At 40.0% G+C, this 57,671-nt stretch carries 56 protein-coding genes, 2 pseudogenes and 1 riboswitch (1 of these 59 running past the window's edge); of the genes and pseudogenes, 39 read left to right on the top strand and 19 right to left on the bottom strand.

Annotation, left to right across the window (positions count from 1 at the left end):
- The 9 genes from KMHG_RS15535 to gatB form a co-directional block, all read left to right on the top strand.
- A protein-coding gene (locus KMHG_RS15535; RefSeq protein ID WP_010290918.1) for an adenine deaminase C-terminal domain-containing protein crosses the window boundary here: on the top strand, positions 1-1,364 show its 3' portion. Its footprint begins 367 nt before the window's first position; the window shows 1,364 of its 1,731 coding nt (coding positions 368-1,731); the start codon falls outside the window, past its left edge; the stop codon is at positions 1,362-1,364.
- A 133-nt stretch (positions 1,365-1,497) separates the two neighbouring features.
- Positions 1,498-1,821: a YerC/YecD family TrpR-related protein gene (locus tag KMHG_RS15530; protein ID WP_010290917.1), complete on the top strand. Its 324-nt coding sequence runs from the start codon at positions 1,498-1,500 to the stop codon at positions 1,819-1,821.
- Between the two features lie 119 nt (positions 1,822-1,940).
- Complete coding sequence (pcrB, locus tag KMHG_RS15525; protein WP_010290916.1) at positions 1,941-2,627, top strand: heptaprenylglyceryl phosphate synthase; 687 nt, start codon at positions 1,941-1,943, stop codon at positions 2,625-2,627.
- A gap of 39 nt (positions 2,628-2,666) precedes the next feature.
- Positions 2,667-4,916 carry a DNA helicase PcrA gene (gene pcrA, locus KMHG_RS15520; protein WP_010290915.1) on the top strand — a complete coding sequence of 750 codons (2,250 nt, stop codon included), beginning with the start codon at positions 2,667-2,669 and terminating at the stop codon, positions 4,914-4,916.
- An 11-nt stretch (positions 4,917-4,927) separates the two neighbouring features.
- Complete coding sequence (ligA, locus tag KMHG_RS15515; RefSeq protein WP_010290914.1) at positions 4,928-6,931, top strand: NAD-dependent DNA ligase LigA; 2,004 nt, start codon at positions 4,928-4,930, stop codon at positions 6,929-6,931.
- A 16-nt stretch (positions 6,932-6,947) separates the two neighbouring features.
- Complete coding sequence (locus KMHG_RS15510; protein WP_010290913.1) at positions 6,948-8,096, top strand: CamS family sex pheromone protein; 1,149 nt, start codon at positions 6,948-6,950, stop codon at positions 8,094-8,096.
- A gap of 284 nt (positions 8,097-8,380) precedes the next feature.
- Positions 8,381-8,674 (top strand): Asp-tRNA(Asn)/Glu-tRNA(Gln) amidotransferase subunit GatC, encoded by a 294-nt coding sequence (gene gatC / locus KMHG_RS15505; RefSeq protein ID WP_010290912.1) that lies wholly within the window; start codon positions 8,381-8,383, stop codon positions 8,672-8,674.
- A 20-nt stretch (positions 8,675-8,694) separates the two neighbouring features.
- On the top strand, positions 8,695-10,155 hold the full coding sequence (gatA, locus tag KMHG_RS15500) for an Asp-tRNA(Asn)/Glu-tRNA(Gln) amidotransferase subunit GatA (protein WP_010290911.1): 1,461 nt from the start codon (positions 8,695-8,697) through the stop codon (positions 10,153-10,155).
- A 1-nt stretch (position 10,156) separates the two neighbouring features.
- Positions 10,157-11,593, top strand: coding sequence for an Asp-tRNA(Asn)/Glu-tRNA(Gln) amidotransferase subunit GatB (gene gatB / locus KMHG_RS15495; RefSeq protein WP_010290908.1), 1,437 nt, complete (start codon positions 10,157-10,159; stop codon positions 11,591-11,593).
- 205 nt (positions 11,594-11,798) lie between these two features.
- On the opposite strand, the gene KMHG_RS15490 is transcribed toward gatB, so the two are convergent.
- A complete protein-coding gene (locus KMHG_RS15490) occupies positions 11,799-12,944 on the bottom strand; it encodes an MFS transporter (RefSeq protein WP_010290907.1) in 1,146 nt (381 codons plus the stop codon).
- Between the two features lie 238 nt (positions 12,945-13,182).
- Here KMHG_RS15490 and KMHG_RS15485 point away from each other — a divergent pair, with 238 nt between their 5' ends.
- The 7 genes and pseudogenes from KMHG_RS15485 (at position 13,183) to KMHG_RS15455 (ending at position 19,213) form a co-directional block, all read left to right on the top strand.
- Entirely contained in the window at positions 13,183-14,109 is a 927-nt protein-coding gene (locus tag KMHG_RS15485) for a diacylglycerol kinase (protein ID WP_010290905.1), read from the top strand.
- An 88-nt stretch (positions 14,110-14,197) separates the two neighbouring features.
- Positions 14,198-15,559, top strand: coding sequence for a 23S rRNA (uracil(1939)-C(5))-methyltransferase RlmD (gene rlmD / locus KMHG_RS15480; protein ID WP_010290904.1), 1,362 nt, complete (start codon positions 14,198-14,200; stop codon positions 15,557-15,559).
- Positions 15,560-15,873: 314 nt separating this feature from the next.
- Positions 15,874-15,978 (top strand): annotated as a pseudogene (locus KMHG_RS18900) (zinc ribbon domain-containing protein); the annotation flags it as partial.
- A gap of 341 nt (positions 15,979-16,319) precedes the next feature.
- Complete coding sequence (locus KMHG_RS15470) at positions 16,320-16,676, top strand: hypothetical protein (protein ID WP_010290903.1); 357 nt, start codon at positions 16,320-16,322, stop codon at positions 16,674-16,676.
- A gap of 23 nt (positions 16,677-16,699) precedes the next feature.
- Entirely contained in the window at positions 16,700-17,416 is a 717-nt protein-coding gene (locus tag KMHG_RS15465; RefSeq protein WP_010290902.1) for a hypothetical protein, read from the top strand.
- Between the two features lie 26 nt (positions 17,417-17,442).
- Positions 17,443-18,597, top strand: coding sequence for a methyl-accepting chemotaxis protein (locus KMHG_RS15460; RefSeq protein WP_010290901.1), 1,155 nt, complete (start codon positions 17,443-17,445; stop codon positions 18,595-18,597).
- 130 nt (positions 18,598-18,727) lie between these two features.
- The gene (locus KMHG_RS15455) at positions 18,728-19,213 is read left to right on the top strand and encodes a YehS family protein (protein WP_010290899.1); all 486 of its coding nucleotides are present in this window, start codon (positions 18,728-18,730) and stop codon (positions 19,211-19,213) included.
- Between the two features lie 41 nt (positions 19,214-19,254).
- Here the strand turns inward: KMHG_RS15455 and KMHG_RS15450 are convergent, their stop codons facing one another.
- Positions 19,255-20,103, bottom strand: coding sequence for a glycoside hydrolase family protein (locus KMHG_RS15450; RefSeq protein WP_010290896.1), 849 nt, complete (start codon positions 20,101-20,103; stop codon positions 19,255-19,257).
- Positions 20,104-20,574: 471 nt separating this feature from the next.
- Between KMHG_RS15450 and KMHG_RS18895 the strand changes: the two genes are divergently transcribed.
- From KMHG_RS18895 to KMHG_RS15435, 3 genes and pseudogenes are all read left to right on the top strand, one after another.
- Positions 20,575-20,736 carry a Fur-regulated basic protein FbpA gene (locus KMHG_RS18895; RefSeq protein WP_010290895.1) on the top strand — a complete coding sequence of 54 codons (162 nt, stop codon included), beginning with the start codon at positions 20,575-20,577 and terminating at the stop codon, positions 20,734-20,736.
- A 102-nt stretch (positions 20,737-20,838) separates the two neighbouring features.
- Positions 20,839-21,951: pseudogene (locus KMHG_RS15440) on the top strand (DEAD/DEAH box helicase); the annotation flags it as partial.
- Between the two features lie 351 nt (positions 21,952-22,302).
- A complete protein-coding gene (locus tag KMHG_RS15435; RefSeq protein ID WP_010290892.1) occupies positions 22,303-23,532 on the top strand; it encodes an aminopeptidase in 1,230 nt (409 codons plus the stop codon).
- 45 nt (positions 23,533-23,577) lie between these two features.
- Here the strand turns inward: KMHG_RS15435 and yxzF are convergent, their stop codons facing one another.
- Positions 23,578-23,682 (bottom strand): small protein YxzF, encoded by a 105-nt coding sequence (gene yxzF, locus KMHG_RS19980; RefSeq protein WP_500683861.1) that lies wholly within the window; start codon positions 23,680-23,682, stop codon positions 23,578-23,580.
- 57 nt (positions 23,683-23,739) lie between these two features.
- Positions 23,740-24,105 carry a magnetosome magnetite crystal formation protein family gene (locus KMHG_RS15425; protein WP_010290890.1) on the bottom strand — a complete coding sequence of 122 codons (366 nt, stop codon included), beginning with the start codon at positions 24,103-24,105 and terminating at the stop codon, positions 23,740-23,742.
- 106 nt (positions 24,106-24,211) lie between these two features.
- Positions 24,212-24,316: riboswitch (TPP riboswitch) on the top strand.
- 103 nt (positions 24,317-24,419) lie between these two features.
- Between KMHG_RS15425 and thiT the strand changes: the two genes are divergently transcribed.
- Positions 24,420-24,971, top strand: a complete 552-nt coding sequence (gene thiT, locus KMHG_RS15420) for an energy-coupled thiamine transporter ThiT (RefSeq protein ID WP_010290889.1) — start codon at positions 24,420-24,422, stop codon at positions 24,969-24,971.
- Positions 24,972-25,070: 99 nt separating this feature from the next.
- Positions 25,071-25,823 (top strand): type I methionyl aminopeptidase, encoded by a 753-nt coding sequence (map, locus tag KMHG_RS15415; protein ID WP_010290887.1) that lies wholly within the window; start codon positions 25,071-25,073, stop codon positions 25,821-25,823.
- 89 nt (positions 25,824-25,912) lie between these two features.
- Here map and KMHG_RS15410 read toward each other — a convergent pair whose 3' ends face one another.
- Positions 25,913-26,659 (bottom strand): TspO-related membrane protein, encoded by a 747-nt coding sequence (locus tag KMHG_RS15410; protein ID WP_010290885.1) that lies wholly within the window; start codon positions 26,657-26,659, stop codon positions 25,913-25,915.
- A gap of 195 nt (positions 26,660-26,854) precedes the next feature.
- Here KMHG_RS15410 and KMHG_RS15405 point away from each other — a divergent pair, with 195 nt between their 5' ends.
- Both KMHG_RS15405 and KMHG_RS15400 read left to right on the top strand, forming a co-directional pair.
- Positions 26,855-27,625, top strand: a complete 771-nt coding sequence (locus KMHG_RS15405) for a polyphosphate kinase 2 family protein (RefSeq protein WP_010290884.1) — start codon at positions 26,855-26,857, stop codon at positions 27,623-27,625.
- Positions 27,626-27,654: 29 nt separating this feature from the next.
- Positions 27,655-28,200 carry a GNAT family N-acetyltransferase gene (locus KMHG_RS15400; protein WP_010290882.1) on the top strand — a complete coding sequence of 182 codons (546 nt, stop codon included), beginning with the start codon at positions 27,655-27,657 and terminating at the stop codon, positions 28,198-28,200.
- 117 nt (positions 28,201-28,317) lie between these two features.
- Here the strand turns inward: KMHG_RS15400 and KMHG_RS15395 are convergent, their stop codons facing one another.
- The 3 genes from KMHG_RS15395 to KMHG_RS15385 form a co-directional block, all read right to left on the bottom strand.
- Positions 28,318-28,881, bottom strand: a complete 564-nt coding sequence (locus tag KMHG_RS15395; RefSeq protein WP_010290881.1) for a beta-class carbonic anhydrase — start codon at positions 28,879-28,881, stop codon at positions 28,318-28,320.
- 201 nt (positions 28,882-29,082) lie between these two features.
- Positions 29,083-30,090 carry a rod-share determining protein MreBH gene (gene mreBH / locus KMHG_RS15390; protein WP_010290879.1) on the bottom strand — a complete coding sequence of 336 codons (1,008 nt, stop codon included), beginning with the start codon at positions 30,088-30,090 and terminating at the stop codon, positions 29,083-29,085.
- A 262-nt stretch (positions 30,091-30,352) separates the two neighbouring features.
- Positions 30,353-31,588 (bottom strand): aminopeptidase, encoded by a 1,236-nt coding sequence (locus KMHG_RS15385; RefSeq protein ID WP_010290878.1) that lies wholly within the window; start codon positions 31,586-31,588, stop codon positions 30,353-30,355.
- Between the two features lie 218 nt (positions 31,589-31,806).
- Here KMHG_RS15385 and motA point away from each other — a divergent pair, with 218 nt between their 5' ends.
- Positions 31,807-32,610 carry a flagellar motor stator protein MotA gene (motA, locus tag KMHG_RS15380; RefSeq protein WP_010290877.1) on the top strand — a complete coding sequence of 268 codons (804 nt, stop codon included), beginning with the start codon at positions 31,807-31,809 and terminating at the stop codon, positions 32,608-32,610.
- Positions 32,594-33,439, top strand: coding sequence for a flagellar motor protein MotB (gene motB, locus KMHG_RS15375; RefSeq protein WP_010290876.1), 846 nt, complete (start codon positions 32,594-32,596; stop codon positions 33,437-33,439). Before motA ends, motB begins: the two co-directional genes overlap by 17 nt.
- A gap of 31 nt (positions 33,440-33,470) precedes the next feature.
- Here the strand turns inward: motB and dhaM are convergent, their stop codons facing one another.
- From dhaM to KMHG_RS15355, 4 genes are all read right to left on the bottom strand, one after another.
- On the bottom strand, positions 33,471-33,833 hold the full coding sequence (gene dhaM, locus KMHG_RS15370) for a dihydroxyacetone kinase phosphoryl donor subunit DhaM (RefSeq protein WP_010290874.1): 363 nt from the start codon (positions 33,831-33,833) through the stop codon (positions 33,471-33,473).
- Positions 33,830-34,405 (bottom strand): dihydroxyacetone kinase subunit DhaL, encoded by a 576-nt coding sequence (dhaL, locus tag KMHG_RS15365; protein WP_010290872.1) that lies wholly within the window; start codon positions 34,403-34,405, stop codon positions 33,830-33,832. Before dhaL ends, dhaM begins: the two co-directional genes overlap by 4 nt.
- Before the next feature lie 11 nt (positions 34,406-34,416).
- The gene (dhaK, locus tag KMHG_RS15360) at positions 34,417-35,400 is read right to left on the bottom strand and encodes a dihydroxyacetone kinase subunit DhaK (RefSeq protein ID WP_010290869.1); all 984 of its coding nucleotides are present in this window, start codon (positions 35,398-35,400) and stop codon (positions 34,417-34,419) included.
- Positions 35,401-35,522: 122 nt separating this feature from the next.
- Complete coding sequence (locus KMHG_RS15355) at positions 35,523-35,744, bottom strand: DUF1128 domain-containing protein (RefSeq protein WP_010290868.1); 222 nt, start codon at positions 35,742-35,744, stop codon at positions 35,523-35,525.
- 189 nt (positions 35,745-35,933) lie between these two features.
- Between KMHG_RS15355 and KMHG_RS15350 the strand changes: the two genes are divergently transcribed.
- Together KMHG_RS15350 and KMHG_RS15345 are read left to right on the top strand one after the other, a co-directional pair.
- Positions 35,934-36,272: a YtxH domain-containing protein gene (locus KMHG_RS15350; RefSeq protein ID WP_010290866.1), complete on the top strand. Its 339-nt coding sequence runs from the start codon at positions 35,934-35,936 to the stop codon at positions 36,270-36,272.
- A gap of 52 nt (positions 36,273-36,324) precedes the next feature.
- Entirely contained in the window at positions 36,325-37,299 is a 975-nt protein-coding gene (locus KMHG_RS15345) for a YihY/virulence factor BrkB family protein (RefSeq protein WP_010290863.1), read from the top strand.
- 39 nt (positions 37,300-37,338) lie between these two features.
- On the opposite strand, the gene KMHG_RS15340 is transcribed toward KMHG_RS15345, so the two are convergent.
- From KMHG_RS15340 to KMHG_RS19470, 3 genes are all read right to left on the bottom strand, one after another.
- Positions 37,339-39,234 carry a heavy metal translocating P-type ATPase gene (locus KMHG_RS15340; protein WP_010290861.1) on the bottom strand — a complete coding sequence of 632 codons (1,896 nt, stop codon included), beginning with the start codon at positions 39,232-39,234 and terminating at the stop codon, positions 37,339-37,341.
- Positions 39,235-39,500: 266 nt separating this feature from the next.
- Positions 39,501-41,033, bottom strand: coding sequence for a fumarate hydratase (locus KMHG_RS15335; RefSeq protein ID WP_010290860.1), 1,533 nt, complete (start codon positions 41,031-41,033; stop codon positions 39,501-39,503).
- A gap of 184 nt (positions 41,034-41,217) precedes the next feature.
- Positions 41,218-41,394: an SE1561 family protein gene (locus KMHG_RS19470; RefSeq protein WP_010290859.1), complete on the bottom strand. Its 177-nt coding sequence runs from the start codon at positions 41,392-41,394 to the stop codon at positions 41,218-41,220.
- A gap of 549 nt (positions 41,395-41,943) precedes the next feature.
- Here KMHG_RS19470 and KMHG_RS15325 point away from each other — a divergent pair.
- Positions 41,944-43,107 carry an MFS transporter gene (locus tag KMHG_RS15325; protein WP_010290858.1) on the top strand — a complete coding sequence of 388 codons (1,164 nt, stop codon included), beginning with the start codon at positions 41,944-41,946 and terminating at the stop codon, positions 43,105-43,107.
- Between the two features lie 50 nt (positions 43,108-43,157).
- Here the strand turns inward: KMHG_RS15325 and rlmD (KMHG_RS15320) are convergent, their stop codons facing one another.
- Both rlmD (KMHG_RS15320) and KMHG_RS15315 read right to left on the bottom strand, forming a co-directional pair.
- Positions 43,158-44,534: a 23S rRNA (uracil(1939)-C(5))-methyltransferase RlmD gene (gene rlmD, locus KMHG_RS15320; protein WP_010290857.1), complete on the bottom strand. Its 1,377-nt coding sequence runs from the start codon at positions 44,532-44,534 to the stop codon at positions 43,158-43,160.
- A gap of 143 nt (positions 44,535-44,677) precedes the next feature.
- The gene (locus KMHG_RS15315) at positions 44,678-45,577 is read right to left on the bottom strand and encodes a TIGR01777 family oxidoreductase (RefSeq protein WP_010290855.1); all 900 of its coding nucleotides are present in this window, start codon (positions 45,575-45,577) and stop codon (positions 44,678-44,680) included.
- Positions 45,578-45,684: 107 nt separating this feature from the next.
- Between KMHG_RS15315 and recX the strand changes: the two genes are divergently transcribed.
- From recX to KMHG_RS15295, 4 genes are all read left to right on the top strand, one after another.
- Positions 45,685-46,482: a recombination regulator RecX gene (gene recX / locus KMHG_RS15310; RefSeq protein ID WP_010290853.1), complete on the top strand. Its 798-nt coding sequence runs from the start codon at positions 45,685-45,687 to the stop codon at positions 46,480-46,482.
- Between the two features lie 85 nt (positions 46,483-46,567).
- Positions 46,568-47,737, top strand: coding sequence for an RNA-guided endonuclease InsQ/TnpB family protein (locus KMHG_RS15305; RefSeq protein ID WP_010290852.1), 1,170 nt, complete (start codon positions 46,568-46,570; stop codon positions 47,735-47,737).
- A 148-nt stretch (positions 47,738-47,885) separates the two neighbouring features.
- Complete coding sequence (locus KMHG_RS15300; RefSeq protein WP_026022140.1) at positions 47,886-48,206, top strand: YfhH family protein; 321 nt, start codon at positions 47,886-47,888, stop codon at positions 48,204-48,206.
- A 3-nt stretch (positions 48,207-48,209) separates the two neighbouring features.
- Entirely contained in the window at positions 48,210-48,476 is a 267-nt protein-coding gene (locus KMHG_RS15295; protein WP_010290849.1) for a YfhJ family protein, read from the top strand.
- 72 nt (positions 48,477-48,548) lie between these two features.
- Here the strand turns inward: KMHG_RS15295 and KMHG_RS15290 are convergent, their stop codons facing one another.
- Positions 48,549-49,520: a metal-dependent hydrolase gene (locus KMHG_RS15290; protein WP_010290848.1), complete on the bottom strand. Its 972-nt coding sequence runs from the start codon at positions 49,518-49,520 to the stop codon at positions 48,549-48,551.
- 97 nt (positions 49,521-49,617) lie between these two features.
- On the opposite strand from KMHG_RS15290, the gene mutY reads away from it, so the two are divergent.
- The 3 genes from mutY to KMHG_RS15275 all read left to right on the top strand — a co-directional run bounded on the left by mutY (position 49,618) and on the right by KMHG_RS15275 (position 53,251).
- Positions 49,618-50,682: an A/G-specific adenine glycosylase gene (gene mutY, locus KMHG_RS15285; protein WP_010290847.1), complete on the top strand. Its 1,065-nt coding sequence runs from the start codon at positions 49,618-49,620 to the stop codon at positions 50,680-50,682.
- Positions 50,683-50,799: 117 nt separating this feature from the next.
- On the top strand, positions 50,800-51,363 hold the full coding sequence (gene ntdP, locus KMHG_RS15280) for a nucleoside tri-diphosphate phosphatase (RefSeq protein ID WP_010290845.1): 564 nt from the start codon (positions 50,800-50,802) through the stop codon (positions 51,361-51,363).
- Between the two features lie 139 nt (positions 51,364-51,502).
- Entirely contained in the window at positions 51,503-53,251 is a 1,749-nt protein-coding gene (locus KMHG_RS15275; protein ID WP_010290844.1) for an ABC transporter ATP-binding protein, read from the top strand.
- A 37-nt stretch (positions 53,252-53,288) separates the two neighbouring features.
- Here KMHG_RS15275 and KMHG_RS15270 read toward each other — a convergent pair whose 3' ends face one another.
- Positions 53,289-54,398: an FUSC family protein gene (locus KMHG_RS15270; RefSeq protein ID WP_010290840.1), complete on the bottom strand. Its 1,110-nt coding sequence runs from the start codon at positions 54,396-54,398 to the stop codon at positions 53,289-53,291.
- Positions 54,399-54,514: 116 nt separating this feature from the next.
- On the opposite strand from KMHG_RS15270, the gene bcp reads away from it, so the two are divergent.
- The 4 genes from bcp (at position 54,515) to KMHG_RS15250 (ending at position 57,518) form a co-directional block, all read left to right on the top strand.
- Positions 54,515-54,985 carry a thioredoxin-dependent thiol peroxidase gene (bcp, locus tag KMHG_RS15265; RefSeq protein ID WP_010290838.1) on the top strand — a complete coding sequence of 157 codons (471 nt, stop codon included), beginning with the start codon at positions 54,515-54,517 and terminating at the stop codon, positions 54,983-54,985.
- Complete coding sequence (locus KMHG_RS15260; protein ID WP_010290836.1) at positions 54,982-55,926, top strand: D-2-hydroxyacid dehydrogenase; 945 nt, start codon at positions 54,982-54,984, stop codon at positions 55,924-55,926. Before bcp ends, KMHG_RS15260 begins: the two co-directional genes overlap by 4 nt.
- A gap of 154 nt (positions 55,927-56,080) precedes the next feature.
- Positions 56,081-56,530: a peroxide-responsive transcriptional repressor PerR gene (perR, locus tag KMHG_RS15255; protein ID WP_010290834.1), complete on the top strand. Its 450-nt coding sequence runs from the start codon at positions 56,081-56,083 to the stop codon at positions 56,528-56,530.
- A 118-nt stretch (positions 56,531-56,648) separates the two neighbouring features.
- On the top strand, positions 56,649-57,518 hold the full coding sequence (locus KMHG_RS15250; RefSeq protein ID WP_010290832.1) for a nucleotidyltransferase-like protein: 870 nt from the start codon (positions 56,649-56,651) through the stop codon (positions 57,516-57,518).
- The last annotated feature ends 153 nt before the right edge of the window (positions 57,519-57,671 follow it).

The following is a 57,671-nucleotide window of genomic DNA, read 5'->3' as shown; positions in this document are numbered from 1 at the left end:
ATAACGCATTTCAACTACTCGATGATTTAAAACAGCTACCATTTACGTTTTATTGGTGGTTACGTCTCGATTCTCAAACGCAACTCATTCGTGAACATAACGTCTTTTCAGGTCATACGTTAAAAGATTGGGCGCAACGTCCAGACGTATTAATGGTCGGTGAATTAACAGCTTGGCCACGTTTGTTAGACGGCGATGACCAATTAATGTATTGGCTACAACTTGCGGGCGTTGCTGGAAAACGTGTCGAAGGACATTTACCTGGCGCATCGTCAAAAACGCTTGCAAAGATGAAATTATTCGGCGTAGATGGTGATCACGAGGCGATGAACTATGAAGAAGTGAAGCGTCGTTTGTTACATGGTTACGACGTGACGTTACGCTATTCCTCTATTCGACCAGACTTACCGGCCATCTTAAAAGATATGGTGGACGATCAATTTACGGCATTTGATCATTTAATGATGACGACAGATGGCTCGATGCCACACTTCCATGTAGATGGCTTAATGGATAAATGTATCCGTGCAGCCATTGATGCAGGCGTGCCGACGATTGATGCGTATCAAATGGCGTCTTACAATATTGCACGGTATTACAATTTAGATAAACATCAAGGCTTCATTGCGACCGGGAGACTTGCGAATATTAACGTCCTAACAGACGAAACAAATCCGACCCCTGAGAGCGTCTTATCGAAAGGGCAATGGTTAAAACGCGATGGCAAAAAAGTACAAAAGATTGAATTTCCATTAAACGATTACGGCACTCCGTTTGCGCTCGACTTTGAGCTATCAGAAACGGATTTTCAGTTTTCAATGCCATTCGGTTTAGAAATGGTCAACGATGTCATTACGAAACCGTACAGCATTAATATTCATGTGAATGACGGTGATTTATCAACTGAACATGACGAATGTTTCTTAGTACTCATTGATCGTGAAGGTAAATGGCGCGTCAATACGCTATTAAAAGGTTTTGCGACGCACGTCGAAGGGTTTGCATCGAGCTATTCAAGTACGGGCGACATTATTTTAATCGGGAAAAGTGCGCAAGCGATGTTGCAAGCGTTTAACGAGATGAAAGCGATGAATGGTGGCGTTGTGCTCGTTGAAAATGGGGCAGTCGTTGAAAAAATCGCACTCGACATTAGCGGTTTAATGTCAGATCATTCCGTTGAACAATTGATCGATGAAGAGACGCGCTTAGTCGACGCTGTAAAAGCACGTGGGTATTGCCACGGAGACTTAATGTATACGTTGTTATTTTTACAAGCGACACATTTACCGTACATTCGCGTGACGCAACGCGGTATTTTTGATGTGAAGAAAAAAGATGTGTTATTCCCATCGGTTATGCGCTAAAATTCCCTTTCACACGTTGAAGTGCGACACTTTCACTCGCGAAAGTATTAATGCTTTTCCGACGCGCTTCAACGTGCTAAAATGGAAGAGAATTATAGTAAAAATCTAACCTATTCTATAGGAGGAGAACACAATGCAAATCGAAAAAATTCGCGGTCATCAAACGGAGCAACTGTTTAAAGCGGTACTAGAATTAAAGGATATCGAGGAGTGCTACAGGTTCTTTGATGACTTATGTACGATTAGTGAAATTCAATCACTAGCGCAACGTTTTGAAGTTGCACACTTACTACGTTTGAAAAAAACATATGAATCAATTAAAAACGAAACAGGTGCATCTACCGCGACGATTTCGCGTGTACGTCGCTGCTTCGACTATGGTAACGACACTTATGACGAAATGCTTGGCCGTCTTTATCCAGACGAAAAAAGCTACGCTGAAGCGACACGTAAATAATCAAAAACGAGGGCCTGTCCTACACACATCTTGACGTAGGAACAGGCCTTTTCGTATTCGCAGGAAATGTACAGACAGGTTATACTTATTAAATAGAAAATTGATAAAGGTGGAGAACGATGGAATTTCAAAATTGGCAGCACGTCTTCAAATTAGATCCGGCAAAGGACATTGATGACGAGGCATTAGAAAAATTATGTGAATCAGGCACCGATGCCATTTTAGTCGGCGGCACTGATGATGTAACAATTGATGGTGTGCTCGATTTGCTGGCACGTGTGCGTCGTTTTTCAGTGCCAATCGTACTTGAAGTATCAAATTTAGCATCGATTACGCCGGGATATGATTTTTACTTTATCCCGACCGTTTTAAATAGTCAAAATACGAATTTCGTAAAAGATTTACATCAAGTAGCAATTAAAGAATATGGCATGATCATGAATTGGGACGAAATTATCGCAGAAGGTTATTGCGTCTTAAATCCAGATTGTAAAGTCGCTGAATTAACAGAAGCGAATACAAATTTAGACGATGATGATGTTATCGCTTATGCACAAATGGCAGAGAAAATGTTCCATTTACCAATCTTTTATATGGAATATAGCGGGAAGTTCGGCGACCCAGACCTTGTGTATGAAGTGAGCCGCGTCTTAAACGACACGAAATTAATTTACGGTGGCGGCATTACGTCTGTAGACGAGGCGAAAGCGATGGCTGCGTATGCGGATATTGTCGTTGTCGGTAACGTTATTTATGATGATTTAAAAACAGCATTGAAAACAGTCAAAGCTGTAAAGGAACTATGATAGAATAAGAACAAATGTTTGTATAAAGGAAGGTGCACAATGGACCAACTTACGAGAAATTTATTAAACGGTATGAACCCTGAACAAGCGAAAGCGGTTCAAGCAACGGACGGCCCACTACTAATTATGGCGGGTGCCGGTTCAGGTAAAACGCGTGTGTTAACACATCGCATCGCGTATTTAGTCATTGAAAAAGCAGTCAACCCATGGAATATTTTAGCGATTACATTTACGAATAAAGCGGCGCGCGAAATGCGTGACCGTATCGACGGTTTACTCGGTAACGGTAGCGGTCAACAAATGTGGGTATCGACATTCCACTCGATGTGTGTCCGTATTTTACGCCGAGACATCGACCGTATTGGCTTCAGCAAAAACTTTACGATTTTAGATTCAACAGACCAATTAACAGTCGTGAAAAACGTCTTAAAAGAACTGAATATCGATCCGAAACAATATGACCCACGTGCGCTTTTAAACGCCATCAGTTCAGCGAAAAATGAATGTATTACGTATCGAGAATTCCAAGCGAATGCCAATCAAAACAATCCGTACGAAAAAACGGTATCGCAAGTATATGAAGCGTATCAACGTCGTTTAGAGAAAAACCAAAGCTTAGACTTTGACGATCTGATTATGATGACGATTCATTTATTCGAAGAAGTCCCAGAAGTACTCGACTTCTATCAAAACAAATTCCACTACATTCACGTCGATGAGTATCAAGATACGAACAAATCACAATATTTACTCGTAAAATTACTAGCATCGAAGTTTAAAAATTTATGTGTTGTCGGCGACTCAGACCAATCGATTTATCGCTGGCGTGGTGCGGATATTACGAACATTTTATCGTTCGAAAAAGATTATCCGAACGCTCAAACGATCATGTTAGAACAAAACTATCGTTCAACGAAAACGATTTTAGCAGCCGCTAATAGTGTCATTAAAAATAACGCGAGCCGCTTCCCGAAAGAGCTACGTACTGACAACGATATAGGTGCGAAAATCAGTTTAAATCGTGCGTACGATGAAAAGGCAGAAGCGCAATTTATCGTCAAAACGATTCAAGAAAAAATGCGTGAAGGATATGCGGAAGATGACTTTGCGATTCTTTACCGTACGAATGCGCAATCACGTGTCATGGAAGAAATGCTCGTGAAATCGAACATGAACTATACGATCGTCGGCGGTACGAAATTCTACGACCGTAAAGAAATTAAAGATTTACTCGCATACTTACGTTTAATTGCGAACAACGATGACGACTTAGCGTTAGCACGTATTATTAATGAACCGAAACGTAGCATCGGCGCGACATCTTTTGAACGTATGATGCAATTTGCGTTTGAACAAGACCGTTCTGTATTCGATGCGTTAAAAGAAGTCGACTTTATGGGCTTATCAGGTCGTGCGACGAATTCAGCAATTTATTTCCGTTCGATGATTGAGCGTTTTACGCAACAACAAGACTATATGTCTGTAACAGAACTTGTCGAAGAAGTGCTTGAAAAATCAGGCTACCGCGAGATGTTAAAAGCAGAAAAAACAATTGAAGCGGAAAGCCGTCTTGAAAACATTAACGAGTTTTTATCAGTGACGAAAACGTTTGAAGAAAACAGTGACGATAAAACGTTAATCGCCTTTTTAACGGACTTAGCGCTCGTTGCGGATATCGACCAACTCGGTAAAGAGGAAGAAGAAAAGCAAACAGGTGGCGTCGTATTAATGACGATGCACTCTGCGAAAGGGCTAGAATTCCCAATCGTCTTCATTATCGGTATGGAAGAAAATATTTTCCCACATGCACGTTCATTAATGGATAACGATGAGATGGAAGAAGAGCGTCGTCTTGCGTACGTCGGCATTACACGTGCTGAAAAAGAGTTGTACTTAAGCTGTGCGCAAATGCGTACATTATACGGTCGCTCTAGCTTTAACACACCATCTCGTTTCTTAAACGAAATCGACTCAGATTTAATAGAAGAAACAATCGTTAAACGTTCTGCGCAAAGTGGTGCATACAGTTCACCACGTCGCAGCGGTTATCGCCAAGCGACAGGCCAAACGAAAGGTCGTGCGCTTGCGCAAAAATCAGCGCTTAAAGCGTCTGGTGGCGACAAATTATCATGGCAAGTTGGCGACAAAGCGGCACACGGTAAATGGGGTGTCGGTACGGTCGTTTCTGTTCGCGGTGAAGGTGATGGTACAGAATTAGACATCGCATTCCCAGCACCGACAGGTATTAAACGATTAATGGCGAAATTTGCGCCAATTACGAAACAATAGGGGGCAAGCACATGGATACGAAATTAGAACAACGTGTAGCAGAGCTCAATAAAGTATTAAAGCAATATGGACACGAATATTATGATTTAGATACACCGAGCGTACCCGATAGTGTGTACGATCAATTAATGCATGAACTCATTCAAATTGAAGAGGAACACCCAGACTTACGTTTCCCAGATTCACCGACACAACGCGTTGGTGGTGCTGTACTGACAAACTTTGAAAAAGTAGCACACGACCACCCGATGTTAAGTCTTGGCGATACGTTTAGCGAAGACGATGTCCGTTCATTTGATGAGCGTGTACGTCAAGCAATCGGTGAGAAATTCCGTTACGTTTGCGAATTAAAAATTGACGGCTTAGCGATTTCATTAAAATATGAAAATGGTGTCTTCGTACAAGGGGCGACACGTGGGAACGGTACAATTGGTGAAAACATTACCGAAAACTTAAAAACGGTTCGTTCTGTGCCACTTCGTTTAGCAAAACCGGTGACGCTTGAAGCGCGCGGGGAATGTTATATGCCGAAACGTTCATTTAACGATTTAAATAAAGCACGTGCAGAACGCGAAGAAAATTTATTCGCGAATCCACGTAACGCAGCTGCAGGGTCATTACGTCAGCTAGACCCGAAAATTGCGGCGAGCCGAAACCTTTCAACATTTATGTATGCGCTCGGCACGAACGGTGAAGAATTTGGCTTAACGTGTCATAGCGATGCGTTAGACTTTTTAGCAGAGCTTGGTTTCCGTACGAACGATGAACGTCGCATTTGCAACAACTTAGAAGAAGTGTTTGCTTATATCGACGAATGGACAGAAAAGCGTCCGACATTGCCGTATGAAATTGATGGCATCGTAATTAAAGTTGATGATTACGACCAACAAGCAGAATTAGGCAATACCGTTAAAGTACCACGTTGGTCAATTGCATATAAATTCCCAGCAGAAGAAGTCGTAACGAAAGTGTTAGACATTGACTTAACGGTCGGTCGTACAGGTGTTGTCACACCGACAGCCGTACTTGAACCGGTACTCGTAGCGGGTACGACGGTGCAACGTGCATCATTGCACAATGAAGATATTATTCGCGAAAAAGATATTCGCATCGGGGACCACGTTATTATTCGCAAAGCAGGCGATATTATTCCAGAGGTTAAACAAGTGTTGTTCGACCAACGTCAAGAAGATAGTGAACCTTATGCGATGCCGACACATTGTCCAGCATGTGATAGTGAACTCGTTCGTCTTGAAGAAGAAGTCGCACTACGCTGTGTCAATCCACAATGCTTCGCGCAGATTGCCGAAGGGTTAGCGCATTTCGTTTCACGTAATGCGATGAATATCGACGGCTGCGGGGAGAAAGTCGTCGCGCAATTGTTACGCGAAGGCTTAGTAAAAGACGTTTCTGATTTGTATTGCTTAAACTTTGAAGAACTCATTCAACTAGAACGTATGGGTGAGAAGTCTGCGCAAAAATTACTCGATGCGGTTGAAGCGTCAAAAGCTAATTCATTAGAGCGCTTACTATTCGGATTAGGTATTCGTCACGTCGGTTCAAAAGCTGGAAAAATTTTAGCGGAACATTTTGAAACGATGGACGCATTAATGGCTGCAACGGAAGAGGAATTAACAGCGATTTTTGAAATCGGTGAAAAGATGGCCGATTCGCTCGTGACGTATTTTGCGAACGAAGATGTGCAAGCACTTATTACACGATTACGTGAAGCGGGTGTCAATATGACATACACTGGTAAGAAAGTAGACACATCTAACATCGATAGCAACTTTAACGGTAAAACAATCGTCCTAACAGGGAAACTTGAACGATTGACACGTAATGATGCAAAGGCGAAAATAGAAGCATTGGGCGGAAACGTAACCGGCAGTGTCAGTAAGAAAACAGACCTTGTCATTGCGGGTGCCGAAGCAGGTTCTAAACTGGCGAAAGCTGAACAACTCGGCATTGAAGTTTGGGACGAAGAACGTCTAATCGAAGAATTATCAGAGTAAAGGAGCTCGCACAAGTATGAAAAAACATATTCGCTGGATTCCGGCGGTGGTTGCGACGGCCTTATTAGCAGGTTGTAGTCTGCCTTCGTTCAACAGCAATTCCGAAGTGGCGACGACAGACTCATCTACTAAAAGTTCAGGATCTACAATCATTCCGAGCATGCAAATTGATGACCAATATTACCGCACATTACTTCCTTACAAAGAAAGTGTGACACGCGGTTTAATCGTATCGAATATTTATTCTCGTTACGATATTCAAGAAGCAGAAACAGGGTTAATGCGTTTGTCATTAAACCAATTCGATTCAGAAAAATATTACTTCCAAGAAGGTCAATATTTAGATAAAGATACGGTAAGATCATGGCTTGCGCGTAGCAATGATGATAAAGCTGGGTTAAACCCAAGTAACAAAGGGATGAAACCGGCAGAAGCAGCAACGAAAGCGCCGATTTATTTAGCACACATTATCGAACAAAATTACTTAACAAAATCAGACGACAAAAAAGTGAAACTTGGTGGCGTTTCAATCGGTTTAGCATTAAATTCTGTGTACTACTACCAAAAAGAACAATACGGTGCGACATTTGAGCAAGCAATTGACGACAAAGTGTTAGAGGAACAAGGGAAAAAAATAGCGGCACAAATCGTTAAACGTATGCGTAAGATGGACGGCTTAGGCAACGTACCAATTACAGTCGGTTTATACAAACAATTAAGCCATAAAGATATCGTGCCAGGTACATACTTCGCAAGTGCCACAGCGAAGTCAGGTTCAGCGTCATTAAGCGATTGGGAAGATATTAATGAACAATACGTTCGCTTCCCAACAGAAAGTACAGATGCGATGTACAGCGAAACGAATGATAACTTTAAAACGTTTAAAGATGATATCGACGAATACTTCGCAAACGGCACGAACGTTATCGGACGTGGTTACTATAAAGACGGCAAAATCCAACGTTTAACAGTCGAAATTCCGATTAAGTTTAACGGTACAGGTGAAATGATCGGCTTTACACAATACGTAGCGAGCGCAGTGACATCACAATTCAAAAAAGATTTACAAGTTGAAGTTAACATTACGTCATCTCATGGCGCAGAAGCATTAGTCGTGAAAGAGGCAGGCACTTCAGAACCTTACGTTCACATTTACAACGATTAACCGAAAACGAGGAGCGATTTATGTCGCCCTCGTTTTTTTAAGCGGGCGGGAAATTTTTGAGAAAATGACAACAATCGAGCTTGTAGAGCATACTTTTTTCAGATAATTCATTGTATAATTTGAGAGGATTCTTTTTTAGTGTAGTGAATAATTGTCATAATGATGCTTAAAACCCTTTATTTACAAGGGTTTCGTGCGATTTGGCGCAATGAAGCTACCTTGATTAAACGATCATAGAAATGATATTATTATCGGTATGGTTATCGAATATGGAGGTGTACAACATGGCAAAACTTTCAGTAGAAGAAGTAAAACACGTAGCAAAATTAGCACGTCTTGCAATCACAGATGAAGAAGCAGAAAAATTCGCATCACAATTAGCGGCAATCACTGACTTCGCAAACGAATTACAAGAATTAGATACAACGGATGTAGCTCCAACTACACACGTTCTACCAGTTCACAACGTATTCCGTGAAGACGTACCTGCTAAAGGTCTTGATCGCGATTTAATGATGAAAAACGTTAAAGAACAACAAGATGGTTTAGTAAAAGTACCACCAATCATCGCTCAATAATTTTAAGAGGAGGGACAATGATGTCATTGTTTGATAAAACATCAGCTGAATTACAACAAGCTCTAGAAAACAAAGAGATTACAATCGCTGATTTAACAAATGAAGCTTACGCACGCATCGACGCATTAGACGGCGAAGTAGGCGCATTTTTAGCTTTAAATAAAGAAGCAGCATTAGCTGAAGCTGCACAAAAAGACGAAGTACCATTTGCAGAACGTGGACCACTTTTCGGTCTACCTATCGGTGTGAAAGATAACATCGTAACAGAAGGCATTGAAACAACATGTGCTTCAAAAATTTTAGAAGGCTTCAACCCAATTTACGACGCAACAGTTGTAAAAAAATTACGTGAAGCTGGCATGGTAACAGTTGGTAAAGTAAACATGGATGAATTTGCTATGGGTTCTGCCAACGAAAACTCTGCTATTAAAAAAGTACACAACCCTTGGAACTTTGATCGTGTTCCTGGTGGTTCTTCAGGTGGTTCTGCAGCAGCAGTAGCAGCTGGCGAAGTACCATTCACATTAGGTTCTGATACAGGTGGTTCTATCCGTCAACCAGCTGCATACTGTGGCGTTGTTGGTATGAAACCAACTTACGGCCGCGTATCTCGTTACGGTTTAGTAGCATTCGCATCTTCTTTAGACCAAATTGGACCAATCACTCGCAACGTACGCGACAACGCTTTATTACTTGAAGCAATCGCTGGCGTTGACCCACACGATTCTACTTCAGCAAACGTTGAAGTACCAAGCTATGTTGAGCAATTAACTGGCGACATTAAAGGTTTAAAAGTTGCAGTTCCTAAAGAATATTTAGCAGAAGGTGTATCTGAAGGCGTTAAAGCACAAGTACTAGCTGCTATCGACAAATTAAAAGAACTAGGCGCAACAGTTGAAGAAGTATCACTTCCTCACTCTAAATACGCACTAGCTGCTTACTACATCATTTCTTCTTCAGAAGCATCATCTAACCTTTCTCGTTTCGACGGTATCCGTTACGGTTTCCGTGCTGAAGCAGATAACTTAGAAGATTTATACTTACAAACACGTGCACAAGGCTTCGGTGACGAAGTAAAACGTCGTATCATGTTAGGTACTTACTCATTATCAGCAGGTACTTACGATGCTTACTACAAAAAAGCACAACAAGTTCGTACGTTAATCAAACAAGACTTCGACAAAGTATTCGAAGAGTACGATGTAATCGTTGGACCTACAACACCAACAACTGCATTCAAAATCGGCGAAAACTTAGAAGATCCAATGACAGTTTACGCGAACGATATTTTAACTGTTCCAATTAACTTAGCAGGCGTACCAGCAATCTCAATCCCATGTGGCTTTGACGATGACATGCCTGTCGGTTTACAAATCATCGGTAAATACTTCGAAGAAGGCACAATTTACCGCGTAGCAGATGCTTTTGAAAAAGCAACTGACTTCCACAATGCAAAACCTCAAACTTGGGAGGTAAAATAATATGGCAACAAATAACTACGAAACAGTCGTTGGTTTAGAGGTACACGTTGAGTTAAAAACAAAATCTAAAATTTTCTCTCCATCTCCAAACCAATTCGGTTCTGAACCAAACACAAACACTTCTGTAATCGACCTTGGTTACCCAGGTGTTTTACCGGTTGTAAACAAAGAAGTAGTCAACTACGCAATGCGCGCAGCACTAGCTCTTAACATGGACATTAACCAACATACAAAATTCGACCGTAAAAACTACTTCTACCCTGATAATCCGAAAGCTTACCAAATTTCACAATTTGATAAACCAATCGGTGAAAACGGCTGGTTAGAAATCGAAGTAAACGGCGAGAAAAAACGTATCGGTATCACTCGTATCCACATGGAAGAAGATGCTGGTAAATTAACACACGGTGCGAACGCATCACTTGTCGATTACAACCGTCAAGGTACACCACTAGTTGAAATCGTATCTGAGCCAGATATCCGTACACCGGAAGAAGCTTATGCATACCTTGAAAAACTAAAAGCAATCATCCAATACACAGGCGTTTCAGACGTACGTATGGAAGAAGGTTCACTACGTTGTGATGCGAACATCTCAATCCGTCCTTACGGTCAAGATGAATTCGGTACACGTACTGAGCTTAAAAACTTAAACTCATTCAACTTCGTACGTAAAGGTATTGAGTATGAAGCACAACGTCAAGCAGCTGTATTAAACGCTGGTGGCGAAATTAAGCAAGAAACTCGTCGTTTCGATGAGAAAACAGGTAAAACAATCCTTATGCGTGTTAAAGAAGGTACGGACGATTACCGTTACTTCCCAGAACCTGACTTAGTAGATATCGTGATCGATGACGAATGGTTAGAACGCGAAAAAGCGATGATTCCTGAATTACCAGATGCTCGTAAAGAACGTTACGTTGCAGAAATGGGCTTACCAGCTTACGATGCAGGCATATTAACACTTTCTAAAGAAATGGCTGATTTCTTCGAAGGTACTGTAGCTGCTGGTGCAGATGCGAAACTTGCATCTAACTGGTTAATGGGTGAAGTGAGCGCGTACTTAAACGCTGAACAAAAAGAACTTCACGACACAGCGCTTACACCAGAAGGTCTTGCGAGCATGATCAAACTAATTTCTGACGGTACAATTTCTTCTAAAATTGCGAAGAAAGTATTCAAAGAATTAGTTGAAAACGGTGGCGATGCGAAGAAAATCGTTGAAGAAAAAGGTTTAGTTCAAATCTCTGATGCAAGCGCACTTGTACCAATGATTACTGAAATCCTTGATAACAACGAACAATCTATCATCGACTACAAAAACGGTAAAGACCGTGCGATCGGCTTCTTAGTTGGTCAAATTATGAAAGCTACTCGTGGTAAAGCCAACCCACAAATGGTTAACAAAATCTTATTAGAAGAAATCAACAAACGTTAATTAAGTGTTGAACACGCTCGTTTAGCACTGAAGGGCATTTTGATTTCCTGACGAGAGACGCTTTTGTCTCGTAGGAAGGAAAGAAATGACCCAAAGTGCTAGCGTGTGAAACCGGACAACGTTTTATCGTTGTGCTTCTAACGATGGCCGGAATTACCATCAAAATGCGTCTAAAAAGCCCGACTCAAACGAGTCGGGCTTTTTACTATGCCATTTTACGTTGACGTATTAATAATACGGCGCCATAGACGGCAGAAATGAGTGATAATGTGGCGATACTATAATAAAAAATGCTACCGCCTAATTGGTCATACATCGCACCACCGACATATGAAGAAATAATGCCAGAAATACCGAAGAACAGTAGCGCCAGGACCGTTTGACCAGTAGCGCGCCATTCGCGTGGCATAATGCGATATAAATATTGAATGGCCGCTGTGTAATACACAGGGAACGTTAACATTTGAAGCACTTGTAAAATGACAACGATTGTTGGGTTGTCGATAAAGCCAGTTAAATAAAAACGTACCGCGTAAAAGAAAATCGCTGCGGTCATTAAATGAAGCTCTTTCCCTTTTTTTAGCCATAAATAGCTAAGCGCAAATACGACGATTTCACTCGCACCTGCAATAAAGAAGGCGATACCGACTAAGCTATTCGCGCCGCCAAGTGCAGCGATATGAATGCCTAAAAACGTATCGTTCATACGCGCAGGAATCGAACTCATGAAAATTAAAATTAAAAATAAAATCATTTCTTTATTTTTTAACACTTGTTTTAAGCTATCGATTGTTACCGGCGTATTCGAAGCAGGGACGTCTGGAATGTTCCAAACGATGGCAAAACAAATAAGGCCGATTGCGACGAAAAAGACGCCGATAATGCCCATGCCGAACCAGTCGGTCATATAACCGATGACGAGTGATAATACGGCATATCCGAGCGAACCATATGTACGGACGGAACCATAACTAATGCCAAACGTCTCAGAAGTTGTAAAGTTTAATGATTCGGTTAACGGATCGAGAGGCATTAAGAAAAAATAGACGAACATCGCTAATAATACGAGCAATATGAAACTGTCTACTTGGTAAAGTGAAAAGCCACAAATGCCTGTTAATGCGACGAGCACTAACACGACTTTTCGAATCGTTTTTAAGCGGTCACTAATCATGCCCCAAAGCGGTTGGGAAATGACGGTAATGACGCCGCCGATTGCGATGACGAGTCCTACTTCACTAGTTGTTAAGCCTTTTGACTTTAAGAAGACCGGTAAAAAAGGAATGAACATCGCAAGCATTCCGAAAAATAAAAAGTTGTAGCTTTTTAGTAAAGCTGTTGTTTTTTTCAAATTACGTCATCCTTTCACTAATGTATTATTTTACCGAACAAATGAAAGCATGTATAGGCGGATTTGTGAACTGCTTTAGTAATGGGCATTGAATATTTGCAGAAATAGAACATTTAGGTATAAAATATACTAGATTGTAAAATAGTCAGGCTGACTCTTTTTTTGTGCAACGCATAGGAATTAGGCAGCCTGTTTTCGTGGTTTGAAAGAGAAATTTTAGAAGCAGGAAGGTACAATTATGAAAAGAGCACGTATCATTTATAACCCTACGTCAGGTCGAGAGTTATTCAAAAAGAACTTACCAGAAGTGCTAGCAAAGTTTGAAGTCGCAGGCTATGAAACGTCTTGCCATGCCACAACTTGTGCGGGCGATGCAACAGTTGCGGCAAAAGCTGCTGTTGAGCGCGGCTTCGACATTATTGTCGCTGTTGGTGGCGACGGTACGTTAAATGAAGTTGTCGCAGGTGTAAGTGAATTTGAAGAACGTCCAAAAATCGGCTTAATTCCAATGGGAACGACGAATGACTTTGCACGCGCTGTGAAAATTCCGCGTGATATTAATGCCGCTGTTGATATTATTTTAAAAGGTGATTCGATTCCAGTCGATGTTGGTTTAGCGAACGATCGTTACTTTATTAACATCGCTGCAGGTGGACGTATTACGGAATTAACATATGAAGTACCAAGCAAGCTCAAAACGATGCTTGGGCAACTCGCGTATTATTTAAAAGGGATTGAAATGCTACCGTCTGTGAAGGCTACAAAAATGCGCATCGAGTACAACGATGAAGTATTCGATGATGATGCGATGATGTTCCTGATCGGTTTATCCAACTCAGTTGGTGGCTTTGAAAAATTAGCACCAGACGCTAGTATTAATGACGGTAAATTTACGGTATTCATTTTGAAAAAATGTAATATTGCAGAGTTTGTTAGACTCGTCACACTTGCTGTACGTGGGGACCATTTAAAAGACCCACATATTATTTATACAAAAGCAGATCACGTAAAAGTATCTTCAGAATCACGTGTCTTATTAAATTTAGATGGTGAATATGGTGGCGATGCGCCAGCTATCTTCCAAAATTTAAAACGTCATATCGAGTTGTTTGTGCCGATTGATGAAATTCGTGACGAAGATCGTTTGTTAGACGACGAAGCATAATATCGGGGAGGTATCCGGACGATTGGATACCTCCTTTTCTATGCGTTTCGTGATACAATAGAGAAATTGAAATGGAGGAACAAATTGAATGACTGCACCAGTGAAAAAGAATGATCGTTTAACTGTTTATATAGAAGATTTAACACATGATGGCGCGGGCGTCGCAAAAGTCGATGGCTACCCATTATTTATCCAAGGCGCATTACCAGAAGAAACGTGTGAAGTACACGTCTTAAAAGCGCTGAAAAACTATGGTTTCGCAAAAGTATTAGACATTACGACACCATCACCAAATCGCGTGACACCACCATGTCCTGTATTCCATCAATGTGGCGGTTGCCAATTACAACATTTATCGTATGAAGGACAACTTGCTTGGAAACAGAAAATGGTGCGTGACGTGATGCAACGTATCGGTAAAATCGATGTGCCTGTTCATCCGACAAAAGGGATGGCACAGCCTTGGAACTACCGCAACAAAGCACAAATTCCATTTGGCATGAATGGTGAAGTGCCCGTTGCTGGTTTCTACAAAACGAAATCACATGCGATCGTCGATACAGAACGTTGCTTAATCCAAACAGATGAGGCAGATGCCATTTTAGCAGGTTTAAAACCGAAGCTATGGGCGCTAGGCTTACAACCGTATGATGAACAAACGAAACAAGGGCAACTACGTCACGTCGTCGTTCGTAAAGCGCGTGCGACAGATGAAGTGATGGTCGTGCTCGTAACGAAAAAACGCAAGTTCCCACAAAAAGATGCGGTCGTTGACGTTATCCGCCAATTGATTCCAAATGTGAAATCAATTATGCAAAATGTGAATCCGAACAACACAAATGTTATTTTCGGCGATGAAACATTGAACTTATGGGGTGCTGATACGATTGAGGACCATATCGGTGATGTACGCTTTGAAATTTCAGCGCGTTCATTCTATCAAGTAAACCCAATCCAAACAGAAGTGTTATACAAACAAGCACTTGACTATGCGGCATTAACAGGCGAAGAAACAGTGATCGATGCTTACTGTGGTATCGGCACAATTTCTCTATTTTTAGCGAAAAATGCGAAGCACGTGATGGGTGTTGAAATCGTGCCACAAGCGATTGAAGATGCGAAACGTAATGCGGCATTAAACGGTTTTAACAATACGTACTTTGAAGCAGGCCCAGCAGAAGAAGTTATTCCACGTTGGTTTAAAGAAGGCAAAGAGGCAGATGTGTTAATGGTCGATCCACCACGTAAAGGCTGCGATAATGCATTGCTTGAAACGATTTTATCAGAACGTCCGAAACGTATCGTTTACGTTTCTTGTAACCCTGCAACACTTGCACGCGACTTGCGTGTGTTAGAAGATGGCGGCTACAAAACGAAAGAAGTACAACCAGTCGATATGTTCCCACATACAGCACATTGTGAAGCAGTTGCTTGGTTAGAATTAGCATAATGATAGAGATGATCTCGTCGTGAAAACGACGAGGTCATTTTTTTTACGCTCTAATAGATGGAGCAATGCAAAGGGAGAGAAACAGATGACGTTACAACAATTAAAGTACGTTATTGAAGTGTCGAGAAGTCGTTCGATTAGTAAGGCGGCGCGTAATTTTTTTATCATTTCTTCGTAGAATACCCTCCCTCAAGGAACGTAGTGAGGAGAGAGGGAATGAATGCGAACCCAATCATTTTGCTCATGCTAATTCGTTGAAAAGAACATTTGTTCCTATTAAAACATAAGGAAAAGATGGTGTTTGTCATGCCTGCGGTCATCGAGATGATATGAAACCATTAGATATTCGTGAGTGGACTTGTCCATCTTGCGGTACGGAATTAGACCGAGATATTAACGCAAGTCATCAACAACTGTAGGAACTACGGGTAGTTCAAATGGAAATATTTACTCTTTATACAAAATATTATTAATAATTAATAATTATTTAAGTGGAGAAGTTTTATATTTTTTTATATTAATGCATTATAAGAGCATAAAAATGTATTTTCGAGCTTTTAAATGTAATTTGTAGCAAAAAATATCGATTTATTATCGAGTGATATATAGAAGCCTAAAGAACCATTGTCGACAAAGGAAATTAAAGTATTTATACTAATAGAATATAGAGAATAAAGTAAAATAATACTACTAAGATAAAACGCTTGAAAATATCTACATATTTTACCGGCGTTTTATTTTAGTCTAAAGGAGCTTAAAAATGATTTTCGTTGATAAGCCAAAATATAAGATGGCTATTTATGAACAAAAAAAAGAAGCGCACGTACAAATCATCGGATTCGTTCGTGATGAAGTGGTCCCTGAGTATTTAGAAGATATTACAGCACTAATGGACCGTATTCCAACACAAAATTATACGATGGTTGTTGATGCAACGTATCAATCACCGCTACCTCGTAAAACTGCTTCAGAACTAGGTCAAACAATGATGGTGTATACAACGCTTGGATTTAAAGACGTACGTATCATCATGCCAAAATCTAAAATTTCTTTCGTTCAAGTGCGTAATGCTCTTGAAACAGTCGATTTCCCAGGAGAAATTACGAATCCAAAGTAAGAAATGAATGGAGTTAAGATGAGATGGAAACAGCAACAAAAACAAACGTCTATACTTATGAAATTTTACAACAAGATCAAGTAGATTTAATTGAGCAAGCCGCCGTCGTTTTAGGCCGGACTTTTGTAGGCGTAGAAGTAGCGGGTAAATGGATTCAAGAACCGATGATCGGTTTTTTAAAATTACCGTATGAAGATTGGTATCAATTTTGTAAAGACTATTTAGAATCAGTTGTCGATCAAGGATTTTGCGCAATCGCTTTAGATGAAAATCGTCGTGTTGTCGGTGTGTTAGCTGCAGATAGCAACCATTTTGAAATTCATGGCGAGCCAATTTTCGAAGGGTCATTTAAAGATATGAACGTCGTATTAGAAGTATTAGAAGATATCGATGTTCAATTTTTAGAAGACTATAAACATCGCTACGGAAAAAATTTAGAAGATGGGGAAATACTTCATTTATTTTTACTAGGTGTCATGGCGGAACACCATCGTCATGAAGCAGTAAAAGGCTTAAGTGATTTATTAATGGAAAAAGCACGTGAAGCTGGATTACGCATGGTGATTGCGGAAGCGACAAATCCGAAATCAATGAGTTTATTAGAGCGTTATCAAGGTTTAACGAAGCATGTGAACCAAGACGGTGAATATATTGTCCATAAATATGCGACAAACGACCGATTAAACATTATCCCAGCAGAAATTGCTGATGGAACGTACATCATTACGCGTGAGTTATAACAAAAAAGTAAGGAGTATTGAATAACATGGAAGTATTTTTAGTGATCGTCACAATTATTTTATTGTGTACAACAATTTTCTTCGCATATCAATATATGACGTTAAAAAATAAAGCTTCTTTTGATATGGAAACATTAGAAAAAATCCAAAATTTAGCGAATAATAGCATAGTATCAAATGTAGATACGAAAAATGTGAAAGCTATTTTTGAAGATTTATCAGATCATATCATTAGTGAAAAAGGACGTTTCTTAACGTTTACTGAAGACATTAATAGCAAAACGGAAAACTTAAAAGAGCACGGTTTATACGCGGAAGAAAAAGCGGATATCGTACGTGCAGCGATTGACGAAGTTGGTAAAGGGTTACGTAAACAATTAATCGCAACAGAAGAAAGCACAGAATCAATGAAAGATATTAACGAAGCCATTCGTGAATTATCAATTCGTTCACATGATATTTCAGAACAATCGAATACGACGCTGCAATTAACAAAAGAAGGCGACGTAAAATTAAAAGAATCGATGCAAAGCATGGAAAAATTTAACCACACGATTAATACGACATTTGACGGTATTAAAGTGTTAGGTGAAAAATCAGATGAAATTAGCACGATCGTTAAAGTTATTACAGGTATTTCAGAGCAAATTAATTTACTAGCATTAAACGCTGCAATCGAAGCAGCGCGCGCTGGTGAACACGGTAAAGGTTTCGCCGTCGTTGCAGATGAAGTCCGTAAATTAGCAGGTCAATCTAGTGATTCAGCGCTAGAAGTATCAAACATCGTGAAAAACATTCAATCTGAAACAGAGCGCGTTGTTAGCTCGATGAAACAAGGTACTGAAGAGTTCGCGGTAACGAACGAAAAAATTTCTGAGATTGCAGAAATGTTCAACAAAATTTTAGAAACGACGAAAACAATCGCTGAAAATAATATGAACTCATCAGCAAGCACAGAAGAACTTTCTTCAAGCTCTCAACAAGTCACAACCGCAATGGATCAAATTTCATTCATTTCTCAAGAATCTGTAGAAATGTTTGATGAATTAGTCGAAATTAGTGACGATGAATTAACGACAATGAAAAAGTTATTAAATGAATTAGACAGCATGATCGAATTAAAAGAACGTGCACAAGCATTATTAGCAGAACAAGCTGAAAAAGTAGAAGATGCTGCATAATGAAATAAGGATAGATGCATCGTGCGTCTATTCTTTTTTATTAACATTTCATCTATTCAATGCTAGAATGAAATATCTATCATGTATTCATTCATTCTGAAGAGAATGCTCAATATAAAGGAGTAATAAAATGACAACTAATGATTTATTAATTCGTTTACGTTATGCGTTAAACATTAAAAATAGCGACGTCGTAGAAATGTTTCGATTAGGCGGTGTGAAACTAACTGCACTAGACGTTTCACATATGCTTCAAAAAGTAAAAGACGGCGAGCCTGAGCCAGAAAACTATAAAGTATGTACAAAAGAAATGTTCGAAGCATTTTTAAACGGTTTAATTACGTTTAAACGCGGACCACAAGAGAAAAAAGAAGGTCAAGCGCCAGTGAAACATGAACCAGAATTCGCGAACAATATGCTTATTAAAAAAGTGAAGATTGCTTTGAAAATGACGACAGAAGACGTATTAGACGTATTTTATGATGGCGGCATCAACGTTTCAAAAGGGGAATTAGGTGCAATTTTACGTAGCCCTGGTCACCGTAACTACAAAGAATGTGGTGACAAATTCGCACGTAAGTTTTTAAACGGCTTAACATCTCAATACCGTTCTTAATAGTATAAAAAAGAGCCCTCCTGTGCGGAGTGGCTCTTTTTTTATTTACCTTTACCGATTAATACTTCATTAATTTTATTAAATAATACGAGCATTTGACCTTTATGATTGAAAATTAATCCTTCAGGTTCACGGTCTGTATTTAATTTTACTTTTTTAATATTTGTTCCATCATGTTTAAAGATAATGTATTCACCGTTTGATAGTAAGTAGTAGTGGTCTTTCGTACGTGAGAAACCTTGTACTTCTTTCCCTTTTGTCGTACCGACTAAGCCTTCAATACGTAGCTTTTCACGTGGGTTACGAATCGTGTAATCAAATTCTTCACCGATGTGCAGACGGTTTAAATCATAGCCGTTGCCCACTTTTGAGACGACGATTGCAGTCGTATCACTTTCCATCGCGATAACGTTCGGATGAATTTCTGCTGGAATTGTCCATTTCTTTTTCACTTTTAATGTAGTTGGGTCGATACGTTGTAGTTGATAATTTTTGTTGCCAACGATATCGGCGATTTGATATAAGTATCCTTTACGATAATCAATGGCTTGTCCATGACCAATTGTTAGCTTTTTACTCATTTTCACGAGTTTAAATTTTTTGTTGTATTTATAAATGTAGCCGTATTTCGTTTTGTCACCTGTTGCATACATGACGTAGTAATTTCCTTTTTCATCTGTCGTCATGCCCTGCATCGAACGTTCTGTCCCTTTTTTCGCATTGGCTGGATCGCGGTATGGGAAGAACAACGTAGACACTTTCGTCCCATCACTAAATTTCATCGTTTTTTTCACTTCACTCGTACTTGCCGCATTTGCTTGCGGTTGAACGGCGAAAATACTCGCACTGATCACCATCACAGCTGCGACGCGTTTTAATAAACGTTTCATGCATACACCTCAAATTTCATCATTTTTTTACTTATTCAGTATATAATATTTTTATAGGAATCGCGCAAAAAATGGAATATTACTATGCATAATCACTTAAAATAAGCAACTATGTAATAACTTCACAGGTAACAAGTCATGCATTCATCGCTAAAACGTCTGAAAAGGAAGTAATATATTTTAGCGTCAATGACATATATATTTAGGAATACATGCCTTTACATATTGAATGAATGAACGATGTAATATAGAAAAAATGCATACTTTATATGCTGATTTTTTTAATTGTTTTTATTTGGAAGGACTCATAAAATGAAGTGTGGGGATGCAACAAAAATAACGAAATGACGTTTAAATAATAGATGCATTTCGTCGGATTTTAAGAGGAAACAGATGTTTTGAGGTTATTTTATTGAGAACTGGGAATACATATAACAAACAAACTTTATCTGTTTTAAGGGGATTTTAACAATGAAACAAAAAACACAACAAGACGAATCTAAAAAAAATCATTTAGTCGATCATTTATTAGATTTAGGTATTTTTAAAATTAATGGTAAACAATTATATCAAGCGACAATGCAAGAATTAACGCAAGCATATCAACAATCTAGAACGAAGATGCACGCATAATTAAAATTGTCACAAAGGGAACTGCTCTTTACGTCGTAAAGGGCAGTTCTTTTTTGTATAATAGAAAGATAATGATAAAGTTCGAACATAAAGGAGACAGTTATGTCAGTAATTAATTTATTAAATGAAGATTTACAACAGAAGTGGAAATTTGATGTTACAACCCCGATTCAAGAGCAAATGATTCCAGCAATGTTAAACGGTGAAGATATCGTCGCTGAGTCGCCAACAGGTACAGGTAAAACGCTTGCGTACTTATTACCAATTTTACAACGTGTAGACGGTTCTAAGAAAAATACACAAGCATTAATCATTGCACCATCTCAAGAGCTTTGCATGCAAATTACAGAAGTAGCCCGCCAATGGATTACTGGTACGGACATTACAGTCGTACCATTAATCGGTGGCGCGAATACGCAACGCCAAATTGAAAAATTAAAGAAAAAACCGACGATCGCGATCGGTACACCAGGACGCTTAAACGAATTAGCGAAAGCGAAAAAATTAAAACCACATGAATTACACTACATCGTACTTGATGAAGGTGACCAACTATTAGGTCGTGAATCTCGCGTCGTCGTGAAACAATTTATCGACGGTGCAAACCATGACCGTCAAGTTGTCGTTGTTTCTGCAACGATTACAGATGAAATTAAATTAGTCGCAGAGCGCATGATGAAAACGCCAAAACGTTTCAAAGTAACGTTAGAAGATATGCCAAATAGCGCGAAAGTAGAGCACGCTTTCGTGAAAATGCAAGAACGTGATAAAACGGATATGTTACGTCGTTTATCAAATCAAGAAGGTATGCGCGGTTTAGCGTTCGTCAACAACTTAGACCAACTACTGATGAAAGAAACGAAACTACATTACCGCCAAGCACCAATCGTGACGCTACATGCGGATATGAAAAAAGAAGAGCGTAAAGGCGCATTAGATGCTTTCCGTAAAGGCAAAGCAAAAATCTTAATCGCAACAGACGTTGCTGCACGAGGTTTAGATATCGACGGTTTAACACACGTTATTCACGTAGACGTACCACAATCAGTAGAGCAATATACACACCGTTCAGGTCGCACAGGCCGTGCTGGTAAAGGTGGGGAAGTCTTGACATTATTAACGGGCCCTGCTGAAAAACAATACAAACAAATTACGCGTCAATTAGAAGAAAAACCGACTGAAAAAGTATGGGATAAAGGCGGCCTTAAAAAAGGAAAAGGCTTTTATTCTTCAGGCCCTGTGAAAAAAGGTGTAGCATCTGACAAGCCGAAAAAGAAAGATTATAATGATAAGTATGATCGTTCAGAACGTAAATTTGGCGATAAACCTTACAAAAAACGTGATGATCGTAACAACGATGGCTACCGTTCATTCAAAAAAGACGGCGAACGTAACACAAATGACCGCCCGTATAAAAAAGTTGGCGAACGTTCATTTAGCAAAGATGGGGAACGTCCATATCGTAAAGATAATGGCCGTTCATTCCGAAAGGATGGCAATCGCTCGTTCAAGAAAAATGAAGGTGGCAATCGTTCATACAAAAAACGCTAAGGGGTCGATGTTTCTATGACATTCGAAGAAAAATTAGCTCAATTTGCTGAGCTCGCTGTAAAAGTTGGGACAAATATTCAAAAAGGGCAAACGCTTTTAATTAATACGACTGTAGATACGATTGAATTTACACGTTTAGTCGTAAAAGAAGCGTATAAAGCCGGCGCTGCACGCGTCACTGTGAATTATTCAGATGACGTTGTCGCACGTGAACTTTTTGAACACGCACCCGTTGAAGAGTTTGAAAAATTCCCACGTTGGATTACAGAACAACGCGATGAATTAATCGAACGCGGTGGCGCATTATTATGGATTGATGCAGCAGACCCAGATTTAATGGCAGGCATTCCAGTTGAAAAAATTTCAGCGAATCAAAAAGCATCAGGAAAAGCGCTTGCGAACTACCGCGATGCTGTGATGAATGACAAAATCGCATGGTCAATCATCGCTGTACCGTCAAAAAAATGGGCAGCAAAAGTATTCCCAGAGCTACCAGAAGAAGAACAAGTACCTGCGATGTGGGAAGCAATTTTTAAAACAGTGCACATCGGTGAAGGTAATGCCGTTGAAAATTGGCAACAACATTTGAAAAACTTACACGCACGCGGCGATATGATGAACGAAAAACATTTCGCAAAATTACACTATAAAGCACCAGGTACAGACTTAATCGTCGGCTTACCAGATAAACATATTTGGGCAACTGGCTCAAGTAAAACGCCAAACGGTACAGAATTTGTGGCGAATATGCCAACAGAAGAAGTGTTCACACTTCCTGCAAAATACGATGTAAACGGTTATGTGTCTTCAACAAAACCACTCGTATACCAAGGGAATATTATCGATAACTTCAAATTAACGTTTGAAAATGGCGTCATTGTAAAAGCAGAAGCAGAACAAGGCGAAGATTTATTAAACGAATTAATTAAAGCAGATGACGGTTCTAAATATATCGGGGAAATTGCGCTCGTACCACATGAGTCACCAATTTCAGCATCTGGCTTACTTTACTACAACACATTATTTGATGAAAATGCATCAAACCATATCGCAATCGGTGCAGCTTATCCAACGTGCTATGAAGGTGGCAGCGAGCTATCTGAAGAAGAAATGGACAAAGCAGGTATTAATACATCGATTACACACGAAGACTTTATGGTCGGCAGTGCAGACATGGACATCGATGGCATTCATGCGGACGGTACAGTAGAACCTGTATTCCGCAAAGGTGCTTGGGCATTTTAATCATACAAAAAGGGTGAACCGCTTAGACGGTTCACCCTTTTTTATTTATTTAGATGGTGTGCTTTTACGATTCGCTAGCACTTTTTTGACGATTGGATAAACAACAGGTGCGAGTTTTACCGCTGTGCTAATAATTTTTTTAATGTTCATGAAAATACCCCATTTCAATTATATCGTTACATTTATTATTACCTAAGTTTAGAATTGTTAAACGCGTAATACTTTAATCCCTTGTATAACATTCCAAATCATGATGATTGCCAGTACGACGAAATAAATGACAAGTATGAGAATGAATCCGCCACCGAATAAATAAGAACTATTAGATGTGGACGGTTCAACGCTTGCGGTCGTAATGGCTAAAAACATTATAGCACCGAATGCAAAAAGCCCAGGTAGTAGTGCAATGACGTGCGAAATAAGTGCGCGTTTCGCATGATACTTTTCAAAGTCGTTTTTTGAAATAATCCAAACGATGAGTGGGAATAAGAAGCCTGCGAAAAAAATACTAAAGTAGTTTAAAGATGCGAGTACACGATTAGATTGCTCTGTTTTCGTCGTTTGTGAAGTCATATGATCACCTCTTACATTATTTACGGACGACTTTCCGAAAAGTTCCAAAAAAGTTGCGCGTTGAGATACTTTTGCGTACAATAAAACTGTTCAATAAAATCGATGTATCAACCACAAGGGGAGCTATTAAAATGGCTGAGAGTGAAGTGTGACTTCTAACCCTTAGAACCTGTAAGTTAATGCTTGCGTAGGAATGTGGATAGAAAACTGACGAATTTGCGATGTCAGGGGTCTTTCCCTTGGCATCGCTTTTTTTATATCTATCTAATCCAAAGGTTATTGATTTGTACATCAAACATTGGAGGTTGAGGAGATTGAACAACAAGAAATTACTCATGATGATGGAAATTGCGATTTTCGCGGCAGTTGGCATTATCTTAGACAAGCTAACGTTTAGCTTATGGCCACAAGGAGGCTCTATTAGCTTTGTAATGGTGCCAATTGTTATCATGGCATTCCGTTGGGGAACAGTCGCAGGACTTGTGACAGGCTTGTTAATTGGGCTAATGAACGCACTATTTGGTGGTTATATTTTAACGCCACTACAAGGATTTATTGATTATTTCTTTGCGTTTACAGCAGTTGGCTTAGCCGGTCTTTTACGTCCACTTGTGCTTCATGCGAAAACAGCAGGGGAGCGCGCGTTGTATATGACGATCGGTACGATTTTTGGCGGACTTGTTCGTTATTTTGCCCATGCATTAGCCGGCTACGTGTTCTTCTCAGAATATGCAGGCGACCAAAACGTGCTCGTTTATACGATTGTTTATAACGGTTCTTACATGGTACCCGCAATTATTTTAACCGCTTTAGTTGTCAGCTTATTGCTGTCAAAAGCACCAAAATTGCTACAACCGAAAAAATGATAAATACGTAAGGAGCTGATTTCGGTCAGTTCCTTTTTCGTGTCTTAAAAAGTGTGATATAGTAGAAACACATATTGATATAAAAGGAGATCATGAACGATGATTGTTAAAACGCAAGAAGAATTTGACGCGTTAATGAAAGCCGGCCGTGCAATGGCTGAAATTCGCGACGCACTAAAAGCAGCTACTAAACCAGGTGTAACGACAAAAGAACTTGATGAGTTAGCTGGTAAATTATTCGAAGAAAAAGGTGCTGTATCTGGTCCTAAAGCAGAATACGATTTCCCAGGTTACACTTGCATTAGCGTAAACGAATGCGTAGCACACGGTATTCCAGATAACCGCAAACTAAAAGAAGGCGATATGATCAACATTGACGTATCAGGCCACGTAGACGGTTTCTATGCTGATACTGGTGTATCATTCGTCGTTGGCGATGTAGAAAAACCAGAATTACAAGTACTTTGCGACGTTGCACAAAGCTCATTTGACCGTGCAATGGCTAAAATCAAACCAGGTGCACGCTTAAACCAAATCGGTAAAGCAGTAGAACGTGAAGCGCACGATAAAGGCTTAAAAGTGATCATGAACTTAACAGGTCACGGTGTTGGTCACTCTCTACATGAAGAACCTCAATACGTATTAAACTATTACGATGCATGGGATGCGACAATTATTAAAGAAGGTATGGTATTCGCTGTCGAACCATTCATTTCTCAAGCTGCTGAAAACATCGTTGAAGGTACAGATGGTTGGGCGTTCTTAACACCTGATAAATCATTCGTAGCACAATTAGAACATACAGTAATCGTAACGAAAAACGGCCCTGTATTAACAACAAAAATCGACTAATGATCTGAGAGCTCGCTTTTGCGGGCTCTTTTTTATACAAAAAATGAGCAATCGCGCCAATGTAGACGTGATTGCTCATTTTTTGATGTTCATACATCTTCATCGTTTCGCGCTTGTGGCAAACGTTTACGAATGAATAAAATGCCGACGATTAAGACACCACTTAAAAAGAGCGCAGCCGTTGTGACAAGTAATTCATTAAAGCTGTTTGCAACAGCGATGCCGATGAAAAACCAAATATAAATAATCGGGAAAGCCGGGTCGTAACGGTGAAAGCGAATCGCGAGTGCGAACGCCATACCACACGTTAAAAAGATGACTGTCCAAAGTTGTGTGCTTAAGCCGAAATCTGGGAGGTCGTTATAGACGAAATTAAAGGCAAAGTTCAACATCGCTAAAAACGATACCCATGCGAGTGTAATTGAAATAGGTAAGCGGCCACCGAGACGATTGTCTGTGGCATCATAAGTGAGATGTAAAATGAATAAACATATCGCGGCGATTGTCAAAGCGATAAATGACCATGTATGTTGCTCATAGTGCCATAATTCTGTCCAAACGATCAGTGTAATGGCGCTTGCTGTAAATAAAATAGCTTGCAAGAACGTCAGTGCGTGAGCCGTGCGACGATTTTTCCATTGTGCATAAACCCAATAACATAGCAGTATATAAATAATCGGCAAGATGATATAAACGTAAGTTGCCGGTAACGTTACGATTTTATAACGATAAGCTAGTTCGAGTGCGGTATGACCATTAAGTGGAAGAATAGAAGCAGATACGGTTGCCATAACGGATGCGAATAAGGCGAGCGCAACGAGGATACATCTGCCCAATAAAACTCCTCCTTTAATCACAAAAATAAAGAATACATATATTATGTATTAGTATTATACCCCATTCAATCGGCGCAACAAATTTCATTTCTGTGAACATTCTGCTCGAAACGGAATGATTTTTTTTGTTCAATTTCACTTTTTTGGTAGTTAGCTGTAAAATATATGTAATCTTTCACAAAGGGAGCGATAAAGTTGGCACAAACAATCGAAAAGCTAAAGATGGATAAAAAGTTAGACGAGCACGTATCGTATAAAAAAGAGTTAAAAAAGTTACAATATGAAATGTTAAACATTCAACAATTTTTATTTAAACATGATATTGGCCTGATTTTAGCATTTGAGGGAATGGATGCAGCAGGTAAAGGGGGCGCGATTAAACGTTTAACGGAACGACTAGACCCACGTGGTTACATCGTTCATCCGATTGCCGCACCAACACCGGAAGATTTAAAATATAATCACTTACACCGTTTTTGGAATCGTCTACCGGCGCGCGGACAAATCGGTATTTTTGACCGTACGTGGTATGGACGTGTGCTCGTTGAACGCATCGAAGGGTTCGCAACGAAAAAAGAGTGGAAACGTGCGTATGATGAATTAAATCAATTTGAAAAAGTGCTCACAGATGACGATTATATTGTGATGAAGTTTTGGGTGCAAATTACCGAAGATGAACAATTAGAACGCTTCAAAGCACGTAAAGAAGATCCATACAAACAGTGGAAATTAACAGATGAAGATTGGCGCAATCGCGAAAAATGGCCGTTATATGTAGAAGCAGCTAACGAAATGTTTGAGAAAACAGATAAAAAAAATGCGCCATGGGTATTAATAGAAGGTAATGATAAAAAATATGCGCGCATTGAAGTGTTGAAACAAGTGATTCAATATGTGAAAGCTGTCTGTGAAAAGCGTGGGTTGCAAATTACGGACCCTGCTGAAGCTGTTTCAAAAGAAGTGTAGCACGCAGTAGAGAAAAAGAAGGTGTCGCGATGGTATTTTTAAATGGAAAACAATGCTTTTTACGAACGCTACAAGAAGAAGATGTAAAAGAAATGACGCAACTCGTGCGTCGCAATAAAGCGTATTGGTCAATTCACGAGCCTGTGCATCCTGGCGAATATTACACAGAAAAAATTCAACTGCGTAAAATTCAAGAATCACTTAGGCAAATGCAATTGCGCCGAGAATATAGCTTTGGTATTTTTTTAAGAGATACACAACAATTGATTGGACATATTTCAATTTACGCTATTAAACGTTTACCATTTTCAAGTGCATTTGTCGGTTATTCGCTCGATGAAGCATATACCGGCAAAGGCATCGCGACAGAAGCATTAACGGTCATTTGTCAATTTGCTTTTGAAGAAATCGGCATTCATCGTTTAGAAGCTTACGTCTCACCAAAAAACGTCGGTTCTGTGCGCGTATTAGAAAAAGCAAAATTTGAACGCGAAGGATTGCTACGACAATTATTATATGTCAACGGAAAATGGGAAGACCATTATATGTACGCGCTTTTAGAAGATTCGTATTGAAAGGGTAAGGCCGCCTGGCGAAAATGGCGGAAGCGCTGTAAAGCATTTTTTAAACTTTGACAAGAGGCCGATAAAAAAAGAGCTGTGCGATATTCGCACAGCTCTTTTTTATTTAAATTAGTCTTTGTAACCGCTTGTTACTAAATCTAATTTACCTGTTTGTGGATCGATTACAAGACCGTGAACAGGAATATCTTTTGATACTAATGGGTGGTTACGGATCACGTCGACACTATGTTCAACGTTTTTCGTTACATCGCCGAAACCTTTTAACCAGCTATTTAAATCAATACCAGAGTATTGGACGTTTTTAATTGTTTCTGCAGAAATACCACGCTCTTGCATGTTGCCTAGAACGACATCGGGATCAACTGCACTCATACCACAGTCATAGTGACCGACAACGAAAATTTCGTCTGCTTGTAATGCATAAATGGCAACAAGTAAGCTACGCATAATACCACCGAATGGATGACTCACTGTAGCGCCCGCGCTTTTAACCATTTTCACATCCCCATTGTGAATATTCATTGCTTTTGGTAAAAGCTCGACAAGACGTGTATCCATACAAGTTAAAATAACGTAATGTTTGTTTGGATATTTTCCTGCAATATAAGGTTCATATTGCTTTTCTTCTACGAAGTTCTCGTTAAATTTTAAAATATCATTTAAAACTGCCATGATGATATTTCCCCCTTTATATTCAGACAGAAATCTGCCTTTGTGTTAGTACACATCCTCTATTGTAACGGACTATACCACAAAAAAATATTGCTTTGACACAAAATAGACAATATTTGCGTCTACCTATCGAATATTGTCTATTTATCAGAAATTTTAAAAAAGAGCATACTATCGTGAAAATAGTACACTCTTTTAAAATTATTTTAATTTTGCTTTTTTCATTAATTGTAATGAGTCAATCGAGCGACCTGTACCGATCGCAACAGATTCTAGTGGTGATGGTGCTAAATGAACGGGTACGAGTAATTCTTCACGTAACCATTCTGCCATGCCTTTCAATAACGAACCGCCGCCTGTTAAAACGATACCTTCTTCAACAATATCGCCTGCAAGTTCTGGTGGGCAATTTTCAAGTGAGCGACGAATAATGCCTAAAATAGCAATCATCGATTCGTGTAAACACTCTTGAATTTCTGTTGACTGAATTGTTACAGACTGAGGTAAACCGCGCACGATGTCACGACCGCTTACTGTCAATTCTTCAATATCATGTTTGACAGGCGCATATCCGATTTCTTTTTTCAGACGTTCCGCTGTCGGAAGACCGATTAAAATACTATATTTTTGACGAACGTAATGAACGATTTCTTCATTTAAACGATCGCCGCCTAATTTTAATGTTGTCGATGTGACGATTCCCCCGAATGAAATAATGCCGACTTCAGTCGTACCACCACCGATATCAACGATGACGCTCGCAATTGGTTCTTGAATCGGTAAATCTGCACCGATTGCTGCTGCGACTGGTTCGTCGATTAAAAATACTTCTTTTGCGCCGCATTGTACGGCTGCATCTTTAATTGCTAATCGTTCAACAGATGTAGCACCTGATGGCGTACAAATGACGACATTCGGTTTACGGAAAGTTGCACCGTTTTTAATTGCTTTTTCAAGCACGGTTTTCAGCATAGCTGTTGTCATATCAAAATCTGCAATAACGCCGTCACGTAGTGGGCGAGAGACAATAATAGATGATGGTGTTTTACCGATCATTGCTTGTGCCTCTGTACCGATGGCGATCACTTCTTTCGTATGTTTGTTCATTGCTATGACTGAAGGTTCATTTAAAATGATACCGTTATTTTTCGTATATACGAGTGTATTTGCTGTTCCTAAATCGATGCCGATTGCTGTGTTGGAAAACATGTTAAAAACCCCTCCTAAGGCAATACTAAGCCATTGTAGCCTACAGTATAAAGCATCATCGCCGTTTTTTATATCCACCAAACTTCATAGAATCATCATAACTGAAGGAATAGAAATAAAAAAATTGTATAAAATGGATAGTTATATAGTCTTTTATCGTTATTTATTTGATGATGATACTAAAATGTAAACGAAATTTAAAATAGGAAATATGGCGATAAAAAAAGACGCGATCATCGCGTCTTTTTGTCAGTCTAAAATTTTAAAATGCCCAGTTACCGTTACGGAAAACAGGCTCTTTAGAACCGTCTTCTAAAATGCCGTCGATGTCCATATCGGCACACCCAATCATAAAGTCAACGTGTACAAGGCTGCGGTTTAAACCGTTTGCCTTTAGTTGTTCTTGGCTCATTTTCGTGCCACCTTCGATACAAAATGCATAGGCACTACCGATGGCGATATGGTTCGATGCATTTTCATCGAATAACGTGTTGTAGAATAAAATGCCAGAATTCGAAATCGGTGAATCGTGTGGTACGAGTGCGACTTCACCTAAATAATGAGAACCTTCATCTGTAGCGATTAAATTTTTCATGATGTCTTCGCCTTCTTTTGCTTCGACATCGACAATGCGACCATTTTCAAATGTTACTTTGAAATCATCGATTAAGTTACCGCTATAGTTTAATGGTTTTTTCGCTGTTACGTAACCGTTCACACCGTCCCATTGTGGTGCTGTAAATACTTCTTCAGTTGGAATGTTTGCCATGAAATCAAATCCTGCTTCGTTGACGGCACCGCCACCACTCCATACGTGTGTTTTCGGTAATTCAATCGTTAAGTCAGTGCCAGGAGCTGTATAATGTAATGCTTTATAATGTTTGTCATTTAAAAAGGCTACTTTTTCAGATAATGTCGCATCATGTTGTTTCCAAGCAGCAACGGGATCTTCAAGATCAGCGCGCGTCGCTTTAAACATCGCATTCCATAATGCATTCACTTGTTGTTCACTCGTTTCAAGGTGAGGGAACACTTTTGCAGCCCATGCAGCAGTCGGTGCCGCCATAACTGTCCAGCTAATTTTGTTTGCTTGAGAGTATTCACGGTATTTGCTTAACGCTTGACCGGCAGCTTTATTCGCACGTGCAACAAAATCCGGATTTACCCCTTTTAATAGATCAGGACTTTGTGATTTAACAGTGATAAATGCTGCACCGTGTTCTGCAAGCCATTCTTTTTCTGCCGCTTGCCATTCAGGGAAGAAATCGAATGAATCTTCTGGAGCAAAATCGTAGCGCATACGTGTAATCGCATCGTCATAGTAGCTTACGAAAACTTGTTTTGCACCTACTTCATATGCTTTTTTTGTCAGTGCGCGTGCAAGCGGAACATTTTCTACTGAAATATTAATAAATAAATATTGATCCTTTTGCAAATTCGAACCGATTTTTATACCTAATTCGGCATAATTTTCAAGTTTTTGTTGAAAATCAGTCATGAAAAACCATCCTCTTCATATATAATAAAATTACAATTACTATTGTAACAATTTCGAAGCTCGAATTAAAGGAATGTTCGGAATACTTGCGTAGTATGGTAATAAATGTTAATTATATAGGGATATTGATAAAATTAATTTATCAAGGGTGAAACTTTCTTAATATCTATCGTTTACTACCGAAATAAACAAAAGAACGAAAATTTGGAGGGACGGATATGGATATATCATCAGTCGTAGGTCTTGTCCTGGGTTTTGTCGCGTTACTTGTTGGTATGACATTAAAAGGTGTAACACCTGATGCGCTCATTAACCCAGCGGCGATTTTAATTATCCTTGTAGGTACACTTGCAACAATTATCATTGCATTCCCAATGAACGAATTAAAGCGTGTACCGAAATTGTTTAAAATTATTTTCACAACGCCAAAATTAGCGAGCGATGTTGAGCTAATTAAAATGTTTTCAAGCTGGGCAGATCTTGCACGTCGTGAAGGTCTACTTGCGTTAGAAAGCAAAATGGGCGAAATTGACGATCCATTTTTAAAAAATGGTTTAACGTTAGCAATTGATGGTCAAAATGCAGACTATATTCGTGACGTTTTAACAGAAGAAGTAGAAGCGATGGAAGAACGTCACCATGCAGGTGCACATATTTTCACGCAAGCTGGTACATATGCGCCAACACTTGGTGTACTTGGTGCCGTAGTAGGTTTAGTAGCTGCACTGAAAGATATGACCGATATCGAAAAATTAGGTCACGCGATTTCAGCGGCATTCATTGCAACGCTATTAGGGATCTTTACTGGTTACGTTTTATGGCACCCGTTCGCCAACAAATTGAAACGTAAATCAGCAATAGAAGTGAAGCAAAAAAATATGATGATCGAAGGGATTCTTTCAGTGTTAGAAGGGGAGGCTCCTCGTGTTATCGAACAAAAATTATCTTCGTTCTTAACGAAAGATGAACGCGCGAAAATTATGGATGAAAGCGAGGCGGGTGGCCTTGGCAAAGAAGAGTAAGAAGAAAAAGCAAGAAGAAGAAATTCCAGAGGCTTGGCTATTACCGTACTCCGATTTATTAACACTCCTATTAGCACTATTCATCGTATTATTTGCGATGAGTTCTATCGATGCACAAAAGATGGCCCAAATGTCGGCGGTCTTTAATGAAGTATTTGAAGGTGGACAAGGTGTCATGGACTCACCATCTGCAACTGATCCAGAAGATCCGAAAAGCCAGAAATTAGATTCTTCTGCTACACAAGCAGTAAAAGCATATACACAAGATCAGGCTGAATTAAGTGGATTGCAAGATGATGTGGAAAATTACATCGCTGTGAATGAGCTAGAAAAGCAATTTTCAGCGAAGATGACAGATGATGGTTTACTCATTACGATTCGAGATAGCGTACTATTTAAATCTGGTGAAGCAGAAATCGAAAAGAAAAATCGTAAAATCGCAAAAGATTTATCGAAAATGCTCGTATTTGATGAACCACGTCCAGTCATGGTCACAGGTTATACAGATAATATTCCGGCAAGCGGTAAGTACACAAGTAACTGGGAACTAAGCGTGATGCGCGCTGTTCATTTCTTATCAGTTTTAATTGATACGAATGACAAGTTAGATCCTGCTTACTTTAGTGCAAAAGGTTACGGAGAAAATAATCCGTTAGCTTCAAATGATACAGAAAAAGGTCGTGCGAAAAACCGTCGTGTTGAAGTATTAATTCAACCACTCGTTGAAAAAGATGGTACGCGTAAAGACATTAATGTCGAAGCAAGTACAAAAGAAGCGAAAACGGAACGACCAGCTGAAAAAGAAACAACAGAAGCTGACAATCAATAACGAAAAAGGAGTCGCTGAGGCGACTCCTTTTTTATTTGAATGAAATAGGCGCAAGCTGTGTGAGGACGTCTTCTTTTGACGTCTCAATTTGAAGCAACGTCGCGGCAGCGTAACTACCTTCAACGATTGGCGCATCAAGGACAATTACTTCTTTCGTCGTCATTTCCTTGGCTAAATCAATATTCATTTTTGCACTGCCTAAATCGTAAAATGCAAAAAGTGTCGTTGCATCATTTGACTCGATGGCTGCTAAAATCGCCTCAAAATCTGTACCGATACCGTCCATTGTGCCACCTGCAAATGTGACAGGAACATCTTGTGCGACTTGTGCAAGCAAAGGTGGAATACCGCGCGCGATATCGATGCTATGCGACACAATTACAATCCCGTTCATTGAGCCACTTCCTTTAAATAAGCTTCAAAAAATAATCGCGAAGAAGCTGCACCAGGGTCGACTTCACCAATCGTACGCTCTCCAACGAAAGAAGCGCGTCCTTTTGTCGCTTTCATCGCTGTAATCGTTGCGATCGCATCGTCTAATGATGCTGTTGAAAATGATTGCTGCGCGATGGCTACTTGAACGGCAAGCCATAAATCGAGCATCGTTTTTTCACCAGCGACTGCTTTTCCACGCTTTTTAATGCCGATAATCCCGGCTTCTACGACAGCATCAATCGTTTCAGGCTGTGCTTTCGCAATTTCCATAAAGGCTGTGCCGTAAAGAGGACCGGATGCGCCTCCGACTGTGCGAATCCATACCATTGCCGTCGTTTTAAATACATCGGAAACAGTGGCAGGGGGTGTATCGTGTAATGCGGTTTTTAATGCTTCTGCGCCGCGCGCCATATTCATGCCGTGGTCACCATCACCGATGATACGGTCATATTCGCTAAGCGCCGTTTTTTGTGCGATCAATGAATCACAAAAACGATTCAACCAGTTGATCGTATTATCTACAGTTAACATACTCCACCTCCTTACCAACCAGGCGCTGCTGTTGGTGTTTGTAAATAATTTAACCATTTGTTATCGGTAATTTCAAACAGCGTCAATGACATACCTGCCATATCAATAGCTGTCATGTAATTGCCGATTTTTTTAAACACCACTGTATAGCCACGTTCGTTGAGTAACGTCATCACATCATTCGCGAATACGTACTGTTCCATTAACGGTGTTGCGCCCATACCGTTAATGAGTACGGCAACTTGCTTAGAAGAAAAATCGGTTTCTTTTTCAATTTTATCGAGTAATTCTACTGCTGTTTCACGTGACGTTTTTAGCGGTTCACGTCGATAGCCCGGTTCGCCGTGAATGCCAATACCGAATTCCATTTCATTGTCGGCGAGTTCAAAACCCGGCTTGCCGATTTCTGGCACTGTCGCAGGAGATACGGCAAATCCGACAGAAGCAAGATGATGAACGATATCTTCTGCAAGCGCTTTAATTTGGGCAAGAGAAGCACCAGCTTTAGAAGCGGCACCGAGAATTTTATGGACGAAAATTGTACCGGCAACACCGCGGCGACCTTCTGTAAAGCTACTGTCAAAAACAGCGACGTCATCATTAACGATGACGAAATCAACGTCGATGCCTTCCATCTCCGCCATTTCTTTTGCCATTTCAAAATTCATACAGTCACCGCTATAATTTTTGATGACTAAAAATACACCGTCACCGCGATTAACGTGCTTAATTGCGGCAAGCACTTGATCAGGCGTTGGCGACGTAAATACTTGGCCACATACTGCTGCATCTAGCATCCCATCGCCAACAAAACCAGCATGGGCCGGTTCATGCCCGCTACCACCGCCAGAAATAATCGCGACTTTATGTTTTTGTACATCGCGGCGCGTAATGACATTAGCGTCTTCTAGCAATTCGACGTGGTCGTGCATTTGTACAAATCCAGCAAGCATTTCTGTTAATACATCACCCGGGTCGTTTAAAATTTTCTTCATCATCAAACCTCCTAATAATGGTCTTACTGTTATATTATGTTTATTGAGAAAGAGATGCAAAGATTAATCAAAAAAAGGACGCCTACTTTTGTACAAAGTAAGCGTCCTTTTTCATTACCGTATTATTTACGTAATGAGCCAAGTTCTGCAACGATTGCTTGCATTTCGCTCGGGCTAAATGTATCGCGTTTCATGACCAATGTATATAAATCGTATAAATCTTCATAGTTTGATTCATCAAAGCTTTCAGCGCGCATTGCGTCTGCGTTTACCATACGTAATTTATCTTTTAAAGCATCAATGATAAAATGTACATTTTCAGCTGTAGGTTCGTTTAAGTTCATCGAAAATCATCCTTTCTTTTTTTGCTATAAGTATCATTTCACGCTCGAAAAAGAATGTCAACGACTTAACAAAAATCTTTATCACCTCAAATGTGACTTTGTGAGGACATATGATGCGTTTTACTGGTAAAGTAGAAGGGTAAACTACTACCTAGTAGAATATTTTGGAAAAGTTTGGAGGAAGCAATTATGGCGAACAAATTAGTAGCAGGTATTGCATTAGGGGCAGTAGCAGGAGCAGTCGTAAGCTTACTGGACCGTCAAACACGACAAGAAACTACGCAAAAGTTAAAAAGTGCGACAGCAAACATCCAATATTACGTCGCGAATCGCGATGAACTGAAAGATAATCTTTTAACGAAAGTAGAAAACGTGCAATCATTATACAATCGTTTTGCTGAAGATAAAGATTACTACTTAGAAAAAATTGAAGAAGTACGCGCATTAACACCACAAATCAAATCGTTTATGTCAGAAACGAAAGAAGCTTTTGTGAGCGAAGATTCTTCAGATCACGTAGCGAAATAATATAAGAGATGACGCGATTCACTGTCGTACTTCAACAGAAGGAGGAGTGCCGGTGGGTAAAAAAAAGAAAAACAAGAAAAGGCGTACAGGGCCATCATCTGAAGTGTTTGATAAAGTGAAAATGCTTCAAATTGAAAAAAAGCATTTAAATGATGTGCATAGTCCACAATATGATTTGAATACATTCAAAGGCTTCGCCAAAGGATTTATGCAAAAAGTAAGCGCGGCTGACTTGTCCGGTATGGGCGCACAGCTCGCTTATTTCTTTCTATTATCATTATTTCCATTACTCATCTTCGTCATGACGCTCGTGCCGTTTTTAAATTTACCGCAAGAGCAAGTTTATGACATGTTAGACGATGTGTTGCCTGAGCAAGTGTATAGCTTAATTGAAGATACGTTAAAAGATGTGCTACAAAACCGTAACGGTGGTTTATTATCGGTCGGTATTTTAGCAACGCTTTGGTCTGCTTCAAACGGCGTCAATGCACTCATTAAATCATTGAATCAATCGTACGGCAAAGCGGAAACACGTCCATTTGTCGTCGCGCGTTCGATGTCGGTCGTATTTACGCTCGTGCTCATTTTACTCGTTGTCGTTGCACTTGTATTACCAGTGTTCGGCGATCAAATTAGTCACTTATTAGCAAATACGATCGGACTAGGTGAACAGTTTGGTGCGATTTTCGATAAGTTCCGTCTATTATTACCACCACTTGTCATTTTCTGTGGTCTCGTGTTTATGTACTGGCTCGGACCGAATGTCAAAATGTACTTACGTAGTGCCGTTCCAGGCGCCATCGTTTCAACAGTGTGTTGGCTTGTCATTTCTTATTTCTTCTCAATCTACATTAACAACTTCTCAAATTATTCTGCGACGTATGGCAGTATCGGGGGGATTATCATTTTAATGCTGTGGTTGTACATAACGGGCATGGTATTAATGATCGGTGGTCTCGTCAATGCGATCATGCAAGAACGTAAAGAACAAAATGATACGCGCCGTCGTCGAATGAGCGCGCAATAAAAAAAGCGAACCGTCACAAGGCGGTTCGCTTTTTGTTGTTTATAAACGTAATAGGCGTAAGCCATTTAAAATAACGAGAATCGTACTACCTTCGTGGCCGACGACACCAAGTGGTAAGTCGAGTGCTTGGAGGAAGTTTGAACAAATGAGTACGATAATGACACTAATAGCAAAGACGATGTTTTGTTTAATGATACGTTGCATTTTACGTGCTAATTTAATCGCATATGCAATTTTAGATAAGTCATTTTTCATTAAAACGACATCGGCTGTTTCAAGGGCGACGTCTGTTCCTTCACCCATCGCTATACCTGTTGTCGCTGTCGCAAGGGCAGGGGCATCGTTAATACCGTCGCCGACCATGCCGACAAATTGATATTGTTTCATTAAGTCTTTCATATGTTGTACTTTTGTTTCTGGTAAACATTCAGCGATATAGCTTTCTACGCCAGCTTCTTGTGCAATGGCTTTCGCTGTTTTTTCATTATCGCCTGTTAGCATGACAGTATGAATGCCGAGTGCTTTTAAATCAGCAATCGCTTTTTTCGCTTCTTCACGAACGGTATCTTTCATCGCGGCCATGGCGATGATGCCGTTATGATCTGCCATAAAGATGACCGTTTTCCCTTGTTCGGCTAGCGTCGTCGCTGCACCGTCTGCGAAAGCGAGTGCGCGTTCGCGACCGACGAAATCCATTTTGCCGACTTTGTAATGCATGTTGTCAATCGTTGCTTCTAAGCCGTATCCAGGAATATCTTGAATCGCTGCTTTCGCGAATGACACGTGTTGTGATTTCGCATATGTTGTAATGGCAACAGCAAGCGGGTGATTCGAGTTATGTTCGATGCCTGCTAACATGCTTAGTACATGTTTGGCATCTTCATCTGGTCGTACGATAAAGTCCGTTACGATCGGTTTCCCTTGTGTTAATGTGCCCGTTTTATCGAAAGCGACTGCTCGTAACACGCTTAAATGTTCGATGTGTAAGCCGCCTTTGAATAGTACGCCGTTACGGGCACCATTTGAGATTGCTGATAATGTCGCTGGCATAATAGAAGCGACAAGTGCACATGGTGAAGCAACGACGAGTAAGACCATCGCGCGGTAAAACGTCGTATTCCAGCTCCAATCTAATAGGAAGTGGGGAACGAACATCATAAGTGCTACCGCTAATAAAACGACTTTAACGTATGTGCCTTCAAAGCGTTCGATAAATTGTTGTGACGGTGATTTTTCACTTTGTGCAGATTGTACGAGGTCGATAATTTTTTGGAACAATGACTCTGAACTTGGCTTTGTCATTTCCATTTGAATCGCACCTGTCATATTCACAGTACTAGCGAAAATTTCATCTCCAACAAATTTTGATACAGGAATGGATTCACCTGTAATGGCTGCTTCATCAATAGATGTCGCACCTTCTATAATGTGCCCATCTGTCGGTACGCGTTCACCCGGTTTAATCATGACGATGTCACCGATTTGAAGCGTGTCGACTTTCACGCGTGTAAGAGAACCGTCTTGTTGTACGAGCCATGCTTCTTCTGGTTGCATATCCATCAGCGCTGAAATTTCTTTATGCGATTTGTTCATCGCGTACGTTTCAAGTGCACCGCTTAATGCGAAGATGAAAATTAAAATCGCGCCTTCTGTCCAATAACCGATAATGGCTGAACCAATCGCTGCGAGAATCATTAAAAATTCAACGTTCAATTCTTTATTGGCAATCGTTTCTTCGACGCCTTCTTTTGCTTTAGCAAACCCACCGATAATAAAAGCTGCAATAAATGTAGTGATGCCGACTGTGTTCATACCATCGCGTGTCGTATACCAAGCGAAGACGATTAATAAACCGGCTACAATCGCTGCAATCAATTCAACGTGTGGTTTTATTTTCTCAATTAAATGATTATTATTCTCATTTGTTTGCTGCATTCATATCCCTCCTGATAATGAAAATCGTTCTTAATTACATGTTTATAACCTTTATATAATAGGTTTTATTCATTTTTTAAATTCCTTAATTAGAATTATTATAAATTTATAATGATTATAACATGGTGGATTTCAAAAAGAAAGGGGAGGTATTTAAAATGAACAATTTTTTTCAACGAATTGTGAACGTTGCAAATGGTTTTCATTTACAGTGAAAAAGCGCACAAAAAAAGACTAGGGAAGCCCTAGTCTTTCATGATTATTTATTAAAATACTGTTTCAGCGTATTGTGCTAATTTTTCTACTGATGATTTTTGTACGTCTGCGTGTAATGAATTACCGTGTGAATCCATTGTAACAACCGCTGTGAAATCTTCCACACTTAAGTGCCACATCGCTTCTGGTACACCAAAATCAAGTAAGTCTACACCGTCGACTGATTTAATGCAGTCTGCATAATATTGTGCTGCGCCACCGATTGCATTTAAGTAAACGCCGCCGTGTTCTTCAAGTGCTTTTAACGTTTTTGGACCCATGCCGCCTTTACCGATGACTGCGCGGATACCGAATTTTTTCATAATGTCGCCTTGGTAAGGTTCTTCACGAATAGACGTTGTCGGGCCAGCTGCTTTCACTGTCCAGTTATCGTTTTCATCTTTCGCCATTACCGGACCACAGTGGTAAATAATTTGACCGTTTAAGTCAACCGGTGCATCATGGCTCATTAAGTGGTGGTGGATCGCGTCACGACCTGTGTACATGCGGCCGCTAATTTTTACGACGTCACCGACTTGTAGTGAACGAATTTTTTCTTCTGTAATTGGTGCAACAAGTTCTACAACTTTGTTTTCTTTTTTCGGCTCAACGTTTGCTGATTCTGCAAAGTCGATTTTTTCGCCTTCTTGGTAGTGCCAGTTTAAAATTTCGCCTGTATTCGCGTCGATGTCGATCGCCATACGACGGAATGCCCAACAGTTGTACGCAACTGATACGTAGAATGATGCTGGAATACGGTGCATTACGCCGATTTTACAACCTAGTAATGTCGCCTCACCACCGAAGCCCATCGTACCGATGCCAAGTGTATTCGCTTTTTCAACGATGTAATCTTCTAATTTTGCTAAATCTTCATTCGGATTTGTATCTTCTAAATGACGGAAAAGTTGTTCTTTTGCTAAGTCGTAACCAGAAGAACGATCGCCACCGATCCCAACGCCGATGAAACCAGCTGAACAACCTTGACCTTGTGCTTGGTATACAGAATGTAAAATACATTTACGGATACCGTCTAAGTCACGACCAGCACGACCAAGACCTTCTAGTTCGCAAGGTAAGCTATATTGAATATTTTTATTTTCACAGCCGCCACCTTTTAGGATAAGCTTCATTTCGATATAGTCTTTTTCCCATTGTTCAAACTTCACGACTGGTAACCCTTCGCCTAGGTTATCGCCTGAGTTTTTACCTGTTAATGAATCAACTGCGTTTGGACGTAATTTTGCATCGCCTGTCGTACGTGCAATCGCTTCTTTAATAATCTTTTTAATTTCGATTTGGTTGACGCCAACTGGTGTTTTTACTTTAAATGTTGGTAAACCAGTATCTTGGCAAATCGGTGATACGTTGTCGTCCGCCATAAAAATGTTGTTCGCAATCGTATCTAAACTCATCGCTGCACGTGTGCCGGCGTTTTCCGCATCTTTCGCACGTTTCACAGCGCGGCGTACGTCTTTCGGTAAGTTCGTCGACGTTTCCGTAATTAAGTTGTAAACGCTTTGTTCTAATGTTTGTAAATTCATTCAAAAATCCCCCTCAACAATAAAGTTTGAAATCACTTTCATTATATAGAGAAAAATAGAAAGATAGAATAGATATGTAGAAAATAATGTGCAAAAGTAGCAAATAAGACATGTTTTGTGTATTTTTAACGAAAAAAGAGGTTGCAAAAAAGCGCATAGCTGGTGCTATGCGCTTTTTATATGACTAGCGGTGTTTAAATTGATCCATTTTTTCTTCTAAATCATCCACCATTGAAATTAAACGGTCGATATCTTCTAATTCAGTCGTTTCAGGATCAATTGAATCTAATACTTCAACGAACATTTGTAGACGGTCCTTCAAGTACTTAACTTGTTGGTCTTTATCTTGAATTGGTTTCATATGAGGCACCTCCGATAGTTAGCTTTAGCATAGCCGATATAACTTATAAATTCAACGCCAAAAAGTATGTAGGACTTATTAAGGAAATTAATATTCTGATTATTTTAAATGTTTACAAAAATAAGTACATATGATATGATGCATGTAAGCTAAACGGAAGGAGGGTACAGTACGATAACACCAACTTATAAAACGTATATGGATGCCCTTTTCTGAAGTGAATGACGCGTAGGTAATGACATGTGTTGGTTCTTGTAAGTATCCACAATGACCGTTCAAAGGGACAAACCACGCGCATCACGAGGCGCCCACACTAGAACAACTGTCAATTATTAAAACACGTAAGCAAACCGAAGGAGGTACATTAAACCCGAAGTCGGTAATCAGACACTATTAACATTTGCCGATGATCAAGTTTAATACAAATGAATATGACGATGAAAAGTTAACAAGGCTCAGAACTCCTACTTTGTAGATGTGTCTGAGTCTTTTTCTATGCCGTAAATTTTGTTATAGTAGGATGACTTCATATCAAGGGGGAGCAACATTTTGCAACATACATATGAAAAGAAACGATTTTGGGTGTTAGTCGCCATCGTTTCGATTTCTGGTTTTTCGCAAGGGATGTTATTGCCGCTCATTTCCGTTATTTTTGAACGGGACGGCGTATCATCTTCATTGAATGGTTTAAATGCGACAGGCCTTTATATCGGAACGTTGATTATTTCACCATTTATTGAAAAGCCGCTACGAAAGTTCGGCTATAAACCGATTATTTTAGTCGGTGGGGGGCTCGTATTATTATCACTCGCGCTGTTCCCACTTTGGAAAAGTTTATTGTTTTGGTTTATTTTACGTTTATTAATCGGCATTGGAGATAATATGCTCCATTTTGCGTCACAAACGTGGATTACGAGTACAGCACGCCCTGATGAACTTGGGAAAAAAATTGCGATTTACGGTATGTCTTTCGGCGTCGGCTTCGCTGTTGGACCATTGCTCGTATCACTCGTTGACATTGCGGAGAGCTTACCGTTCATCGTCTCAACGTTGTGTTGCTTAATCGCGTGGGCACTCGTCTTTACGGTGAAAAATGATCGTCCTACACCGATTGATGTGACGAGCGATCATACGAATGCATGGCAACGTTATAAATTAACGTTGAAGTATGCGTGGGTCGCGTTTTTACCGCCACTCGTTTATGGCTTTTTAGAATCATCATTAAATGCGATATTCCCTGTGTATGCGCTACGTCAACAGTTTGATGTATCGATTGTTACGTGGATTTTATCTGCATTTTCTATCGGCGCGATTTCGACACAAGTGCCACTCGGAACACTTGGGGATCGCATCGGTCGTCATAAAGTCGTGACGTTCGGTTTGCTCGGTGGGGCCGTAATGTTTATGTTCGCAACGTTCGTTGAATTTAATGAATGGCTCGTACTTATCGCTTTCTTATGCGCCGGTATGTGCTGTGGGTCGATGTATTCGCTCGGTATTTCGTTTATGGCTGATTTAACGCCGAAAGATTTATTGCCAACCGGTAATTTAATTTGCAGTATTTTCTTTAGTATCGGTAGTTTATCAGGACCATTTTTAGGCGGCGCTTTCGTAGAACATGTCGATATGAGTTATTTAACGCTCGTATCACTACTGTTATTCGTTATTTTTATCGTCGTCGGGGTAAAACGTACGCGTCCGTTAGCGTCATAAATTAAAAAAAGGTGATGTGCTTTGTGCACATCACCTTTTTTTGTATGTTGTTATTTTTTTAGTGTTAACAATGTCACCGTTTCAACGTGTGCCGTTTGTGGGAACATGTCGACTGGTTGAATGTATTGAACGTCATACATTTCTGTTAGTTGTGCTAAATCTTTTGCAAGTGTTGATGGGTTGCAAGAAGTGTAGACGATCCGTTCTGGACGTAATACTAACATCGTATCGATGAAGCTATCTTCTAAACCAGTACGTGGTGGGTCAACTGTAATTACGTCAGGAACGAAGCCGTCTAAGCGCCATTCTTCTAACCAATATTCCGCTGTACCTTGTACGTACGTTGCGTTTTTTACGTTGTAGTTTTTCGCATTTTTCTTCGCATCTTCGATTGATTCAGGAATGACGTCCATACCGCGAATTTCTTGTGCGCCTTTTGATAACCAAAGACCGATTGTACCAACGCCGCAATATGCATCGACGATTGATTCTTTACCAGTTAAAGCGGCTGCTTTTTTAATTTGATTGTATAAATGAACCGTTTGTGTCGGGTTCAATTGGAAGAACGTACGAGAAGATAAGTTGAATGCAAATTGGCCAAGTTCTTCACGAATCGTTTCTTTACCAGCTAACACGATCGTTTTTTCACCGAATACAAGTGGTGATTCGTCTTCTTTAATGTTTTGCGTTACTGAAACGACTTTCGTATCTAGCGCTTTAATGCGTTCGACAAGTTCGTCTTTTTTATCGAAATCTTTCACAGTCGTCACAAGGACGATTTGCGTTTCACCTGTTTTAATCCCAGTGCGGACAACGATCGTACGAAGAATCCCTTTATTCGTTTTTTCGTTAAATGCTGGAACGTTTAATTCTTGTGCGATACGTTTTACTTTGTTCGTCATTTTTGCTGTCATCGGGTGTTGTACTGCGCAATCTTCGATGTCTAACAATTTATGGCTGTTTTCAGCGTAAAGACCTGCTAAAATTTTGTCGCCTGATTGACGTGCTTGGAATGCGCTTTTGTTGCGGTAGTTCCAAGGGTTATCCATACCGATTGTATGGCGTAAATCCCATTTTTTCGCGCTGTTGCCAACGTATTTTGCAAGCGCTTGTGAAACGATATCACGTTTTGCTTTTAATTGTAATTCGTATTTCATATGTTGTAATTGGCAACCGCCACACTCATCGTATACAGGACAAGGGGGTGTCACGCGATGTTTTGAACGTTTTTGTACTTTTAAAATTTTACCTTCTGAATAACCGCCCGCGACTTTTGTTAATTCTACATATACTTCTTCACCAGTAATAGCGCCAGGTACGAAAACGATGTTGCGTTTATAATAACCGATCCCTTCACCGTTAATCCCTAGTTTTTTAATGTTCAGTGGAATACGTTTTCCGACCGACATGATTGTTTGTTGTTGCAAGTTTGACACGTCCTTTTCTGAATTCATTTCTCCATTATAACGAAACTAATTGTTGAATAAAAGAAATTATGTCTTAAACGGTTGTGGCAAGTGTCCATTGTAAGACAAAAAAAGAACCCTCGTCGGAGGATTCTTTCGTATGTTTATAGTAATAACTGAGAGAGTGCTTTATTAATCGTCGGATAATTAAATTCGTAGCCATATGCAGCTAGTACAGTTGGCATCACTTTTTGACCTTCGACGACGAGTTGGCTTTTTTCACCGAGTGCAAGTTTTAAAGCAGCTTCGGGAACAGGAAGCCAGCTTTTCTTTTGTAAAACGCTCGCGATGGCGTCGCCGACTTGTTTCATGCGAATCGGATACGGCGCAGTAACATTGACGACGCCTTCGATATCGTCTTCCATTAAACAAAAGGCGAGTGCGCGTGCAACATCTTCTACGTGCACCCATGACACCCATTGCATACCGTCACCGAGTGTACCGCCGACGCCCATTTTGTATGGTTTTGCGAGGAGTGGGAATGCGCCAGCGTCTTTATCAAAAATGACACCGAAGCGCGTTTTGACGACGCGGACATTGTCTTCGGCCGCTTGATCGGCAAGTCCTTCCCACATTTTCACCGTTTTTCCTAAGAAATCATGCGCTTGTTCCGTTGATTGCTCGGTATATTCTGCTTGTTGAGAAGCTGGATATATACCGATTGCACTTGCATTGACGAGCACGCGCGGTTTTTTCTCTAGCGCACGAATAATACGCAGCACTTCGTTCGTCGCATCTTGACGACTATTGTAAATCGCTGCTTTTCGTTCGTCTGTCCATCGTCCTTCATTTAACGATACACCTGCTAAGTTGACGATAGCATCAATGCCTTCTAAATAAATTTCTGGCGTCGCTTCGTCTGCTAACCATTGAACGTATTCGATACCATCTTTTGAATCGTTCGTGCTGCGCGTTAAAATGATGATGTCATGCCCGTGTGCTTTTAAAATGTTCGTCAGTTTTGTACCGACTAAGCCAGTACCACCTGTAATCGCAATTTTCATGAAAAACCCTCCCTTAAAATGTTCGTCATTCTACTTCTATTATCGAGTGTACGACCGTGAAGTTTCAACTAAAAACAGGTATACTATCAAAAGAAAGGGGTGGACGTATGCCGAAAGTCATTACGAAAATTACGCGCCAAAAGCGAAATGAAGAGCGCTATAACATTTACGTCAATGAAGAATATGCTTTCAGTGTCGATGAAAATATTCTCGTGCAATACGGCCTCACAAAAGGGAAGACGCTCGACGAATGGACGATCGGTGACATCGGATTTGACGATGAAGTATCGCGTGCATTTAATCGCGCGCTCGGTTATTTAACGTATCAAATGCGTAGCGAAGATGAAGTGCGCAAAAAGTTACTCGCAGCGGAGTTTGGTGAAGCGGTCATTAACGAAGCCATTCATAAATTGACGCGTCTCGGCTTTTTAAACGATGCGGAATATTCAAAGGCATTTGTCGATACGAAAAAAAATACGATGAAAAAAGGCCCGCGTGCGATTCAACAAGAGTTGAAACGTAAAGGCATCGATGACGATACACAACAACAAGCGCTCGCGCATTTTGATGAAGCGGAGCAATTGAAACTTGCGACAGAACTTGCCGATAAAAAATTGCGCCAAGAGACGAAAAAGACACCGATGCAGCAAAAGCAAAAAATTCAAGAATTTCTCTTGCGTAAAGGGTATAGCTTTGCGATTATTGAACAAGTTATCGCACAAATTGATTTTTCAAAAGCGGAAGATGATTGGTCAGTGCTAGTTGAGGTGCAAGGCGAAAAAGCGTGGCGCAAATATGCGTCGAAGTTTTCAGGTTACGACTTGCATATGAAGGTGAAACAGGCGCTTTATCAAAAGGGCTTCCCTGGCGACGTGATCGACACATTTATAGAACAGAAGGAGTAATAAAACAGTAGACAAAAAAATAGACAAATGGGTATATATGTATAAAATGATATCTCGTTAAAATCAGGTGAAAGGATGCTAAGGAATGAAGCGGGCTTATAAGCTGGAAATAAAACCAACTGACCGGCAACGTGAAAAACTTATCAGAACATTTGGTGTATGTCGCTATGTCTACAACATGTATATTGCAACGAATATAACTGCCTATAAAGAAGGAAGATCTTTCATAAGCGGCTATGATTTTTCAAAATGGTTAAACAATATTCACGTGAAGCAGCGTCAACAAGATTTGTGGATAAAATCTGTATCGAGTAAAGCGGTAAAGCAATCGATTATGAACGCGGAACGTGCGTATAAAAACTTTTTTAAAGGGCTGAGTAAACACCCTCGTTTCAAGAAAAAAGCACGTCAAGATGTAAAAGCTTACTTTCCCAAAAATAATCAGACCGATTTTGAAGTAAAACGCCATCAAATCAAAGTGCCAACGCTCGGTTGGGTAACATTGAAAGAATATGGTTATCTTCCGAAAGGTGCTGTCATCAAAAGTGGTACAGTATCACAAAAAGCTGACCGATTCTATATTTCAGTATTATGCGAAGTGCCTGACTGCATAAAACAAACACCGGAATCAGAAGGCATCGGTATTGATTTAGGGATCAAAGATTTTGCCATCATGAGTAACGGTAAGATTTATAAAAATATCAATAAAACAGATAAAGTAAGAAAGCTTGAAAAACGATTAAAACATGCTCAACGGAAATTGAGTAGAAGTTACGAACAAAACAAAAAGGTAGGTGAAAACTGCTACTTTAAAAATCGACAAAAACAAATTTGTCGCGTACAAAAGTTACATCAGCGTCTAGCAAATATTCGAGAAAACTACCAGAAGCACATTGTGAATGACTTGGTGAAAACCAAACCAGCATTCATTGCATTAGAAGATCTAAATGTGCGCGGTATGATGAAAAACAGACATTTATCAAAAGCATCAAAAGCGATTGCACAACAAGGTTTCTTCAATTTTAGAACGAAGTTGCAAATGAAGTGCGAAGCATATGGTATTGAATTACGCCTTGTGAATCGTTTTTATCCGAGTTCTAAATTATGTAGTGTATGCGGTCATAACAAAGTAGATTTAACATTGAAAGATAGAACTTACGAATGTGTAAATTGTCATCAAGTGTTAGACCGAGATTTAAATGCTGCGATGAATTTAAAACAAGCTACACAATATGAATTGCTCGTGTCAGTTTAAATGAATAGTACGGTGGGCTACATCGGAATTGAAGCCTGTGGAGAGTGATACGAAACGTTAGTAGGGAGTACGTGCCGAGGACGCATTCTAAGAAGCAGGAAAAAGCTAGATGTATACTTTTGTATATGTTTTTAGTAGCAGCAAGAAAATGAAGAAGTATAGCGAAATGACGGAAGCCGAATTACGTACAGAAATCGGTTTATTAAGAGAGAAAGCACGTAAGGCGGAACAACTAGGCATCATTAATGAATTTGCCGTTTACGAACGTAAAGCGATTTTAGCAAGTTCATTTTTATTAAACCCAGACGATTTTAAAGTCGGCGGCATTTACCGTATTGAAGGGGACCCGGGTGTGTTTTTCAAAATTGATTATTTAAAAGGTGTATACGCATGGGGCTATCGTCTTGGCGGCACGACACGTGAAGAAGCGATTCCAATTGCGATGTTAACACCACCTGAGGAGATGTAATACATGAAAGAATTAGAAGCAACTATTGCGGAATTAACAGCTGAACTCGTAGCAGTATCAGGTAAAATTTCAGAATCAAAAGCACGTACATGGATTGAATTGCTATGGAGTGACTTTGAATCAACGTATGCGAAAGCAGGATATGACTATAAAGGGGCTGAAATGACAGAACGTTACATTCGTCAATTCATTCAAAGCTATGGTCCGAACATCGATGCTTTTGCAGGGCGTAATCCGAAATACGCGCATCTATTAGATGCCGCTGATTAAATGAAACGTGTCCAAGTCGGGCACGTTTTTTTACGAAAAAAAGAGACTTGAATGTATCAAGTCTCCCGTAATTTATACTAACTTACTTTGTAATTTTTCTTCTGTGAAAATCCAACCGGTGTACGAACGAATAATTTCGTACGCTTCGTTGACGTGTGCAACGGCGACGAACGGATAGCGATTGTTACTGCGATAGCGTAAGTCGATTAATCGTACTTCTTGCAACCCATTTGGGAGCGTACGCATTTCCCAGCGATAAATCGGCGAAAATGACACGAATGATTGGAAGTTTTGGTCAGTTAGAACGGCGTCGAATAACGGTGTTTTTGGTAATGGCTCAATGCGGAATTGGTCATAAATCGTAATCGAACGTCCGTAAGCGCGACCGACGTAATGATGCGTTTTTGAGTTCGCCACGACGCGATACTGTAAAAAGTAGCGCGTTGGTGATAAAATAACTTCTTCAGCATCTGGTACCGTACTTTTCACCGCATTAATGACGGCACGATGAAGCCAAATACGTACGATATAGTAACCGATGAGCACGATATAAAGTGTACTCATTGTCGGTACGGGTGGTGCGCCAAATAACCAGGCAGCAATCGCGACGATATGCAGGGCGAAAATGATCGGATCGAATGTGTTAATAATTCCGAGGGCGACCCATTTTTTCGAAAATGGCCGTACCGCTTGCGTTCCGTAAGCATTAAAAATATCGACAAATACGTGCAACGCGACAGCGCCAAATGACCAAAGCCAAATGTGGAGCGCGTCCGCTGCAGGTACGAGTAAATGTAACACGAGCGTAATGAGGAGCGGCCAAATAATGACTGCCGGAATGGAATGTGTAATGCCACGATGATGTCGAATGTAGACAGCGTTATTGCGCAATTTTAAAATCGTGTCAACATCGGGTGCTTGCGAACCGAGAATGATGCCTGCTGCAACTGCCGAAAAAGTGACAGGATGCGAAGCGACAACGGGATCGGCGAGCGCAAGACCACTGATGGCAACACTCATCACTAAGTGTGTACCTGTATCCAAAAAATCAGCTCCTTAGTGCTCATTTCAATTATTACCGATAATTCTATTTTACAATATTTTACTCGTGACTACGAGCAATATACAAGGAGGTAACGGCATGTATCGTTACAAAAAACAATTTCAAAAAGCACTCGTTGAATGGTTTCACCGTGAAAAACGCGACCTTCCGTGGCGTCATACGACAGACCCGTACAAAATTTGGGTATCGGAAGTGATGCTACAGCAAACGCGCGTTGATACGGTCATTCCATACTACGAAAATTTCTTAGAAAAGTTCCCAACAGCAGAAGCGCTGGCAAATGCAGATGAAGCATTTTTATTAAAGCAATGGGAAGGACTTGGCTACTATTCACGTGCGCGCAATTTACAAGCTGGCGTTCGTGAAGTCGTTGAAAATTACGGTGGTATCGTACCGAATACACGTGAAGAAATTTTAACATTAAAAGGTGTAGGCCCTTATACAGCGGGTGCTATATTAAGCATCGCATACGGCGTACCGGAACACGCGGTCGATGGGAATGTGATGCGCGTATTAAGTCGCGTTTTAATGATTGATGAAGATATCGCCATTCCGAAAACGAAAAAAACATTTGAACGTGCTGTGATGGAACTGATCGACCACGACGATCCATCGGGTTTTAACCAAGGTTTAATGGAGCTCGGTGCAACCGTTTGTACGCCGACATCTCCGAGCTGTTTATTATGTCCAGTGCGCGACTATTGCACAGCTTTCCACGAAGGAGATCCAGAAAAATTACCGATTAAAACGAAAAAAGCAAAAGCGAAAAAAGTGCCATACGACGTCTTTATCGTAGAAGATATGGAAGGACGTATTTTAATGGAACAACGTCCGGAAAAAGGTTTACTTGCGAACATGTGGCAATTCCCGATGGTCGAAGTGCAAAAAGGTGTCATCACAGAAAGCGAAGTAGCGAAAACGTATCAGTTCGAACTAGCAGGAAAAGAACATCTCATGCCATTGAAACACGTATTTACGCATTTAGTATGGCAAATGGACGGATACGTATTACGCGCCGGTCAATTAGGGACATTACCTGAACGAGCAAAATGGTTCACTTTAGAAGAAGTAGAAACGTTAGCATTGCCGGTATCGATGCAAAAGTTTTTAGCGCAATACCGCATCGAACGTCAGAAATTGTAAAAAATTCAATGAATTTTAGTCTTAATCTTCGTTTTTAACTACACGTTTGTTTCTAGGATTGTTATAATGTTACAAAAGCACTTTTTTAACGAGTGCTTCACAAAGGTGGGGCTTGTAATGGCGATTCCAGAAGTAGGGGATATCGTACAAATACATAGTTATAAGCACAATGGCCGCATTCACCGCGTATGGCAAGAAACGATGATACTGAAAAGTACAAACAAAGTGATAATCGGAGCAAATGAACGCACACTCGTAACTGAATCGGATGGTCGTACTTGGTTAACGAGAGAGCCTTCCATTACGTATTTTCATTCGGAATTGTGGTATAACATTATTTGTATGTTAAGAGAAGATGGCGTTTATTATTACTGTAATATGAGTTCGCCATTTGTATTTGATCATAATGCGATTAAATATATTGACTATGATTTAGATTTAAAAGTATTTCCAGATATGTCGTATACATTGTTGGACGAGGACGAGTACGAAGACCATCGCCAATTAATGAATTACCCGCCAGTAATCGATAGTATTTTGAAAGCGAATGTTCGAAAGCTCATTCGCTGGGTAGAACAGCGCCGCGGACCGTTCGCGCCAGATTTTATTGAAGCATGGACGAATCGCTACAAGTTCCAACGACAGTTGAACGAAGAAAAATCGCAACAATCAGATGAATAGGGGCGTCGAGCAATCGGCGGAAGAACGGAACGCTCTCTTTTAGGGGCCGTTCCTTTTTTTATAGGCAAAAACTGCCTACCAACAGATGGAGATATGCTACAATTATGAGCGCATGTTTGGACGAAAGGATATGAGGCTCATGGGCAGTATGAAGCGTTATATGCAATTTGTCAGTCCGTATAAATGGGATATCATCATTACGTTTATCATCGGCGTTGTAAAATTTTTAATTCCGATGGCAACACCATTTATTATTAAAATCATCATTGATGATATTATCGGAGCTGAGCATTTAACGAAGGCGGAGCAAATGGAAGACTTAATGTGGTGCATCGGTATTATCGCATTCATTTTCTTCATTCTCCGTCCACCAATTGAATATTTCCGCCAATATTTTGCACAACGTGTCAGCAACCGTATTTTGTACGATATTCGTACGAAACTGTATGCACATTTGCAAAAACTCGGCTTAAAGTTTTATGCCAACAACCGCGTTGGGGACGTCATTTCTCGTACGATTAACGACGTTGAACAAACGAAAGAATTCGTCATGACCGGTCTAATGAACATTTGGATTGATATGGTCACAGTCGTGATTGCCATTGCGATTATGATGATGATGGATGTGAAATTAACACTCATTACATTAATCGCGTTACCGTTTTATATGATTAGCGTGAAATATTTCTTTACACGTCTTCGTTCATTAACACGTGAACGTTCAAAAGCACTTGCTGGCGTTCAAAGTTATTTACACGAACGTGTACAAGGGATGAATATTATTAAAAGCTTTACACTTGAACAACACGAACAAAAAATCTTTGCAGAAACGAACGGCAACTTCTTGCAAAAAGCGTTAAATCAAACACGCTGGAATGCGTACACGTTCGCAGTCGTCAATACGATTACAGGTCTTGCACCAGTGGCGGTACTTGCGTATGCCGGTTACAACGTTATTCAAGGAAATTTAACAGTCGGTACGATGGCCGCATTTATCGGTTATATCGATATGCTGTACAACCCATTGCGCCGTTTAGTCAACTCATCAACGACGTTAACACAATCGGTCGCTTCAATGGACCGTATGTTTGATTTGTTTGATGAAAAATATGATATCGAAAATAAAGAAACAGCAAAACCGTTACCACCTGTAAATGGCCAAGTGGACTTTAATCACGTGTCATTCCGTTATAACGATGAAGGACGTAACGTGTTAAATGATATTAACTTCTCGATTAAACCAGGCCAAACTGCTGCATTCGTCGGTATGAGTGGTGGCGGTAAGTCGACGATTATTAGTTTGATCCCACGTTTTTATGACGTACTTGCTGGTAGCATTCAAATTGATGGTCACGACGTACGTGATGTCGACATTGAATCATTGCGCACACAAATCGGTATTGTGCAGCAAGACAATATTTTATTTAGCGATTCGGTGCGTGAAAACATTTTAATGGGGAATCCATTAGCGACAGATGAAGAAATGATTGCAGCGGCGAAAGCGGCGAATGCGCATGACTTCATTATGAACTTGCCACAAGGATACGATACACCAGTCGGCGAGCGCGGTGTGAAATTGTCTGGTGGTCAAAAACAACGTGTAGCGATTGCGCGCGTGTTTTTGAAAAACCCACCGATTTTAATTTTAGATGAAGCAACATCAGCGCTTGACCTTGAAAGTGAAGCGTTAATTCAAGAGTCACTCGACCGCTTAGCATCAAACCGTACGACATTAATCGTTGCACACCGTTTATCAACAGTAACGCATGCCGATCAAATCATCGTCATCGATCACGGTGAACTGAAAGAAAAAGGCACGCACGCAGAATTAATGAAAAAAGAAAACGGTATTTACCATGATTTATTTAATGTTCAAAAATTTGAATAATAAAAAGAGGCGTCAGGGTGTCCTGATACCTCTTTTTTTACGTTAAAATATTGTCCTCGTCGCGCTCTTTTAACAATTCTTTTGAATGATAGTTTTGATAAGCGGAAATTAACGTATCTAAGTGTTCTAAGTTTTCTTCGTAATCTAAAATACGCGATAAAATGTGAAGCAGGTGATAGCTTGAAAATTCTTCGTTACCTTCTGTTTCATGTTGTTCAATGACGTAATCTGCAAAAATGCCCATAATCTCGTTACGTTGTAAAAACTCTTCTTGTCCGATCCACGTCGTATGATGGGATTTTAATTTACCTGTGTACTTTAAAAATAGTTGTTCATGGTACGTTGATAAAAAATCGAGTCGGTCTTGAATCATAATGTGGAAGCGTTCTGGCATATTCGCCAATTCATTTTCGTGAATGAACAAACGATTTAACGTTTCTAAACTTTTGTTTGTCGTCTTTAACATTTGTCGATAAATGACGAGCTTGCGCTGTTTCATAAATAGCGCTTTTTTCGTATACGTGCGTTCTTCTTTATAGAGCGTATACACTTGATCAAGTTTCTTTTGATTTTTACGGAATTCACGCACCGATTGTTTTGTTGACGTATGTTCCGACGCTTGACGCACAGCGAGGCGCATCCAGCGTGTAATATCATCTTGTAAATATTTTAATGATGCAAACAGACGTGTTTCATATTTTGGTGGTAAAAACACTAAGTTGACGATGGATGCCGCAATGACACCGACCATCACCGTTGCAAAACGTATGATAGCGAAGAAAATAAAGTCTGTAAATTCATCGTACGCTTTCCCTTCCATAATGACGAGCACTGTCACGAGCGCAAGTGAAACGCTATTGGTTAATTTTAATTTCAGCATAATTAACAATGTGACGATAACAGCAAAACCTGCGACGATAGGTTCGACGCCGAAAATTGCAACGAATACGACAGCTGTTACAGCACCGATAATATTGCCTTGCACTTGATCGATAATCGTTTTATATGAACGATAGACCGATGGCTGAATGGCGAAAATCGCCGCGATTCCTGCGAAAATTGGCGATGGTAAGTGCAATAGTTCAGCGAGATAAAAGGCGAAGACAATCGCAACACCAGTTTTTAATATACGGGCACCTAATTTCATCGTTGAAATGGTAACCTCTCTTTCTTTTAATATAGTCGTACTTTAACGTACTTAGTATGATGTTTCAAGCATTGCTCGGTAGAACTTGTTACAATAAAGAAAAAGGGGGTTTTCATATGAATTTAGTAGGCAGTGAAGCACCGAACTTCACGTTACACAATCAACACGGTGAACGCGTGTCACTTTCAGATTTCAAAGGGAAAAAGGTGATCCTTTATTTTTATCCGAAAGATATGACGCCAGGTTGTACGACTGAAGCGTGTGATTTCCGAGATGCACATGAAGATTTTTCAGCGCTTAACGCAGTCATCATCGGCGTAAGTCCTGACCCAGCAGCGCGTCATACGAAATTTATCGATAAATATGAATTGCCATTTGCGCTGTTAGCAGATGAAACGCATGAAGCGGCAGAAAGTTACGGCGTATGGCAATTGAAGAAAAACTTCGGTAAAGAGTATATGGGCATCGTTCGTTCAACATTTTTAATCGATGAAGCGGGCGTTGTGACGAACGAATGGCGTAATGTACGTGTGAAAGATCATATTGCGACTGTACTTGAAACTTTACGACAAGGAGCAGAAGCATGATTTATTTTACATTTGACCCACGACCAGATTTAAAAGAAGATTTAGTATCGAGTTTTCCAAATGAGACGTTCGTCTTTTCAAAAACAGTAGAGCAAGCGCCGTTAAAAGTAGCGGAAATCATCGTTACATATGGTGAAGACTTAACGGAAGCGCATATTCAACAGGCCGACAATTTAAAATGGATCATGGTCGCCTCTGCAGGAATTGAAAAAATGCCAAATGCTGCGATTGCCGCGCGCGGTATTCCAGTAACGAATGTTCGAGGTATTCATAAAGTACCGATGGCGGAATCTGTCATGATGCACATTTTGGCGTATTATCATACTTTGCCACAAATTTATGCTTATGAAACAAAACATGAGTGGAAACGTAATTTAAAACAGCGTGAACTGTTCGGTTCAACAGCGGTTATTTTAGGACCTGGTGCAATCGGTGGCGAAATCGGACGCTTATTACAAGCGTTCAATGTGAAAACGATCGGTTGCAATCGTTCAGGTCGTGCGGCAGCCTATATGGATGAAATGGTGTCGTTTGAACAACTAGAAGCAGTGTTACCAAATGCTGATATCGTCATTTCTGTGTTGCCAGATACGGCAGAGACAAAACATTTAATAACGGCTCGTCATTTTGATGCGATGAAAGAGACGGCTTTATTCATGAACTTCGGACGCGGCTCACTCGTATCGACGGACGTGCTCGTTGACGCATTAACGAACGATAAAATTGGTCATGCGGTATGTGATGTGTTTGAACAAGAACCTTTACCAGCGGATAGTCCACTATGGTCATTACCGAACATGACAGTGTCACCACACTTATCGAGTCATTCATCACGTTATTTAGAACGTAGCTTCGCCATTTTTAAACCGAACTTAACGAAGTATCGTGCAGGGGCACTCGACCAATTAGAAAACATGGTTGACTTATCTCTCGGTTACTAATTGAGAATAGAAGCCAGATAATTGAAAAAATTTCTAGGGATCTATGAATGGTTAGTCCATTTTAATCAATAAAGTTGACAGTATTGCCATGTTACAGGTAGACTTATTAATAACAATTATAAATTAATAATTTGTATGAAAGAGGTGCATGGCGATGTCAGAAATGCAATTGAAAAATGCACTCGACACGCTAAAGACAACAGGCGTACGTATTACTCCGCAACGTCATGCGATTTTAGAATATTTAATCGAAACAATGACGCATCCAACAGCGGATGATATTTATAAAGCATTAGCATCAAAATTTCCAAATATGAGTGTTGCGACAGTGTACAACAACTTGCGCGTTTTCCGCGAGTCAGGTCTTGTGAAAGAATTGACGTATGGCGATAACGCAAGTCGTTTTGATTTCATTACATCAAAACACTATCACGTTATTTGTTCAGACTGCGGTAAAATCGTCGACTTCCATTATCCTGGATTAGACGAAGTAGAGCACGTAGCAGCACAAGTAACAAACTTTGAAATTAATTCACACCGTATGGAAATTTACGGTACATGCCCAGATTGTCAGGCAAAAAGTGTCGACGCAACAGCGCTTTAACAAATAAGAGGATTGTGCATTGATTTGCACGATCCTCTTTCTTTTCTCGATAGCAACAATCGACGTTTCACGTTATAATAACTATTGAATGGATTATGATCGTTTAGGAGGAGCTAGGATGGATTTACGTTTACGCCCAATTTACCAAGAACGCGCGAGCGATTCGAATACGCTTGGGGTCATTATGATCGAAAAAATTGATACGGTGAGTCCGATTACCGACAATTTTGATATGGTGCTGTTAATTATTACGAAAGAAAATGATATTCCGGTGTATACAAAACACTATTCATTTAAAAATAACAAAAAAGCAGCGATGCATACGATTACCGAAAAGCAATTACAAAAATGGCTTGTCGTCGGATATAACAAAAAAATCGTCGACTGGTTATTTTACGGGAAAGTATTATTCGATCGTAATGAATACGTAGATACATTAAAGAAAAACTTAAAAGACAATCCATTCGAGGGACGTCAAGTAAAGCTTGGAGTTGAATTTGCGAAATTAATTCGTCGCTTCCAAGAAAGTAAAGTGTCTTTCGATGCACGTGATTATTTTGATGCGTACAATCATATGATTGAATCATTGAACCATTTAGCGCGCCAAGCAGTCATTCAACATGGCCGCTATCCAGAAGTGACAGTGTGGCATCAATTGAAAGGTTATAATATTGAAATCTATAACCTATATGAGGCATTTATTACGAGCCACCAAGACATTCGAGATCGCTTAACGAATATTTTCAACAAAGTAGAAGCGTTAATTGAACATAGTATAGAAGAAAGTGCGCAACACTTATTAGATGTAATGCGTACGCAACCACATTGGAGTGTGCAACAATTGCATGAAAATGAAGCATTGAAAATATACTCTGTAAATCTAGAATTTTTCGTTGAGTTTTTACGCGAGAAAGGCTATATTGTGATAGAACGTATTGAGACGAAAAGTCCTGAAGTATATCATCGTTATTATGCGGTGAAAAAATAATTCAAAAAAACGCTTGACGTTTATAAATAGCTATTGTATTATATTAATTGTCCTTAAGACACAGGGCGAAACATCATAAATGAAATGAACGAAAAAAACTTTGAAAAAAGTTGTTGACTTCTAAGAAGTTATGATGATATAATAAGTGAGTCG

It is taken from the genome of Kurthia massiliensis (assembly GCF_000285555.1).
Taxonomy (GTDB): Bacteria; Bacillota; Bacilli; order Bacillales_A; family Planococcaceae; genus Kurthia; species Kurthia massiliensis.
Note: the sequence above shows the minus strand (reverse complement) of the source record. Positions and strands in the feature narration are given on the sequence as shown.

Bases quoted from the DNA above. Each gene is read 5' to 3' on its own strand.
- KMHG_RS15530 (WP_010290917.1), top strand. From the start codon at position 1,498: ATGCAAATCGAAAAAATTCGCGGTCATCAAACGGAGCAACTGTTTAAA.
- pcrB (WP_010290916.1), top strand. From the start codon at position 1,941: ATGGAATTTCAAAATTGGCAGCACGTCTTCAAATTAGATCCGGCAAAG.
- pcrA (WP_010290915.1), top strand. From the start codon at position 2,667: ATGGACCAACTTACGAGAAATTTATTAAACGGTATGAACCCTGAACAA.
- ligA (WP_010290914.1), top strand. From the start codon at position 4,928: ATGGATACGAAATTAGAACAACGTGTAGCAGAGCTCAATAAAGTATTA.
- KMHG_RS15510 (WP_010290913.1), top strand. From the start codon at position 6,948: ATGAAAAAACATATTCGCTGGATTCCGGCGGTGGTTGCGACGGCCTTA.
- gatC (WP_010290912.1), top strand. From the start codon at position 8,381: ATGGCAAAACTTTCAGTAGAAGAAGTAAAACACGTAGCAAAATTAGCA.
- gatA (WP_010290911.1), top strand. From the start codon at position 8,695: ATGTCATTGTTTGATAAAACATCAGCTGAATTACAACAAGCTCTAGAA.
- gatB (WP_010290908.1), top strand. From the start codon at position 10,157: ATGGCAACAAATAACTACGAAACAGTCGTTGGTTTAGAGGTACACGTT.
- KMHG_RS15485 (WP_010290905.1), top strand. From the start codon at position 13,183: ATGAAAAGAGCACGTATCATTTATAACCCTACGTCAGGTCGAGAGTTA.
- rlmD (WP_010290904.1), top strand. From the start codon at position 14,198: ATGACTGCACCAGTGAAAAAGAATGATCGTTTAACTGTTTATATAGAA.
- KMHG_RS15470 (WP_010290903.1), top strand. From the start codon at position 16,320: ATGATTTTCGTTGATAAGCCAAAATATAAGATGGCTATTTATGAACAA.
- KMHG_RS15465 (WP_010290902.1), top strand. From the start codon at position 16,700: ATGGAAACAGCAACAAAAACAAACGTCTATACTTATGAAATTTTACAA.
- KMHG_RS15460 (WP_010290901.1), top strand. From the start codon at position 17,443: ATGGAAGTATTTTTAGTGATCGTCACAATTATTTTATTGTGTACAACA.
- KMHG_RS15455 (WP_010290899.1), top strand. From the start codon at position 18,728: ATGACAACTAATGATTTATTAATTCGTTTACGTTATGCGTTAAACATT.
- KMHG_RS15450 (WP_010290896.1), bottom strand. From the start codon at position 20,103: ATGAAACGTTTATTAAAACGCGTCGCAGCTGTGATGGTGATCAGTGCG.
- KMHG_RS18895 (WP_010290895.1), top strand. From the start codon at position 20,575: ATGAAACAAAAAACACAACAAGACGAATCTAAAAAAAATCATTTAGTC.
- KMHG_RS15435 (WP_010290892.1), top strand. From the start codon at position 22,303: ATGACATTCGAAGAAAAATTAGCTCAATTTGCTGAGCTCGCTGTAAAA.
- yxzF (WP_500683861.1), bottom strand. From the start codon at position 23,682: ATGAACATTAAAAAAATTATTAGCACAGCGGTAAAACTCGCACCTGTT.
- KMHG_RS15425 (WP_010290890.1), bottom strand. From the start codon at position 24,105: ATGACTTCACAAACGACGAAAACAGAGCAATCTAATCGTGTACTCGCA.
- map (WP_010290887.1), top strand. From the start codon at position 25,071: ATGATTGTTAAAACGCAAGAAGAATTTGACGCGTTAATGAAAGCCGGC.
- KMHG_RS15400 (WP_010290882.1), top strand. From the start codon at position 27,655: ATGGTATTTTTAAATGGAAAACAATGCTTTTTACGAACGCTACAAGAA.
- KMHG_RS15395 (WP_010290881.1), bottom strand. From the start codon at position 28,881: ATGGCAGTTTTAAATGATATTTTAAAATTTAACGAGAACTTCGTAGAA.
- mreBH (WP_010290879.1), bottom strand. From the start codon at position 30,090: ATGTTTTCCAACACAGCAATCGGCATCGATTTAGGAACAGCAAATACA.
- KMHG_RS15385 (WP_010290878.1), bottom strand. From the start codon at position 31,588: ATGACTGATTTTCAACAAAAACTTGAAAATTATGCCGAATTAGGTATA.
- motA (WP_010290877.1), top strand. From the start codon at position 31,807: ATGGATATATCATCAGTCGTAGGTCTTGTCCTGGGTTTTGTCGCGTTA.
- dhaM (WP_010290874.1), bottom strand. From the start codon at position 33,833: ATGAACGGGATTGTAATTGTGTCGCATAGCATCGATATCGCGCGCGGT.
- dhaL (WP_010290872.1), bottom strand. From the start codon at position 34,405: ATGTTAACTGTAGATAATACGATCAACTGGTTGAATCGTTTTTGTGAT.
- dhaK (WP_010290869.1), bottom strand. From the start codon at position 35,400: ATGAAGAAAATTTTAAACGACCCGGGTGATGTATTAACAGAAATGCTT.
- KMHG_RS15355 (WP_010290868.1), bottom strand. From the start codon at position 35,744: ATGAACTTAAACGAACCTACAGCTGAAAATGTACATTTTATCATTGAT.
- KMHG_RS15350 (WP_010290866.1), top strand. From the start codon at position 35,934: ATGGCGAACAAATTAGTAGCAGGTATTGCATTAGGGGCAGTAGCAGGA.
- KMHG_RS15340 (WP_010290861.1), bottom strand. From the start codon at position 39,234: ATGCAGCAAACAAATGAGAATAATAATCATTTAATTGAGAAAATAAAA.
- KMHG_RS15335 (WP_010290860.1), bottom strand. From the start codon at position 41,033: ATGAATTTACAAACATTAGAACAAAGCGTTTACAACTTAATTACGGAA.
- KMHG_RS19470 (WP_010290859.1), bottom strand. From the start codon at position 41,394: ATGAAACCAATTCAAGATAAAGACCAACAAGTTAAGTACTTGAAGGAC.
- KMHG_RS15315 (WP_010290855.1), bottom strand. From the start codon at position 45,577: ATGAAAATTGCGATTACAGGTGGTACTGGCTTAGTCGGTACAAAACTG.
- recX (WP_010290853.1), top strand. From the start codon at position 45,685: ATGCCGAAAGTCATTACGAAAATTACGCGCCAAAAGCGAAATGAAGAG.
- KMHG_RS15305 (WP_010290852.1), top strand. From the start codon at position 46,568: ATGAAGCGGGCTTATAAGCTGGAAATAAAACCAACTGACCGGCAACGT.
- KMHG_RS15300 (WP_026022140.1), top strand. From the start codon at position 47,886: ATGAAGAAGTATAGCGAAATGACGGAAGCCGAATTACGTACAGAAATC.
- KMHG_RS15295 (WP_010290849.1), top strand. From the start codon at position 48,210: ATGAAAGAATTAGAAGCAACTATTGCGGAATTAACAGCTGAACTCGTA.
- mutY (WP_010290847.1), top strand. From the start codon at position 49,618: ATGTATCGTTACAAAAAACAATTTCAAAAAGCACTCGTTGAATGGTTT.
- ntdP (WP_010290845.1), top strand. From the start codon at position 50,800: ATGGCGATTCCAGAAGTAGGGGATATCGTACAAATACATAGTTATAAG.
- KMHG_RS15275 (WP_010290844.1), top strand. From the start codon at position 51,503: ATGGGCAGTATGAAGCGTTATATGCAATTTGTCAGTCCGTATAAATGG.
- KMHG_RS15270 (WP_010290840.1), bottom strand. From the start codon at position 54,398: ATGAAATTAGGTGCCCGTATATTAAAAACTGGTGTTGCGATTGTCTTC.
- bcp (WP_010290838.1), top strand. From the start codon at position 54,515: ATGAATTTAGTAGGCAGTGAAGCACCGAACTTCACGTTACACAATCAA.
- KMHG_RS15260 (WP_010290836.1), top strand. From the start codon at position 54,982: ATGATTTATTTTACATTTGACCCACGACCAGATTTAAAAGAAGATTTA.
- perR (WP_010290834.1), top strand. From the start codon at position 56,081: ATGTCAGAAATGCAATTGAAAAATGCACTCGACACGCTAAAGACAACA.
- KMHG_RS15250 (WP_010290832.1), top strand. From the start codon at position 56,649: ATGGATTTACGTTTACGCCCAATTTACCAAGAACGCGCGAGCGATTCG.